The 57,437-nt window shown below is 38.5% G+C and carries 60 protein-coding genes, 1 other RNA gene and 1 pseudogene (1 of these 62 running past the window's edge); 35 read left to right on the top strand and 27 right to left on the bottom strand.

Features of this window, described 5'->3' with window-relative positions; translation table 11 throughout:
* The 6 genes from ES948_RS06175 to ES948_RS06150 form a co-directional block, all read left to right on the top strand.
* On the top strand, positions 1–328 hold the 3' portion of the coding sequence (locus tag ES948_RS06175; protein WP_152184078.1) for an HvfX family Cu-binding RiPP maturation protein. It extends 113 nt beyond the left edge of the window; the window shows 328 of its 441 coding nt (coding positions 114–441); its start codon lies off the left edge, out of view; it ends in the stop codon at positions 326–328.
* A 4-nt stretch (positions 329–332) separates the two neighbouring features.
* Positions 333–2,084, top strand: a complete 1,752-nt coding sequence (locus ES948_RS06170) for an FMN-binding glutamate synthase family protein (protein ID WP_152184077.1) — start codon at positions 333–335, stop codon at positions 2,082–2,084.
* 81 nt (positions 2,085–2,165) lie between these two features.
* Complete coding sequence (locus ES948_RS06165) at positions 2,166–2,351, top strand: hypothetical protein (RefSeq protein WP_152184076.1); 186 nt, start codon at positions 2,166–2,168, stop codon at positions 2,349–2,351.
* Positions 2,332–2,826, top strand: a complete 495-nt coding sequence (locus tag ES948_RS06160; protein WP_152184075.1) for a gluconate 2-dehydrogenase subunit 3 family protein — start codon at positions 2,332–2,334, stop codon at positions 2,824–2,826. The genes ES948_RS06165 and ES948_RS06160 overlap by 20 nt, the downstream gene beginning before the upstream one ends.
* Positions 2,819–4,480: a GMC family oxidoreductase gene (locus tag ES948_RS06155; protein ID WP_152184074.1), complete on the top strand. Its 1,662-nt coding sequence runs from the start codon at positions 2,819–2,821 to the stop codon at positions 4,478–4,480. The genes ES948_RS06160 and ES948_RS06155 overlap by 8 nt, the downstream gene beginning before the upstream one ends.
* 56 nt (positions 4,481–4,536) lie before the next feature.
* Positions 4,537–5,934, top strand: coding sequence for an MBL fold metallo-hydrolase RNA specificity domain-containing protein (locus tag ES948_RS06150; RefSeq protein WP_152184073.1), 1,398 nt, complete (start codon positions 4,537–4,539; stop codon positions 5,932–5,934).
* A 3-nt stretch (positions 5,935–5,937) separates the two neighbouring features.
* Here ES948_RS06150 and ES948_RS06145 read toward each other — a convergent pair whose 3' ends face one another.
* The 6 genes from ES948_RS06145 to ES948_RS06120 all read right to left on the bottom strand — a co-directional run bounded on the left by ES948_RS06145 (position 5,938) and on the right by ES948_RS06120 (position 12,563).
* Complete coding sequence (locus ES948_RS06145) at positions 5,938–6,318, bottom strand: HvfA family oxazolone/thioamide-modified RiPP metallophore (RefSeq protein WP_246153832.1); 381 nt, start codon at positions 6,316–6,318, stop codon at positions 5,938–5,940.
* 10 nt (positions 6,319–6,328) lie between these two features.
* Positions 6,329–8,503, bottom strand: a complete 2,175-nt coding sequence (locus tag ES948_RS06140) for a copper-transporting P-type ATPase (protein WP_152184072.1) — start codon at positions 8,501–8,503, stop codon at positions 6,329–6,331.
* A 14-nt stretch (positions 8,504–8,517) separates the two neighbouring features.
* Entirely contained in the window at positions 8,518–8,709 is a 192-nt protein-coding gene (locus tag ES948_RS06135) for an SHOCT domain-containing protein (RefSeq protein ID WP_152184071.1), read from the bottom strand.
* 12 nt (positions 8,710–8,721) lie between these two features.
* Positions 8,722–9,102, bottom strand: a complete 381-nt coding sequence (locus ES948_RS06130; protein WP_152184070.1) for a DUF302 domain-containing protein — start codon at positions 9,100–9,102, stop codon at positions 8,722–8,724.
* 61 nt (positions 9,103–9,163) lie between these two features.
* Entirely contained in the window at positions 9,164–9,457 is a 294-nt protein-coding gene (locus tag ES948_RS06125; protein ID WP_152184069.1) for a heavy-metal-associated domain-containing protein, read from the bottom strand.
* Positions 9,438–12,563: an efflux RND transporter permease subunit gene (locus tag ES948_RS06120; protein ID WP_152184068.1), complete on the bottom strand. Its 3,126-nt coding sequence runs from the start codon at positions 12,561–12,563 to the stop codon at positions 9,438–9,440. Before ES948_RS06120 ends, ES948_RS06125 begins: the two co-directional genes overlap by 20 nt.
* A 106-nt stretch (positions 12,564–12,669) precedes the next feature.
* Here ES948_RS06120 and ES948_RS06115 point away from each other — a divergent pair, with 106 nt between their 5' ends.
* The 3 genes from ES948_RS06115 (at position 12,670) to ES948_RS06105 (ending at position 15,905) form a co-directional block, all read left to right on the top strand.
* Positions 12,670–13,947 (top strand): MFS transporter, encoded by a 1,278-nt coding sequence (locus ES948_RS06115; RefSeq protein WP_152184067.1) that lies wholly within the window; start codon positions 12,670–12,672, stop codon positions 13,945–13,947.
* Positions 13,948–14,063: 116 nt separating this feature from the next.
* Positions 14,064–15,251: an AAA family ATPase gene (locus ES948_RS06110; protein WP_152184066.1), complete on the top strand. Its 1,188-nt coding sequence runs from the start codon at positions 14,064–14,066 to the stop codon at positions 15,249–15,251.
* A 27-nt stretch (positions 15,252–15,278) separates the two neighbouring features.
* Positions 15,279–15,905 (top strand): DNA cytosine methyltransferase, encoded by a 627-nt coding sequence (locus tag ES948_RS06105; protein ID WP_152184065.1) that lies wholly within the window; start codon positions 15,279–15,281, stop codon positions 15,903–15,905.
* A 19-nt stretch (positions 15,906–15,924) separates the two neighbouring features.
* Here the strand turns inward: ES948_RS06105 and ES948_RS06100 are convergent.
* From ES948_RS06100 to ES948_RS06085, 4 genes and pseudogenes are all read right to left on the bottom strand, one after another.
* A pseudogene (locus ES948_RS06100) lies at positions 15,925–16,263 on the bottom strand (transposase); the annotation flags it as partial.
* Positions 16,264–16,356: 93 nt separating this feature from the next.
* A complete protein-coding gene (locus ES948_RS06095) occupies positions 16,357–17,361 on the bottom strand; it encodes an efflux RND transporter periplasmic adaptor subunit (RefSeq protein ID WP_152184064.1) in 1,005 nt (334 codons plus the stop codon).
* Positions 17,358–18,539, bottom strand: a complete 1,182-nt coding sequence (locus ES948_RS06090) for a TolC family protein (protein WP_152184063.1) — start codon at positions 18,537–18,539, stop codon at positions 17,358–17,360. Before ES948_RS06090 ends, ES948_RS06095 begins: the two co-directional genes overlap by 4 nt.
* Before the next feature lie 13 nt (positions 18,540–18,552).
* Positions 18,553–18,939 carry a FixH family protein gene (locus ES948_RS06085; protein ID WP_152184062.1) on the bottom strand — a complete coding sequence of 129 codons (387 nt, stop codon included), beginning with the start codon at positions 18,937–18,939 and terminating at the stop codon, positions 18,553–18,555.
* A 95-nt stretch (positions 18,940–19,034) separates the two neighbouring features.
* Here ES948_RS06085 and ES948_RS06080 point away from each other — a divergent pair, with 95 nt between their 5' ends.
* Positions 19,035–19,529, top strand: coding sequence for a putative iron-sulfur cluster-binding metallochaperone (locus tag ES948_RS06080; protein WP_152184061.1), 495 nt, complete (start codon positions 19,035–19,037; stop codon positions 19,527–19,529).
* A gap of 56 nt (positions 19,530–19,585) precedes the next feature.
* On the opposite strand, the gene ES948_RS06075 is transcribed toward ES948_RS06080, so the two are convergent.
* Genes ES948_RS06075 through ES948_RS11045 form a run of 4 tightly spaced genes read right to left on the bottom strand, consistent with a single transcriptional unit; the run spans position 19,586 to position 21,503 of the window.
* Positions 19,586–20,155, bottom strand: a complete 570-nt coding sequence (locus tag ES948_RS06075; protein ID WP_152184060.1) for an ATP-binding domain-containing protein — start codon at positions 20,153–20,155, stop codon at positions 19,586–19,588.
* Positions 20,156–20,166: 11 nt separating this feature from the next.
* Complete coding sequence (locus tag ES948_RS11055; RefSeq protein WP_152184059.1) at positions 20,167–20,565, bottom strand: DEAD/DEAH box helicase; 399 nt, start codon at positions 20,563–20,565, stop codon at positions 20,167–20,169.
* A complete protein-coding gene (locus ES948_RS11050) occupies positions 20,522–21,082 on the bottom strand; it encodes a DEAD/DEAH box helicase (RefSeq protein ID WP_152184058.1) in 561 nt (186 codons plus the stop codon). Before ES948_RS11050 ends, ES948_RS11055 begins: the two co-directional genes overlap by 44 nt.
* Positions 21,030–21,503, bottom strand: coding sequence for a hypothetical protein (locus ES948_RS11045; protein WP_152184057.1), 474 nt, complete (start codon positions 21,501–21,503; stop codon positions 21,030–21,032). Before ES948_RS11045 ends, ES948_RS11050 begins: the two co-directional genes overlap by 53 nt.
* A 76-nt stretch (positions 21,504–21,579) precedes the next feature.
* Between ES948_RS11045 and ES948_RS06055 the strand changes: the two genes are divergently transcribed.
* Complete coding sequence (locus tag ES948_RS06055; protein WP_152184056.1) at positions 21,580–22,227, top strand: response regulator transcription factor; 648 nt, start codon at positions 21,580–21,582, stop codon at positions 22,225–22,227.
* Positions 22,220–23,332 carry a sensor histidine kinase gene (locus ES948_RS06050; protein WP_152184055.1) on the top strand — a complete coding sequence of 371 codons (1,113 nt, stop codon included), beginning with the start codon at positions 22,220–22,222 and terminating at the stop codon, positions 23,330–23,332. The genes ES948_RS06055 and ES948_RS06050 overlap by 8 nt, the downstream gene beginning before the upstream one ends.
* On the opposite strand, the gene ES948_RS06045 is transcribed toward ES948_RS06050, so the two are convergent.
* Together ES948_RS06045 and ES948_RS06040 are read right to left on the bottom strand one after the other, a co-directional pair.
* On the bottom strand, positions 23,316–24,251 hold the full coding sequence (locus ES948_RS06045; RefSeq protein ID WP_152184054.1) for an A/G-specific adenine glycosylase: 936 nt from the start codon (positions 24,249–24,251) through the stop codon (positions 23,316–23,318). The two genes, ES948_RS06050 and ES948_RS06045, sit on opposite strands and share 17 nt — an antisense overlap.
* On the bottom strand, positions 24,251–26,023 hold the full coding sequence (locus ES948_RS06040) for an ABC transporter ATP-binding protein (RefSeq protein ID WP_152184053.1): 1,773 nt from the start codon (positions 26,021–26,023) through the stop codon (positions 24,251–24,253). Before ES948_RS06040 ends, ES948_RS06045 begins: the two co-directional genes overlap by 1 nt.
* A gap of 95 nt (positions 26,024–26,118) precedes the next feature.
* On the opposite strand from ES948_RS06040, the gene ES948_RS06035 reads away from it, so the two are divergent.
* The gene (locus ES948_RS06035; RefSeq protein ID WP_152184052.1) at positions 26,119–26,397 is read left to right on the top strand and encodes a hypothetical protein; all 279 of its coding nucleotides are present in this window, start codon (positions 26,119–26,121) and stop codon (positions 26,395–26,397) included.
* Here ES948_RS06035 and gltX read toward each other — a convergent pair.
* A complete protein-coding gene (gltX, locus tag ES948_RS06030; protein ID WP_152184051.1) occupies positions 26,394–27,791 on the bottom strand; it encodes a glutamate--tRNA ligase in 1,398 nt (465 codons plus the stop codon). The two genes, ES948_RS06035 and gltX, sit on opposite strands and share 4 nt — an antisense overlap.
* An 89-nt stretch (positions 27,792–27,880) precedes the next feature.
* Between gltX and ES948_RS06025 the strand changes: the two genes are divergently transcribed.
* Both ES948_RS06025 and ES948_RS06020 read left to right on the top strand, forming a co-directional pair.
* Positions 27,881–28,720, top strand: coding sequence for a peptidylprolyl isomerase (locus ES948_RS06025; RefSeq protein ID WP_152184050.1), 840 nt, complete (start codon positions 27,881–27,883; stop codon positions 28,718–28,720).
* The gene (locus ES948_RS06020; RefSeq protein ID WP_152184049.1) at positions 28,720–29,157 is read left to right on the top strand and encodes a deoxycytidylate deaminase; all 438 of its coding nucleotides are present in this window, start codon (positions 28,720–28,722) and stop codon (positions 29,155–29,157) included. Before ES948_RS06025 ends, ES948_RS06020 begins: the two co-directional genes overlap by 1 nt.
* On the opposite strand, the gene arsC is transcribed toward ES948_RS06020, so the two are convergent.
* Entirely contained in the window at positions 29,154–29,510 is a 357-nt protein-coding gene (gene arsC / locus ES948_RS06015; protein ID WP_152184048.1) for an arsenate reductase (glutaredoxin), read from the bottom strand. The two genes, ES948_RS06020 and arsC, sit on opposite strands and share 4 nt — an antisense overlap.
* Before the next feature lie 66 nt (positions 29,511–29,576).
* On the opposite strand from arsC, the gene ES948_RS06010 reads away from it, so the two are divergent.
* Complete coding sequence (locus tag ES948_RS06010; protein WP_152184047.1) at positions 29,577–30,086, top strand: GAF domain-containing protein; 510 nt, start codon at positions 29,577–29,579, stop codon at positions 30,084–30,086.
* Positions 30,073–30,561 carry a GAF domain-containing protein gene (locus ES948_RS06005; RefSeq protein ID WP_152184046.1) on the top strand — a complete coding sequence of 163 codons (489 nt, stop codon included), beginning with the start codon at positions 30,073–30,075 and terminating at the stop codon, positions 30,559–30,561. The genes ES948_RS06010 and ES948_RS06005 overlap by 14 nt, the downstream gene beginning before the upstream one ends.
* A gap of 1 nt (position 30,562) precedes the next feature.
* Here ES948_RS06005 and ES948_RS06000 read toward each other — a convergent pair whose 3' ends face one another.
* The 7 genes from ES948_RS06000 to ES948_RS05970 are packed head-to-tail and all read right to left on the bottom strand — an operon-like array spanning position 30,563 to position 37,892.
* Positions 30,563–31,546, bottom strand: a complete 984-nt coding sequence (locus ES948_RS06000; protein ID WP_152184045.1) for a lytic murein transglycosylase — start codon at positions 31,544–31,546, stop codon at positions 30,563–30,565.
* Positions 31,533–32,192 carry an N-acetylmuramate alpha-1-phosphate uridylyltransferase MurU gene (murU, locus tag ES948_RS05995; RefSeq protein WP_152184044.1) on the bottom strand — a complete coding sequence of 220 codons (660 nt, stop codon included), beginning with the start codon at positions 32,190–32,192 and terminating at the stop codon, positions 31,533–31,535. The genes ES948_RS06000 and murU overlap by 14 nt, the downstream gene beginning before the upstream one ends.
* Positions 32,189–33,130 carry an aminoglycoside phosphotransferase family protein gene (locus ES948_RS05990; protein WP_152184043.1) on the bottom strand — a complete coding sequence of 314 codons (942 nt, stop codon included), beginning with the start codon at positions 33,128–33,130 and terminating at the stop codon, positions 32,189–32,191. Before ES948_RS05990 ends, murU begins: the two co-directional genes overlap by 4 nt.
* Positions 33,123–34,205 carry an anhydro-N-acetylmuramic acid kinase gene (locus ES948_RS05985; RefSeq protein WP_152184042.1) on the bottom strand — a complete coding sequence of 361 codons (1,083 nt, stop codon included), beginning with the start codon at positions 34,203–34,205 and terminating at the stop codon, positions 33,123–33,125. The genes ES948_RS05990 and ES948_RS05985 overlap by 8 nt, the downstream gene beginning before the upstream one ends.
* Complete coding sequence (locus tag ES948_RS05980; RefSeq protein WP_152184041.1) at positions 34,198–35,670, bottom strand: sodium:solute symporter; 1,473 nt, start codon at positions 35,668–35,670, stop codon at positions 34,198–34,200. Before ES948_RS05980 ends, ES948_RS05985 begins: the two co-directional genes overlap by 8 nt.
* Positions 35,663–37,345: a glycoside hydrolase family 3 N-terminal domain-containing protein gene (locus tag ES948_RS05975; RefSeq protein ID WP_152184040.1), complete on the bottom strand. Its 1,683-nt coding sequence runs from the start codon at positions 37,343–37,345 to the stop codon at positions 35,663–35,665. Before ES948_RS05975 ends, ES948_RS05980 begins: the two co-directional genes overlap by 8 nt.
* Before the next feature lie 7 nt (positions 37,346–37,352).
* The gene (locus ES948_RS05970) at positions 37,353–37,892 is read right to left on the bottom strand and encodes a nucleoside phosphorylase-I family protein (protein WP_152184039.1); all 540 of its coding nucleotides are present in this window, start codon (positions 37,890–37,892) and stop codon (positions 37,353–37,355) included.
* Between the two features lie 51 nt (positions 37,893–37,943).
* Between ES948_RS05970 and ffs the strand changes: the two genes are divergently transcribed.
* The 14 genes from ffs to ES948_RS05900 all read left to right on the top strand — a co-directional run bounded on the left by ffs (position 37,944) and on the right by ES948_RS05900 (position 55,224).
* Positions 37,944–38,041, top strand: an RNA gene (gene ffs / locus ES948_RS05965) — signal recognition particle sRNA small type.
* A gap of 244 nt (positions 38,042–38,285) precedes the next feature.
* A complete protein-coding gene (locus ES948_RS05960) occupies positions 38,286–45,266 on the top strand; it encodes a beta strand repeat-containing protein (RefSeq protein WP_188109466.1) in 6,981 nt (2,326 codons plus the stop codon).
* A 93-nt stretch (positions 45,267–45,359) separates the two neighbouring features.
* Positions 45,360–45,749, top strand: a complete 390-nt coding sequence (gene gspG, locus ES948_RS05955; RefSeq protein WP_152184037.1) for a type II secretion system major pseudopilin GspG — start codon at positions 45,360–45,362, stop codon at positions 45,747–45,749.
* 5 nt (positions 45,750–45,754) lie between these two features.
* Positions 45,755–46,243 carry a prepilin-type N-terminal cleavage/methylation domain-containing protein gene (locus tag ES948_RS05950; protein ID WP_152184036.1) on the top strand — a complete coding sequence of 163 codons (489 nt, stop codon included), beginning with the start codon at positions 45,755–45,757 and terminating at the stop codon, positions 46,241–46,243.
* The gene (locus ES948_RS05945; RefSeq protein WP_152184035.1) at positions 46,240–47,454 is read left to right on the top strand and encodes a type II secretion system F family protein; all 1,215 of its coding nucleotides are present in this window, start codon (positions 46,240–46,242) and stop codon (positions 47,452–47,454) included. Before ES948_RS05950 ends, ES948_RS05945 begins: the two co-directional genes overlap by 4 nt.
* Positions 47,455–48,360 carry a hypothetical protein gene (locus tag ES948_RS05940; RefSeq protein WP_152184034.1) on the top strand — a complete coding sequence of 302 codons (906 nt, stop codon included), beginning with the start codon at positions 47,455–47,457 and terminating at the stop codon, positions 48,358–48,360. It abuts the gene before it with no gap.
* On the top strand, positions 48,344–49,276 hold the full coding sequence (locus ES948_RS05935) for a hypothetical protein (protein WP_152184033.1): 933 nt from the start codon (positions 48,344–48,346) through the stop codon (positions 49,274–49,276). The genes ES948_RS05940 and ES948_RS05935 overlap by 17 nt, the downstream gene beginning before the upstream one ends.
* Positions 49,273–49,662: a hypothetical protein gene (locus tag ES948_RS05930; RefSeq protein WP_152184032.1), complete on the top strand. Its 390-nt coding sequence runs from the start codon at positions 49,273–49,275 to the stop codon at positions 49,660–49,662. Before ES948_RS05935 ends, ES948_RS05930 begins: the two co-directional genes overlap by 4 nt.
* Entirely contained in the window at positions 49,656–50,186 is a 531-nt protein-coding gene (locus tag ES948_RS05925) for a hypothetical protein (RefSeq protein ID WP_152184031.1), read from the top strand. Before ES948_RS05930 ends, ES948_RS05925 begins: the two co-directional genes overlap by 7 nt.
* Entirely contained in the window at positions 50,170–50,976 is an 807-nt protein-coding gene (locus tag ES948_RS05920) for a PDZ domain-containing protein (RefSeq protein WP_188109465.1), read from the top strand. Before ES948_RS05925 ends, ES948_RS05920 begins: the two co-directional genes overlap by 17 nt.
* Positions 50,963–52,834, top strand: coding sequence for a type II secretion system secretin GspD (gene gspD, locus ES948_RS05915; protein WP_152184029.1), 1,872 nt, complete (start codon positions 50,963–50,965; stop codon positions 52,832–52,834). Before ES948_RS05920 ends, gspD begins: the two co-directional genes overlap by 14 nt.
* A 2-nt stretch (positions 52,835–52,836) precedes the next feature.
* Positions 52,837–54,336, top strand: coding sequence for a GspE/PulE family protein (locus ES948_RS05910; RefSeq protein WP_152184028.1), 1,500 nt, complete (start codon positions 52,837–52,839; stop codon positions 54,334–54,336).
* A complete protein-coding gene (locus ES948_RS05905) occupies positions 54,311–54,718 on the top strand; it encodes a type IV pilus modification PilV family protein (RefSeq protein ID WP_152184027.1) in 408 nt (135 codons plus the stop codon). Before ES948_RS05910 ends, ES948_RS05905 begins: the two co-directional genes overlap by 26 nt.
* Entirely contained in the window at positions 54,715–55,224 is a 510-nt protein-coding gene (locus tag ES948_RS05900) for a prepilin-type N-terminal cleavage/methylation domain-containing protein (protein WP_152184026.1), read from the top strand. The genes ES948_RS05905 and ES948_RS05900 overlap by 4 nt, the downstream gene beginning before the upstream one ends.
* Here the strand turns inward: ES948_RS05900 and ES948_RS05895 are convergent.
* Positions 55,221–55,457 carry a hypothetical protein gene (locus ES948_RS05895; protein WP_246153830.1) on the bottom strand — a complete coding sequence of 79 codons (237 nt, stop codon included), beginning with the start codon at positions 55,455–55,457 and terminating at the stop codon, positions 55,221–55,223. The genes ES948_RS05900 and ES948_RS05895 overlap by 4 nt on opposite strands.
* Positions 55,458–55,530: 73 nt before the next feature.
* On the opposite strand from ES948_RS05895, the gene rpmI reads away from it, so the two are divergent.
* Together rpmI and rplT are read left to right on the top strand one after the other, a co-directional pair.
* A complete protein-coding gene (gene rpmI, locus ES948_RS05890; RefSeq protein ID WP_152184025.1) occupies positions 55,531–55,722 on the top strand; it encodes a 50S ribosomal protein L35 in 192 nt (63 codons plus the stop codon).
* Positions 55,723–55,837: 115 nt separating this feature from the next.
* Positions 55,838–56,197: a 50S ribosomal protein L20 gene (rplT, locus tag ES948_RS05885; protein ID WP_152184024.1), complete on the top strand. Its 360-nt coding sequence runs from the start codon at positions 55,838–55,840 to the stop codon at positions 56,195–56,197.
* Positions 56,198–56,613: 416 nt separating this feature from the next.
* On the opposite strand, the gene ES948_RS05880 is transcribed toward rplT, so the two are convergent.
* Entirely contained in the window at positions 56,614–56,817 is a 204-nt protein-coding gene (locus ES948_RS05880; RefSeq protein ID WP_152184023.1) for a hypothetical protein, read from the bottom strand.
* Between the two features lie 100 nt (positions 56,818–56,917).
* Here ES948_RS05880 and ES948_RS05875 point away from each other — a divergent pair, with 100 nt between their 5' ends.
* Complete coding sequence (locus ES948_RS05875; protein WP_152184022.1) at positions 56,918–57,142, top strand: hypothetical protein; 225 nt, start codon at positions 56,918–56,920, stop codon at positions 57,140–57,142.
* A partial coding sequence (locus ES948_RS05870; protein ID WP_188109464.1) for an ATP-binding protein occupies positions 57,133–57,437 on the top strand: 305 nt, incomplete at its 3' end. The genes ES948_RS05875 and ES948_RS05870, both read left to right, overlap by 10 nt.

The raw sequence follows: 57,437 nt of genomic DNA, 5'->3' as shown, positions 1-57,437 counted from the left end.
GATGAAGTGGAGTGATATAGGCTCTGTTGCTGAATGGTTTGGCTCTATCGGTATACCTTTCCCAACGCTCAATGCTTATATGGCAGCAACTACAGAGATAATAGGTGTAGTACTTTTAACGTTTGGATTTTTGACACGTCTTATCTCCATTCCACTGATTGTTATTATGATAGTGGCTATTGTAACTGTACACCTTCCTAATGGTTTTGAGGCAGGTAATAACGGTTTTGAGATACCGCTTTACTATATGCTCTTTTTGATTATCTTTATAGCACACGGTGCGGGAAGATTTTCACTTGACAGAATTATCTTTGGAGAGAAAAGCTAAGTAGATGGAAGAGTTAGTAGAGTTTACACATAAGATAGGACATATCAATTTTCCCATTATGATGTTTTTGATGAAGGCATTTGTCATTCTCATTCTGGCTCTCTCTATTGTAATTTTTATCTATGATAGATATATTCAAAGAGAGAATCAACTGCTTATCAACTATCCGCTTATCGGAAGATTGCGCTATCTCTTTTATGCTTTGCGTAATCCAATGCGACAATATTTTGGAGATGAACAGTTCTATGACTCCTTTGATAAGGTTAAGTGGGTTTATGATTCAGCTGAGAGAAGATCTGCCTACGCTTCATTTTCCCCGGGACAACCGCAAAAGAGTGCACGACTTGCCATTAAAAATGCCAACTGTGTTTTAAATACCGAAGATGTCAGTAATAACTTTTCTGTTACTTTTGGAGAAAACTCTCCAAAGCCTTTTGTAACGCATTCTGTTTTTGGCAGAAGTGCTATGAGCGATGGTGCAATCTCACCTGAGGGAACACGAGCTTTTACAAAGGGAGCTTATCTTGGTAGATTTCCTATCAACACAGGAGAAGGCGGTTTTACTTCAAACTTTTTATACACTCATAAATATACAAGAGAGTGCAAATTTTTTGAGATATATGAGGGTACGTTTTTTGCCAAAAGTGTCTATAAAACTTTAAAATTTTTGCTTAACGGTGCAATAGCACAAAAAGTCTACAGACATATGGTAGTCCTCTGTGGTGCTGCTGACAGCTATCTTTTTGACAAAGAAGAGATACTTTTTTACAGAGTGGACTGGAGTGCACCTCTTGATGTTTTTCCTTCTGAAATCCCCGATGATATTCCTGATACTATTTTACAAATTGGAAGCGGTCTTTACGGTGTCAGAGATACTGATGGTAACTTTGATGAAGAGCGTTATAAAAAGACAATGCGTTTTTGCCGTATGACTGAGATAAAAATGGCACAGGGTGCTAAACAGACAGGTGGGAGACTTTTAGCAGAGAAGGTGAGTGAGGAGATAGCGTATTATCGTGGTGTAGAGGCACATAAAGATCTCTTCTCTCCAAATAAATTTCCCTTTGCAAACAGCTTGGAGGAGCTATTTGATTTTGTAGGCAGGCTCAAAAAACTCTCCGACAAACCTGTCGGTGTGAAAATTGTCATCTCATCCAAAGAGAACTTTGCAGAGTATGCAAGTCTCATTCAAAAAAGAGTGCAGCAGAACTCTGATGCCTATCCTGATTTTTTAACCATTGACGGTGGCGATGGCGGAAGTGGTGCAGCACCTTTAGAGATGATGATGAGTGTAGGTATGACAATAGCAAAAGCACTCTATATCGTTGAGAGTGCATTGCATGAGGCAGGTGTTAGAGAGAAGGTGAAAATTATTGCGAGTGAGAAAGTACTTACTCCGGATGATGCTATCGTACTCTTTGGGCTTGGTGCTGACTATGTAGCGATTGCAAGGGCTTTTATGATGAGTGCCGGATGTATACGAGCGCGTGAGTGTTCAGGTGCATATGGCCGATCCTGTCCTGTTGGACTTGCTACACAAGATAAGAAAAAACGTGCTTCTTTTTTAGTTGAGAAAAAAGCAAGAAACATTGCCTCATATCATGCACAGCTCTTAGCAGGAATACGACAGCTTTTAGCAGTTGTCGGTGTTGATGAACTTGCAAAACTTGACAAAAGCAAACTGATTTTTAAGGATCAGACCGGAAAGACCTATATGGATGTTGACTGTTATTTTGTAGAAGCACTTGTCGATTAATATTGCTGTAGGATGGTAAGTACACAGAAGATACACAAAACTTTTGTATAATTGAGTTAAGAAAAGAAAAAGGAGGATGTTATGTGTATTCCTTATGGAGTCATGAGCTCAAAAGATAACGGTTATGTAGAAACAAAACCGAAAAAACATATAAAAAAAGTCTCGCAGAGAGAGTTTGAAAAAGGTGATCCTGATTTTGTGGATGAGGGAATAGAAGCCTATACTCCAAAGAAAAAAGGTTCCTTCTTTGACAACCTTTTCTCGTAGAAGATTCTTACAATCGAGTTTTTTATTTGGTGCTCTGTTTTTGATGGACGGATGCTCTTTGTTTGGAGTAACTACACCTATCGAGACACTGAGAGTATTGCACCAAGACCTCTTTCCTAAAGCACAAGCACTTGGCATTGAAACAGCTTCATATATGACTGTTGTTTTTAACCATCCAAAAATTTCCAAAGCAGACAAAGACTTTATAAAAAACGGTATTAAGTGGCTTAATGAAGAGGCAATAATAGGATACAAGAAAGAGTATAAAAAGCTTTCATCCAAAGAGCGAGAAGCAATTTTGCAGATAATATCTAAAACAGAATGGGGAGAGAGCTTTTTGTATGATGTGATGGGTTATATGTTTGAAGCAATGCTTGGAGACCCTGTATATGGTGGGAACAATAAGCAAGCCGGTTGGGAATGGCTGAAGTTTACAGGTGGCCTGCCACGACCGAAGGAGCCTTACCTTGGTTGATGTGTGTATTATCGGCAGTGGTGCGGGAGCAGCACCAATTGCCTATGAGCTAAGTCTTGCTGGGTTTGAGGTTGTAGTACTTGAAAAAGGAAAAAATTATACCGAAGCTGATTTTAACAAGGATGAGCTTGCTGTCTCACGCAGAGATATCTTTACTCCAAAACTTGAAGATGAGTTTCATATCATCAATGAGTATCAAAAAGATGGTACATACAAACGTTATGATGGACGGGAGTATCATTGGAGTTTTTGGAATGGGAATATGGTTGGAGGTTCATCGAATCTGATGAGCGGTTATTTTCATCGTCTTAAGCCAAATGATTTTAAACTTCTTTCTACTTATGGTGCGATAGAAGGTGCCAATGTAGTGGATTGGCCGATATCATATGAAGATTTGGAACCTTACTATACAAAAGTGGAAAAGATTATCGGTGTGAGTGGAAGAGTTGTAAATCATTCTCAGCAGGAACCGCGCTCTAGTGTAGATTTTCCATATCTGGAACTTACTATCAATGGTGCAGTTAAATGGTTTGATGCGGCATGTGAGCAGCTTGGATTTGAATCGATACCGACACCGCGAGCCATTCTTTCTCAAAATGCTCTCTCACGTAATGGCTGTTACTACTCTAACTTTTGTGGCTCTTATGGTTGTGCAAGTGGAGCAAAGGGGAGTGCAAGGGCAGCACTGCTACAGAAGTGTAAAGCGAGAATCATTACGGATGCTTTTGTCTATAAACTGGAGAGTGATGACAAAAGAGTAAGGAAAGCTTACTATAAAACAAGGTTGGGAGCTGTCCATGTCATACGAGCAAAGATCTTTGTTTTGGCAGCACAGGCGATAGAGAGCTCACGACTGCTACTGAACTCTACAAATAAGTTTTTCCCAAATGGTTTGGCAAATTCAAGCAAAGAGGTCGGGAAAAACCTTATTTTCTCTGCCGGGGGAAGCGGCAGTGGGCGTTTTGTATTTGAAAAGCTTACGCAAGCACAACAAAAAGAGCTGATGGAAGTGGGTGTTTTTTTTAACCGAAGTCTGCAACAGTGGTACGATTATAAAGATGGCAAGAGAAAGCAAAAAGGGGGAACTATAGATTTTCTCTTTGAGCATCAAAATATTATTTCTCGTGTCATGCGTGAGGTTTATGATAATCATGGCAATCTCATGTGGGGTGAGGCACTGGCTAAAAAAGTGCAAAAACGTCTTACTACTTCACGGGTACTAACCTTTGAGGTCTTTAATGACTGGTTGCCGACAGATAAGTGTTTTGTAAGTGTTGATAAGAAGGCAAAAGACAAGTATGGTGTGCCCGTTGGTGTGATTAATCTCTATGGACATCCACATGATTTAGAAGTCGGTGAATATTTGGCACAAAAGGCCGTAAAAGTACTGCGTGAGATGGGCGCTGTAGAGATAGATTATGATATCTCGGCTTCTCCACCTCCAAATTTGGTTGCAGGGGGATGCCGTTTCGGTAATGATGCAAAAAGTTCCGTTTTAGATAAAAACTGCAAAGCACATGACTTAGAGAACCTTTATGTTACAGATGCCTCTTTTATGCCAACAGGGGGAAGTGTCCCTTATACATGGACGATTTATGCGAACTCTTTTCGTGTAGCAGATGCCATAAAAAAAGTACTTGATGTAAAACAATAGCCCATTAATGAAAGAGGGAGTATAATTATTTTATGCAGAATAATTAAGGAATAGTTATGGCAACCGTACACTCTTATGGAGCGACTCAGGAAGTAACAGGCTCATGTCATCTTTTACAAATCGGTGATGTGAAAATCTTGATAGATTGCGGCATGTTTCAGGGCGAAGAGGAGGAGATGAATGAAAAACCCTTTGGTTTTGATGCCAAAGAGATTGACTACCTTCTTGTAACACATGCACACCTTGATCATGTCGGACGTATTCCAAGACTTGTCAAAGAGGGCTTTGGGGGCAAGATTTATGCTACTGCAGCAACGATGGAGTTAGCAGAGATTATTTTGCTGGACAGTGCAAAAATCATGAGTGAAGATTTTCAGACAAAGTATAGAAAAGCACTACGAAAAGGGAGAGAGACAAAACTCTCCAAACCTCTTTATGAACCACTTGATGTCGATAAAACTTTTAAGATGATAGAGTGGATTAATCCAGAATATGATGTCTATTATGAACTGTGTGAGGGTGTCAGCTTTATCTACCGAAATGCCGGACATATTTTGGGCTCTGCTTTTATAGAGCTCTCTTATATGGAGGATGAGGATTCGCATACGATTGTCTTTTCTGGTGATATTGGTAACAACAATCAACTTGTACTTCCGGATTTACAGAAGTGTAGTAAAACCGAAGCACTTTATGTAGAGACAACGTATGGAGACAGAGAACATCAGCCTATCTCTTTGACAATTGAGGAGTTTAAAGATGTAATAGTAAAGACCTTGGATTCTCACGGAAACGTTTTGATTCCCTCTTTTGCAGTGGAGAGGACACAAGAGCTGCTCTGTCTGTTACGTGAGATGTATAAGAGTGGTGAGTTGCCAAAGTGTAAAGTCTTTCTTGATTCTCCGATGGCAACACGAGCTACAGCAGTCTACAGAAACTATGCTCAGGAACTTACCAAACAGTGTCAGGAAAATGTTAAAGAGGATGGTACGGTTTTTAATTTTAACTCACTTGTCTATACCGAAACTCCGGAAGCTTCCAAAGGTATAAATGATATTAAAAGTAAAGCTATCATCATTGCCGGTAGTGGAATGTGTAACGGTGGACGGATTACACACCACTTTAAACATCGTATCTGGGATAAGAAAAATGCTGTTGTTTTTGTAGGTTTTCAAGCTGAGGGAACATTGGGACGAGAGATAGTAGAGGGTGCGCAGTGGATCAATGTATTTGGTGAAGATATTATTGTCAAAGCTTCTATTCATACCATTAACGGTTTTTCTGCCCACGCAGACCAAGATGGCATCATTAAATGGATTTCAAATATGAAAGAGCTTAAAAAAGTCTTTTTAGTCCATGGTGAAAAAGAGACCCAAAAAATATTTAAAAAAGTGCTCAAAGAGAAGTTGCAGCTTGATGCACATATTGTTGCCTATGGAGAGAAGATAATACTCTAGGTCTTACATACCACTCTCTCCACTACCACATTTACCGACACCACATTTCATTGCAGGTTTTGGTGCTTTCATGGCGGTTCCACATTTACCTTCTCCACACTTCAGTGTCATTTTCTTTGTTTTTGGGTCTCTCACGCAGCCATAGGTTGCTTTTGTCGTTCTGGCTTGAAGTACACAATCTTTTCGAGGATCATCTTCTCTCATTTGCTTAAGAATATTTTTTTTCTTTTTAGCAAGTGCTGCATTCCCATCAAACATATTTGCACCACACTTTCCTGCACCACATTTCATACCGGGTGCTGTAGATTCCTTAGCACCTTTTTCATCACTGCATCCACTTAAAAGCAGAAGTAAAATAGAAATTGCCAGTAAGAATATTTTCATATTTTTCCTTTTAGAGTTTTGTATTTTTAAGACGTAAGGCATTGGCTATAACAGAAACAGAACTGAAACTCATAGCTGCCGCCGCAATAATAGGAGAGAGCACAATTCCAAAGAATGGATAAAGCACACCAGCGGCAACCGGTACTCCTAAACTGTTATAGATAAATGCGAAAAAGAGATTTTGTCGTATGTTTTTCATAGTAGCCCGAGAGAGCTTCAGTACTTTTACAATGCCTAACAGATCTCCTTTTATTAGGGTCACACCGGCACTCTCTATGGCAACATCCGTTCCAGTACCCATAGCAATGCCTACATCAGCTTGTGCAAGAGCCGGAGCATCATTGATACCATCACCTGCCATTGCCACAATGGCTCCTTTGGCCTGAAGCTCTTTAACGACTTCTGCTTTTTCGTCCGGTAGAACATTGGCATATATTTTGGAAATTGAGAGTTTTTTAGCTACTGCATTGGCAGTTGTTTCATTATCCCCACTAAGTATCACAACAGTGATACCTTCTTCTGTGAGTCTTTTCACGGCTTCAACAGAAGTCTCTTTTATCGGATCTTCAATGGCAAGAATAGCGGCATATTGACCGTTAATTGCCATAAATATAATTCCTTTTGCATCTCTTCGCATAGCATCAGCTGTTTCTTTAATCACTGCTATATCAATATTGTTCTCTTTTAAGAAGCTCTCGCTGCCAAGTAAAATTTTTTGTTCTTCTATTGTTGCTATAACTCCTTTTCCAGGTATTGCCTCAAAATCATTGACACTTATAAGAGAGATATTGGATTCCTTCGCAAAGTCAATAACAGACTGTGCAAGAGGGTGCTCACTCGCACGTTCAATGGAGGCTGCATATTGCAAAAGTATATCTTTTCCAAAATCATCAGTCACTATAAAATCAGTTACTTTTGGTTTCCCGAGTGTAAGCGTTCCTGTTTTATCGACAACCAAAGTATCAACTTTTTCCATTCTCTCCAAAGTTTTTGCATCTTTGATGAGGATTCCTGAAAGTGCCGCTCGACCGGTTCCAACCATGATGGAGATTGGAGTGGCAAGTCCAAGTGCACAGGGACAGGCAATAATTAAAACGGAAACAGCCGCAACTACAGCATAGGCGAGTTGTGGTGATGGCCCCCAGATAAACCATCCTATAAAAGCAAGAACTGCAGAGATTACAACTGCAGGAACAAAATATCCCGAGACTGTATCTGCAAGCTGTTGAATTGGTGCACGTGAACGTTGTGCTTGGGCAACCATTTGCACGATTTGAGCAAGCAAAGTATCACTTCCTACTTTTGTTGCTTCCATAATGAGTGTGCCATTTTTATTGATAGTAGCCCCTATAAGTGTATCTCCACTGGCTTTTTGTACCAACACAGGCTCACCTGTTATCATAGATTCATCAACATTACTCTGTCCCTCTATGACAATACCGTCAACGGGAATCTTCTCTCCTGGTTTCACACGAAGTTTGTCTTCGATATGAACAAGTTCAAGATTAACATCCTCCTCGTCGCCTTTTGCATTAATAATCCGATGAGCTTTCTTAGGAGCAAGGTTGAGGAGTTCTTTGATGGCTGTATTTGTTTTACTTCTTGCTCGCAGTTCTAAAACCTGCCCTAAAAGTACAAGAGTAGTAATTACTGCAGCTGCTTCAAAGTAAACATGTACCAAACCCTCTTTTGTTTGCATAAGTGGTGGGAAAATTGTTGGTAAAAATAGTGCAACAAGACTATAGATATAAGCAGCTCCTACCCCCATGGAGATTAATGTGAACATATTTAAGTTCCATGTTTTGATAGAGATATACCCTTTGACATAAAAAGGCCAGCCTCCCCATAAAACGACGGGTGTTGCAAGAAAAAACTCAATATACTGAATCATTTTGCCAGTAAGAAAGTCAGGAATATACTCTGGTGTGATATCATGAATCATAGCAAGTAAGAAAAGAGGTAATGATAAAAGCGTACTGATCCAAAAACGTCTACTCATATCATCAAGCTCATCGTTTTTTTCATCTACCTCCACAGTAATGGGCTCAAGAGTCATACCACAGATTGGGCAATTCCCAGGTTCATTGCGAATAATTTCAGGATGCATCGGGCATGTATAAGAGGTGTTGTCAATCTTACAGGAATCATCTACACAGTAGAGATTTTCTTTATCTTCATTTTTCATAACAGACCTCCAAGTCAGTGTTTTAGGTTTGCTTTTCTTCTTTTATACTCTTCTTCATTAATCTCACCATTGGCATATTTTTTATCAAGAATATCCTGTGCAGATTCTTCCTTTTCTCGTGTATTGCCAATGAGATAAAAGAGCCAAAAAATCAAAATAAGGGGAATTATCCAACCAAATCCCATACCAAATTCGAAACCATGCATAACAGCCTCCTTTTACCATGAGTTCATTAATGCACGTATTTTGTTGAAAATCTCTTGCATATGCTTTTGAAGTTCACCATCAATACTGCTTGCTTGTAAAATATTTTTAATACCGATAGTTGCCAGTACTGTCACTCCATTTTCATGATAAACAGAGAGTCTGCATGGTAGATAGACAGATATTTCAGAAAGTGCATTTAGGGCTGAGTGTGTTGCAACAGGATTATATAATTCATAGACTGTAATATCTCGTGTTATTTCAAAACCTTTGCTTTTGAGAATTTTTTTAAATTCATACTTTCCAAGCAGGTCAAAGCCCAATGTTTTTGCTTTTTCTGCAATCTGTGCTTTGACAGTTTCGAGAGGATAACTTGTTGTAGTTTTATAAATCATCATTTATCCTTTGACTAATTTATAAAATTATAGTGAGAGAGTGTGGTGAGTTTGTGTAAGTTTATTTTCCTTTTGCTACTTCAAACTTTCCAACTGCGCAGGAGACAAAGCTTTTTGCCTGTGCAGTAGTGTTTTCTACAAATCCAAGCGTCTCATCTGCCATAGGATATCCAAGAGATTTAAGCGCTTCACGTAGCGCAGGAACTTTAGTATCTTCTATCTCTAAACTTATCTCACGCGGCATCACTTCAAGATTGACTTCTATCTCACCAAATTCACTTTTAAGTTTTGTCGTAAGCGTGTTTGCACACCCTCCACATTTTACATTTTGAACTTTAAATATCTGTTTTTTCATTTTCAATCTCTTTTTTCATATAAATTTCATAGAGTATCGGAATTATAACCAAAGAGAGAACAGCTGAACTTACAACGCCTCCAAGCATAGGGGCAGCAATTCGCTGCATCACTTCACTTCCCACTCCGTGAGTATACATAATCGGTGCAAGACCTGCGAGGATTGCAAAAACTGTCATCAGTTTTGGTCGTACTCTTTGAACTGCACCTTCATAGATGGCTGCATTTAAGTCTTTAAGATTAAATGCAGAACCTCTTTTTTCTTTTAACTCATCCACACTCTCTTGGAGGTAGATTATCATCACTATTGCCGTCTCAGCTGCTACACCAAGTAGAGCCAAGAAACCGACAATAACAGCAATACTCATCGCAAAGTTAAGCATATCTATATAAATAAGCCCACCCAGCAGAGCAAACGGCAGCGTAAAAAAGACGATAAGGGTTGGTACGAGCTTTTTAAGCGCCATATAGATAAGCAAGAAAATCACGACTAAAACGGCAGGCACTATCCAGATGATACGCTGCATTGCAGAGTCTAAATATTCAGACTGTCCTGCCCACTCTATATAGTAACCTGGGTCAAATTTTATCTCGTTCATGAACTTTTGTGCACCTAGTTTATACTCTGTAGCGCTTACTCCCTCTTTTGGAGTAATGTAGATAAATGTTACAGGTTGAGCCATTTCACTTTTGATGACAGATGCACTCTGTCGGTATGCTACTTCTGCCAAAGAGCCAAGTGGTACAAAACCAAGCTTTGTTTTTACCTGGATATTTCGAATAGATTCCAGACTTCTTCGCTCATCCTCTTCAAGACGCAGAGAGATAGGATAACGCTCTAGTCCTTTATACATTGTAGATACTTTCATACCACCGATTGCAAGGGCTGTGTACTCAAGAAGAGTGTCTTTTGTAAGCTCATAGCGGGAGAGCTTCTCCTCATCTGGGATGATATCGATGTAATACCCTGCACTTGCCTGATCGGCAAAGACAGAGAGTGTTTTATCATACTGGCGCAGTTTCTCTTCTATCTTTTTACCAAACTTTTGCAGTCCCGCAGCATCCATACCGTAGAGTTTTATCCCTATAGGTGTTCTGATACCACTGAGAAGCATATCAATACGCCCACGAATAGGGTAGGTCCATGAGTTTGTAAGTCCCGGAATCTGCAGGGCTTCTTCCATCTCCTCACGCAGCTCATCATAAGATTTTTTCTCTGGCCACTCACTTTGCGGTTTAAGCGTGATGATAGTCTCAAGCATACCAAGAGGTGCCGGGTCAGTTGCAGTCCCTGCACGTCCTGCTTTTCCAAAGACATTTTCAACTTCAGGAAAAGATTTTAAAATTTTGTCTGTTTTTTGTAAGAGTTGTTTACTCTGGTCAATACTGATACCATACGGAGTAACAGGCATATACATAAAAGTCTGCTCATTGAGCATCGGCATAAATTCCCATTTGAGACTTTTATAGAGCGGGTACATATAGCCAAGTGAGAGCAGTACTAAAACTATGACTAAATATTTGAGTTTGAGTCCATAGATGATGATGGGGTGATAGAGCCAGATAAAAAATCTGTTGAGTGGATTTTTAGACTCTGGCAATATACGCCCTTTGACAAAAAAGACCATAAGAACGGGAACTAGCGTGATAGAGAGGAATGCGCCCGCAGCCATAGCAAAGGTTTTTGTAAATGCAAGCGGTGTAAAGAGCAGTCCTTCTTGACCTGAGAGTGCAAAGATTGGTAAAAAAGAGACAACGATAAGTGCGAGTGCAAAAAAGATAGGACGACCTACAAGTTGTGATGATTTTAAAATGATTGCAATGCGTTCTTTATCCGTAGGCATCCTACCCTCTTTATGCTCAAACTTGTGCAGCATTTTGTGGGCATTTTCTATCATAACGATACTTGCATCCACCATCGCTCCGATGGCAATGGCAATACCGCCAAGACTCATGATGTTTGAGCCAATACCAAAGAGTTTCATCAGTAAAAAGGTAAAACCAACTGTAAGTGGTAGAACAATGATGACAATAAGTGAGGAGCGAAAGTGCATTAAAAAGAGACCGATAATGACAACAACAATGATACTCTCTTCGATAAGTGTATCTTTTAAGGTGTCTACAGCTTTGTCAATAAGCCCTGAACGGTCATATACAGTGATGACATCGACACCCTCAACTTTAAGTTCTTTCATTTTTTCTTGCACGCGTTTTATCATAGAGTAAACATCTTCGCCATAGCGTGCCATAACTATGCCGCCAACTACTTCACCTTCACCGTTTAAATCAGCTAGACCACGACGCGGTGCAGGTGTGAGTTCAACTCTAGCAATATCACCAAGCTTTACAGGAGTACCGCCTTTTGTTGTAACAACGAGAGCGCGGATATCATCAAGGTTTTTGATATAGCCTTTGGCTTGAACCATCCACTCATAACCATTTTGTATCACTATACGGCCACCGGTATCGTTATTGTTTTGTTTTAATACTTTGGCGATATCTTGAATGCTGAGGTTATAACGGACAAGATTGTCGTTATTGAGAGTAACTTGAAAGGTAGGAATAAATCCACCGATACTAGCAACTTCACTGACTCCATCTACACCCATTAGTGCATATTTGTAGTAGTAGTCTTGAAGTGTTCGAAGCTCGGCTAGGTTTTTTGTTTTTGACGAGAGGGCATACTCATAGACCCAACCAACTCCACTTGCATCAGGACCAAGAGCTACATCCATATTTTTGGGTAGTTGTGACTGGATGGAAGCGAGTTGTTCAAGTACACGACTTCTTGCCCAGTAGAGGTCAGTTCCCTCTTTAAAAATGATGTAAATCAGCCCATTTTCATAGGTAGAGTATCCTCGAACAGTATCGATGTTGGCAATAGCCAAAAACTGTGCAACAAGCGGATAGGTCCCCTGATCTTCAACAATCTCCGGAGATTGACCCGCCCAGTTAATTTGCACGATTACCTGTGGAGGTGAGAGATCAGGTAAGGCATCAAGAGGCGTGTGCTTCATACTCCAGATGGAAGCTCCAACAAGTGCAAGGGCAGCAAGCAGAACGATAAATCTGTTTTTGATGCTAAGCGCTATGAGTTTTTCTATCATAATTCTTCCATATTTTTAGTTTTGAAAATTATAGTGAAAGTTTGTGGTGGGTTTGTGATAGAAAAAGATTAGCCCTTTTTTTATCTATATTGTTATACAATATTTTATGCAAAACAGTACAAAAAAGAGTATTTACTCCTGGGCACTTTATGATTGGGCAAACTCAGCATACGCGACAACAGTGATGGCTGGTTTTTTCCCTATCTTTTTTAAATCTTATTACAGTGCTGCAAATGATGTGACACTCAGCACGGCACAGCTTGGGTTTGCCAACTCGATTTCTAGTTTGATTATCGTCCTTATTGCTCCTTTACTTGGGGCCATTGCCGATGCGGGCTCACTGAAGAAACGATTTGTTTTTCTTTTTGCTTTTTTAGGTGTTTTGATGAGTGTATCCCTCTCTTTTGTGGACCAAGGAGAGTGGCAGATAGCGGCATTTATCTATATGATGGGCAATATCGGTTTTATGGGCTCAAATATATTTTATGATGCACTGCTGCCTTCTATCTCAAGTGAAAAAAATGTTGATTTTGTGTCAGGACTTGGGTTTGCACTTGGGTATCTTGGAGGGGGTGTTCTTTTTGCACTCAATGTTTTTATGGTGCAAGAGCCCTCTTTTTTTGGCTTTGCTAACAAAGCCGAGGCTATTCAAGCATCCTTTTTGAGTGTAGCGGTATGGTGGGCAATCTTCTCGATACCGCTTTTTCTTTTTGTAAAAGAGAAGCGCAAAGAGAAAAAGGCTAAAAAAGTACTTTTGATAGAGGGGTATAAAAGACTAAAAGATACATTTGCAAAGGTAAGAAGATTAAAAGGATTGTTTCTTTTTTTAGTTTCCTATTGGCTCTATATAGATGGAGTTGATACGATCATCCGCATGGCCGTTGATTACGGTATGGCACTTGGATTTGAGATCAGCAGCCTTATTATGGCACTGCTTATAGTGCAGTTTATCGGGTTTCCCGCTACGCTTTTAGTGGCAAAACTTGCAGATATGTGGGATACGAAAAAGGTAATCTTTCTCTCAATAGCTGTCTATATCGGCATTATAATTTTTGCATCTTTAATGGAAGATGTCTCAGAGTTTTATATACTGGCAGTTATGATTGCTCTGGTTCAAGGTGGCATACAGGCAATGAGCCGCTCTTTTTATACAAGAATGATTCCTCATGCATATGCAGCGGAGTTTTTTGGTTTTTATGATCTTATAGGAAAATTTGCTGTTATTTTAGGACCGCTGCTTATCGCTTTTGTGGCACTCTTTACACAAAACTCACGTGCTTCCATTGCTTCTGTCTCTATTCTTTTTATTTCAGGTGCAATCCTCCTCTTTTTTGTAGATGAAGAGAAAGTCAAACAGGATGTAAATGAGGCATTAGAATCCTAAGGCTATAGATAGTTATTTATTTTTCATAATTAGACATGTAAACCTAATTTTTATTATAAAAAATGGACTTGTAAGTCTAATTATGATATTATGAGAGTTAAACATGGAGAGTAACAATGCTTGAAGAATTAAGAGATTACCAGAGAAAACTGTTTAAGAGGGTAGATTTTAAATACAAAAGATATTTTCATACTCTTAATTTAGATAAAAAACTTGTAGGTATTCTTGGTGCAAGGGGTGTTGGAAAGACAACATTTCTTATTCAGTATCTTAAAGAGCTGGATTTGCCCTTTAGTAAAAAACTCTATATCAGTGCAGATATTATTACCATTCCATCCCTTTATGAAGTTGCAGAGGCTTTCTCAAAAGAGGAAGGGGAAGTGCTTATCATTGATGAAATTCACAAGTATAAAGATTTTGAGATAGAGCTCAAGAAAATTTACGATATTTTGGATTTAAAAGTCATTTTCAGTGGCAGTTGTGCCTTAAAACTTGACAATGCAAAAGCGGATCTCAGCAGGCGTGCGATTGTGTACGATGTAGATGGGATGAGTTTTCGAGAGTTTGTGGAGTTCTCCAAAGACATACTCTTTCCGACATTTACTCTTGGTGATATAGTAAAAAACCATCAAGATATAGCATACGAACTTTTAGAAAAATTCAACCTTACACTTTTGTTTCAAGAGTATATAAAACAGGGCTACTACCCTTTTTATTTTGAAGACAAGGAAGATTATCTCATTAAGCTCAATGAGACAATAAATACTGTTATAGAAGTAGATATACCATCGGTTTTTCCTATAGAGTACGACAGTATCAATAATTTGAAAAAATTGGTAAGACTCATTTGTGAATCGCATCCCTACACTCCAAACCTAAAAGAGCTTCTTGCCAAAATGAATATGCACGATAACTATAAAGGTCTGTACAGATTTTTAGAGTATCTTCACAGAGCAAAGGTTTTTCATATTATTAGAGCAAAAACAAAGGGTGATGCCATTTTTACCAAACCGCAAAAAATTTATCTCAACAATACAAATCTGCATTTTGCCTATTGTGATGCTTTTCATACGGGAACAGGCAGAGAAGTATTTTTCGCAAGTATGTTAAAAGTAAAACATTCTCTTGAAATACCTAAAAAAGGAGATTTTTTAGTGGATGAAGCTTACACTTTTGAAGTTGGCGGGAAAAGTAAAGGCTACAAACAGATTAAAGATATAGAAAACTCTTTTGTAGTCGCTGATGATATCGAGATAGGAAGCGGAAATAAAATTCCACTTTGGTTGTTTGGATTTTTGTATTGATGAATATTATAAAAGAAGTGAGGTCTTATGTATAGGGTAGCAGATTTTTTTTGTGGTGGTGGTGGTGGATTTTCAGAGGGTTTTAAACTAGCAGGTTTTGAGATTGTCTTTGCAGTTGATCGATGGAAGCCTGCAGTAATCACGCATGAAGCTAATCATCCTAAGGCACATACTTATTTAGGTGATGTTGTTGCAATAGCAAATTTACCAGATAAAGAATTTAATACTCTTATTCCAGATACAGAAGTAATTATTGGGTCTCCACCATGTACCTCTTTTTCCAATTCTAATAAATCAGGTAAAGCAGATAAATCTTTAGGTATACAGCTAATTGAAGCTTATTTGAAAATTATTGCAAGGAAGCTTTTGAAACAAGATTCGATTTTAAAATATTGGATTCTTGAAAATGTTCCAAACGTTGAAGGTTATATCAAAGGTTTTTATACTTTTAGAGAGTTAGGAATAGAAGAAGATGGAGTTTTACAAGTAAAATATCCGTCTTCTAAAGTATATAATGCAAAATATTTTGGCGTTGCATCAAATAGGAAAAGATACTTTTGTGGAAAATTTCCTGAACCAACTCCATTGATAACAGATGAAAAAGAAACTATCTCTGTTGAAAAGATTTTGAAAAATTTAGGAAAACCCAAGTAAAAAATGAATCAATTTGAGTGTAGCTGTTGCCAAGTGCATAGAGTGAAAGTATTTTTTCTTCTATTTCACCTGTCATAGTCCGTTGATTTTTCTTGACTATCTCAGGCTCAAAGCTACCATTTCTGTCTCTTGGAACATCAAGTTCAAACTCTCCATGTTCACTTTTCATAGTTTTAGTAGCATAGCCATTTTTACGGTTTTTACTAATATCTTGTGCAAGGTGAGAATCTATTTCAGCTGCAAGTGCAGCTTCTGTAAGTTGTTTTATGAGAGAACCTAATGCTCCATCTTTACCACCAATACTTTTACCTGCTTTAATATCACGAGCAAATTGCTCTACATCTATTTCTATATTCATTTCTGTGTCCTTGAGTACTTGTTATTTTACCCGATTGACACAGATTTTTGAACGGTCTCAGATTGGATGAAGGAAGTTGATAAATATTTTATCTCAATATAACCCATTTATTTGTGCATCACTGTCCATCATAAACAGAGCATTGTTAACCACTTCATCACCGGCACTCAGACCATCTAAAATGATGTAGGTCTGGTTGTTAAGCGGTTTTACTGATACTTCTACCGGTTCATACTCTCCTTCAAACTCTCCTATCATAAAGGCATAATATCTTCCGTCTTTACGAATCACTGCACTTTGTGGCAGAGTAAGGTATGTTCTTGCTTTATCTCTTGAGAGTACATCAGCATACATTCCTGGAAAGAGTCTGTGGTCTGGATTTTTGAGACGCAGGCGCATCGTCAAAGTTGCCTCTTTTGGATCTAAATTTGGATAGAGAAGCTTGTTACTGGTCTTATAAATTTTAGGGGTAGTTTTAAAACTTACCTCAAAAGTATTTGCATTTTTTATCCAGTTCACATCATCTTCAAAGATTTTTGTCTCAACCCATATCTCATCAAGATTTACTATCTCAAAGAGTCTGTTTTTTGCATTAAAAGCTGCACCATTAACAATGTTTTTTGTAAAGATGTAACCGGATGTCGGTGCATAGATAGTTGTATTTGGTGAGACATTTTTCTCTTTTAAAACAGCCGCTATCTCCCTTGCATCAACGCCTAAGAGCTCTAGTTTTCGTTTAGCACTTTTGAGCATTCCTTTGTTATTGCGAATTTTTGCATAGTTGTATGAGTTGAGGTAATCCTCTTTTGCCTTATAGACCTCAGGAGAATAAAGTGTCACTAAAGGCTCTCCCTTTTTTACATATTTATATATTTTATCTGCATAGAGTTTCTCCACAAAACCGCCAAAACGAGGGCTTACATCGTAGATGCGTGCTTCATCTGCAACAACATAGCCATAGTTTTTTTTAGAGTGAGAAGTATTCACCTTTTTTACTTTGACAGTTTGGACGGAGAAAAGCTGTTGTACTGTAGGTTTCTCTTTTGCAAATATTGCCAAGGGTAGCAGGAGTGCTAAAAATAGTGTTGATTTTTTCATTTTATTTCACCTCGTAGTTGTGATATCTGTGCCTCAGCACGTTTGTAATTGGCTACTGCTTTTATGCTTTTTTTCTCAAGATCGAGCTTTTGAAAAAGCACATCAATGTATTTAAAAAGGTCACTTCCAACTGAGATGGATGAGCTTGAGAGTTCAAACATATGAGCAACCTGCGGGAGAGCTTCATCTTGAATGATATGGTGTATTTTATAAGATGAGAGCATCTGCTCGTAGTAAAGTTCAAGTTGTGCAAGCACTGCTAGCTCTATATCACTTTGTTTGCTTTTTTTCTCAAGTAAAATCGCACGCTCTTTTTCCTCTTTTGCATCTTCTGTGCCATATATTGGGAGTGAGAGACCCACTCCAAAATTAAAATAGTTGTCAAACTTTTCTCTATAAGCATAACCGGCAATAAGGTTAATATCGGGATAGTTATTAATTTCTGCAAGTGCTACTGCATATGATTGCTTTTGTATCTCTTTTTGTGTGATTAAAAGATCAGGGTTACTCTCTTTAAGTGAATTTTGTAGCTGCTGTAAGTTTGGTTTTTTCTTTATGCTTAGATCAATCGTCAAGTCGGTCACTTTCAGAGCAGCAAGATAAGAGAGTCTTGCATAGGCTGCTGCTTTTTTTGCCTCCAAGGCACTTCTTTGGACTTTTAGGTCTGAGAGCGAGAGTTCTGCTTTCATAATACCCATATGTTGATTATTATCTACACTGGTATAGGATTCATAGAGACGAATGTTCTGTCTCGTTAGTATTATGTACTCATCAATGATTTGTATTTCCTCACGCAACTCCCAGATAGTATAGGCCTCATTTTTGATGCGCCCTACAAGTTTGACTTTTGCAGCATGGAGTTTTTCTTGAAGCAGTTTCTCCTCAGAGAGTGCAATATCTTCTCTTTTTTCTCTTTTAGAGTAGGTGGGAATCTTTTGTTTGAGTGTAAGCACGGTCTGACTCATCGCCTGAGAGCTGTCAATGGTGTTTTTTGTCAGTAGCAGCTCAGGATTTTCAAACTGATCTGCTATATCAATATTTTGCTTATTGGCAACAAGGCGTGCATTGATAATTTCAAGTGACGGAGCGCGTGATAGGGAACTCTCTATGAGCTCACTCAGAGTCATTGCACTGAGTGAGCTTGCAAGTAAAAGTGCACCAAGGAGTAAATTTTTCACCGTCTTTTCCTTTTTAGAAATTAAGTGTCGTTTTTATGCGAGACTTTTTCCCCGTTTTTGGAGTGATGAAAATATGCAGCTGCCATGTTCCGCTCATCGCAAGATTCAAAGTAGCTTCATATTTACCATTGCCTAAGTTTTTTGCCTCTACTTTTGAACTCATTGCAGGCATACCCGGCATTGCAGGCATAAAGGCTTTGAGTGTTACTTTTGCATTATCTATAGCTTTACCACCTTTTTTAAGCTCGACAACAAGAGTGTTTGCTCCTGTTGTAAGTGGTTTTTCAGCTGTGATGTGTGCTGTAGTAGTTCGAAACTTTGCATCTTTAGAGAATGCCGCTGCATGAGAGAGACTTACTCCAAGAAGAAGTGCTAAAAAGATTTTTGTTAAAGATTTCATTTTTTGTCCTTTTTTTATTTTGATAAGAGAAGTATACGAAAAGTTTGTGTTGGGTTTGTGTGGTATACTTTAAAATGTGAAGCAAAGGATAATCTATGGTTAGCAGTTCTAAACTTAAAGAAGTGAGTGGCGATAACTGTTGTAGTGTACAACCAAAAGGAAAAGTGGCATGTCCAGAATGTAGTAAGCTGGCAAAAGGCGTACTTGAAAAAACTTTTGATGCACTTGTAAAAGAAGAGGCAAAGAGTAAACTCTCTTGCATGAGCGATTTTTATTATTGTAAAACGCCGTCATGTAAAGTGATCTATTTTCGAGATGATACAATCCTCACGCAGCAAGATATGAAAGTAATAGTGGGGCTTAAAGATGGTGCTTCTCCAGCTACGGTGTGCTACTGTTTCGGATGGAGCAAAGAGAAGATAGTAGCAGAGATCGAAGCTACAGGAAAAACAATGGCACTTGAAGATATCAAAGCAAAAATGCAAGATCCCGGTTGTGCATGTGAGGTTTTAAATCCAAGTGGAGGATGTTGTCTAGGTGATGTTGGTAAGGCTATTAAGGAGATAGAATCTATAGGAAAATTATCGTAATAGCCATTACAGTAACTCATGTTATGGAAATAGATAGTATTTGAGAGAATAGAATTTTATCTTTTCATTAGTATTTTACACAGTGGTAGTTCTTTGTATGTATTGTTTGTTTCATCATGCCACTCTACAATATGCTCTATAACAATATGAACAATTTTATAGCCTTGATTTTCATAGGTTCTAATACGATTTTGAAATTTTGCAGAAAATTGAGCGACAGAGAGGGAGTTAAATATTAAAATATATCTCTCCTGATTGTACCTTTGTTCATAGTTTACTTGGCTACCTGCAATGAGATGCAAGTTTTGTTTTTGATACTCGGCATTGAAACTGAGGTAGAGGTCCGCTAGTCCCATCACAAGGGTTTTTTGATTGGGTTGTTGGTAGTGAGTAGTGTCATTTGCATAAAGAACAAAAGGGAACTTTGCGTTTTTGAAAAAAGAATTATCTGTAATGACTGTGAGACTCTTTTTTGCTCTGGTGATGCCAACATAACAAAGACGCAAAAAATCATCATTCATCTGATGTTTATGAAGCAGTAAGATTACGTGGTCAAACTCTTTGCCTTTTGATTTGTGAATAGTTGAGACAAGGGTTTTATTGTGTGTTGTAACAAGTTGCTCCATAGAAATGTCATCTAGGTAAGCGTACCAAAGAGATAGTGTATGGAATGCCCCTTGAAAACTGGAATATGTGACTCAAAAGGCTTGGCTGTTAAAAGTTCGTTGATAAACTGGCCTATATAGAAGTAGTCATGTCGAAAGTCATTTCCCCATGTTGAGAGACAGTGTGCCTCATCGATGACAAAACGTTCTATGACTCTGTTTTTTAAAAGATTAAAAACAGTATTTGAACGCAGGCTCTCAGGTGCTAGGTATAAGATGTCAGCATCGCCGTTAGCTACTTTTTCTATTGCTGCAACTCTCTCACTCGGGGAGAGGTAGCCACTCAGATCTACAGCTTCATAGTTAGCGACCTGTTCATGAAAGCTCTCAATATAATCTTTTATCAGAGCTTGGAGAGGGGGAGATAACAACGGTTAGTGTTTTGAGTGTTTTTGCTTTAATGATGGCAGGTAGCCAAAAGGTAAAAGTTTTTCCTCCTCCTGTTGGTAAAATTGCTAAAAAAGAGTCATCTCTGAGACCCGCCTCGACAATCTCATGCTGCGAGAGTGTTGCTCCATCTTCTAGTGTTGGGTTTTGTCTTGGAAACTCTCGAAAACTTGCAAAGCCAAAAATCTCCTCGGAGAGTTGTTCCAAGTTTTCTATATTTGTTTCATAATGAAATGAGAGCTTTTTTTGTAGCTCTGGCAGGGTAGGGTAGTCATAGAGTACTTTTGGAGGTTGTGCATTGACTTCAAGTTCAGGCATCTTGAGTGCGAGTATAAAAGCGAGTTCTACTCTACTATTTTTTAAAGCATCTTCCAAGTATGTAGGATTTTGAATAATAGGAGCAAAGACAGAGAGGATTAATCCTTTAAGTATTGGATAACTAAGTGCTTCAAACTCTTGAGTATCTTTGATAGCATGAAAAAAAACCGCGAAAAAGCTCATGCTCTTTTAAGAGTGTGTAGAGAATATTTCGCTGCAGTTGTGGCAGTGTTTGAAATTTTGCTACAGCATCAAAAAAGAGTTTTTTGCATAAAAGAGCATCTTTGAGTGGATCATTAAGAAAATTGTCCTCATCTTTATAATTTTTTGGCAGGCTATGAAAGGTCTTTTCATTAAAGAGTAGAAGTGATACAGGTAGAGTATCAACAAAGATTTTATCTTGCAGTAATGAGTTGAGTGAACTTTGGAGTAAAAACTCTTTATCAAAATTGATGATATTATGGCCGATAATATATGTAGCTGAATGTTTCTCTAAAAAAGTAGAAGCCTCTTTGAGTGATGAGGTATGGATGTGCTCTTGATCAGAGGCAATACCAATATCACGAATTTTTTTATCATAACCCACTTCTAAATCAATAAACAACAATTATTTTGTAATCATGTGATATTCTAACATAATTTAGGAAAAAGAACTTATCGGCTTATGCTACAATACCTCCATGAAAATTTTACTCCTTGAAGATGATACGGCTTTAGCGAATATATTGGTAGATTACTTAGAAGATGAGTATGAAGTGGTACAGACTTACAGTGTGAAAAAAGCGCTTACACTTACTGAAGAGCAGAAGTTCGATCTTTATATCTTTGACATTAATGTAGCTGATGGAGATGGTATCTCTCTTTTGCGTGAACTGCGTGAGTTTCATGATGAGACGCCTGCTATCTTTATCACAGCTTTTCATGATACAAAGTATCTTAAGTCTGCTTTTGGCGCAGGGGCAAATGACTTTATCAAAAAACCTTTTGATTTGGATGAGTTGGGTGTACGTATTGAAAATCTCAAACGGCATTTTGGATTGGCGAGTTTGGTAGAACTTGGGGAGGGGCTTGTTTTAGATACAAAAACACACAGCCTCACGCAGGAAGATAAAACAGTGCATCTCACACAAAAAGAGAGTGAATGTCTGCACTACTTTTACAAAAATCGTCATCGTATTATCAGCTCTGATGAACTGTTGCAGAATTTTTGGGAGTTTGATGAGATGCCGAGTGATGATGCCATTCGTACCATTGTCAAAAACCTTCGTAAACACATAGGTAAAGAGCATATTGTCAACATTCGTGGGGAGGGGTATAAGTTTGAATGAGTTAGAGAGACGCTCATATTACTCTTTTGTAGCCCTTTATCTTGGCTCATCACTGCTGTTTATTTTGCTGCTTGGGTATTGGTACTACAGTGCGCAGAAGAATGCGCTAGAGAGTGAGATCTACTATAAACTCGAACATATTGCAGACAGGCTCTCTACAAGCATTATCAACGCACAGATGAAAGGATCAACACTCGAGTTGCCAAATGAAAAAGGGTTTGAGTATAGTTTGATACCAATAGAAAAAGCACAAGAGTACAAGCCGGGTTACTATGAAAAAGAGGGTATGAAGGTCTTAGTCTCCGCATCGCCGCAGGAGCATCTTGATGTGAAGTATGTGGTCGTCAAAACAGATACATATTTCAAGAAGCTAGAAGATCTGCAGACTTTGGTACTGAGTGTAATGGTTCTTAGTTTTGGTCTTGTCGTTATTATCGCTTTTGTACTCTCCAAACTTTTTTTAAAACCGCTTCACAACAGAATGGTACAGATAGAGAGTTTCATTCAGGATGTCTCACATGAACTAAATACTCCCATCACAGCACTAAAGATGTCTGCAAGCAGGGCAATAAAAAAAGAGGTTTATGACAAAAAGATATTGACCAATATCTCAATAAGCACCAAGCAGTTAGAGAGTATCTATAAATCACTGACCTTTTTAAACTTCAAACAAAAACAAGAAGAGGCAGAGATGTTAAACTTTAAAAGAGTTGTGCAAAATGTACTTGCTTACTATAAAGAGCTCACCGATGCAAAAGGCATAAAGATTGAAGCTGAGCTTGAAGATATAGAGCTTGAGATGATTGAGAGCCGTGCAGAGTTGTTAGTATCGAACCTGCTTTCAAATGCCATCAAATACTCTATGCCAGAGACCACAATTTCGCTAAAGCTCACGCAGGAGTATTTTTTCATTCAAGACGAGGGTGTAGGTATTGAAGATAAAAAACTGCAGGAGATCTTTGAGATGTACAAACGAGACTCACAGATTGCCGGTGGCTTTGGTGTGGGTCTTAGCATTGTCAAGCAGATCTGTAACAGTTTTGGGATGAAGATCGAAGTTAAATCAGTACTTGGTAAAGGAAGTAGTTTTAAGGTAGTTTTTTAAGATTTAAAGCAGTAAGTGCTTTTGTAACAAGAGAAGAGATAGGTGCACTCTCTAGCTCTTCTAAAGATAGCCAAATAGCATCTTTTGGTGCTTCGTCAAGTCTGTAGAGGTGTACACTCAGACGATACTTTGTATAGGCATGTTTAAAACTGACAAGAAAATCATCTTCAAGTGGGTCAACACAGGGGAGTGAAAGCATTCCTTTATACATACTTCCCTCTGTTTTTACCAATGTGATTTTATCATCCTTTACGCAGACACCATAAAAGAGCTCCATCGTCTCATATTTTGTCTTTTTTGTCTGTGTATAGAGTTCTGGTTCTTCTTTTCCCTGGCACTCTGATGTAAGCGGACACTCTTGGCATTTTGGATTTTTTGGCAGGCAAACCAGGGAGCCTAAATCCATTAGTGCTAAGTTGTGTGCACGTGGCTCTTTGTCGTTAAGCACTTTTACAGCTTGACGTGTAAGCTCTTTTTCACTTGGATTTATCAGTGCGAAGAGGCGTTTAATGACCCTTTTGATGTTTGTATCAAGGACCGGAAGATTTTGATGGTATCCAAAAGCACAGATGGCACTGGCCGTATAGCTTCCGATTCCCGGAAGTTTCAGAAGCTCTTCATAGCTCTTAGGCAGTTCATTTTCGCAGAGTTTGGCTGTTTTGTGAAGATTGCGTGCACGTGAGTAGTAGCCAAGACCGCTCCAAGCAGCAAGCACTTCACTCTCTTGTGCATCAGCAAGTGTCTTGAGTGTCGGAAATTTTGCCAGAAATTGTGGATAGTACTCATCTCTTACACGATTGACCTGCGTTTGTTGCAGCATTATCTCACTGAGATAGATATGGTAGATATTTGTCGTGTTTCTCCAAGGAAGTTCGTGACGACCATTTTTTTCATACCACTGTAGAAGTCTTTTTTGCATCAGAGTAACTGCTCCTTGATAAACTCCTGGTAGTGCCCCTCTTGGTTCTCAAGCTCTTCATGTCTGCCACGCTGAACAATACTACCTTCATGTAAAACATAAATCATATCTGCATTTTTGACAGTACTGAGACGATGTGCGATGGTAATAACAGTTTTGTCTTTTAAAATCGGTTCTAGAGAAGTGAAGAGCTTGGCTTCGGTATGGACATCAAGTGCTGAGGTGGACTCATCAAAGATAACAACACTTGGGTTGGCTATGATCATGCGGGCGATGCTAAGCCTTTGACGCTGTCCTCCTGAGAGGCGGATTCCGTGATGCCCGACAACAGTATCTAGACCATCGGGTATATTCTCAAGCATCTCTGAGAGCTGGGCAATCTCAAGAGCCTTGCGAAGCGCAGCATCATCAATGCTTTCATCTCCCATAGTAATGTTAAAACGCAGCGTTGCATTAAAAAGTATGGGCATCTGCAGGACAAGAAATATCTTCTCACGCACAGAGTGACGATCCAACTCTTCTACGGCTATATTGTTATACAAAAGTGAGCCTGATTTTTTTTCATAAAACCCAGATATCAGTTGTGCAAGTGTTGTTTTTCCACTCCCACTTGCCCCGATAAGTGCGATCTTCGCACGGTAGGGAATGGAAAATGTAATATTTTTGAGTATCTCTTTATCACTGCTTTCATAAGCAAACGATACCGCTTCGAGTCTGATATCAAGCTCTTGTCTCTGCAGTTTTTTCTCTCCGCGTCTCTCAGTACTTAGTTCTAAGAGTTTGTTGATGCGTCCAAGTGCCGCTTTTGCTGAAGCATAACTGTACTGCATAGAGAGAATATCTTGAACCGGTGTCATGATAAACCAGATATAGCCAAACATCGCAAACATCATACCGATACTTAAATCGCTGTAGGCAACAAGAAGCAAACCGGTTGCGCGAATCAGTTCAAAAAGAGAGAGAAAGAGAGTGTAAGAGAGCCTCTCATAGGCAACGCTTTTAAAGCTAAAGGCATTGGCAGCTATTTGGATCTTTTTTGCCTGCTGCAAGGCTTTTGAGAAGAAGTACTCCTCTTTGTTACTGGCTTTTATCTGTCCAAAAAGCTCCAGAGTTTCGCCGACATTCTCTTGAAATGCTGAGATAGCACTGTTTTCTTGGGATTTTAACTCCCCGACACGTGCAGACATCTTTTTACTCATAAACATTATCAGGGGTTGTACAACAAGGATGAGTATGCCTAAAATCGGATCAATGGCTATCATCACGATGCCAACTACCACAAGTGTTAAAACAGAAGCGACAAATTTGCTTGCAGAGTTCATGATGAAAGTATCAAGGGTATCGACATCGGTGATGAGATTGGCAGTAATTGCTCCGCTTCCCAGTGTTTCATACTCATTCATCGCAGTATATTGCAGATGAGTAAGAAGACGTTTACGAATCATAAAAGTTACATATTTGGAAATACTGGTAAAGATTTTTGTTGTCACTACTCCTAAAAGATAGTACATAAAGCGTAAAAAAACAACCACAAAGGTAACAAGGGCAATGTAGTAAAATGCACTGCCACTGCCAAAGAGTTTATCGATTGCAGGGATGATATACTCAGGTTTGTGTAGGAGTACTTCATCGACCATTATTGGTAGCATCAAAGGAACAGGGATGCTGATAACAATAGCAATAAGTGTTATAACCTGTCCATAAACAAAGGCTCTTTTTTTATGTAGAGCGAGTTTAAAAAGGGACTTTATATCGATAGTTCTCTTTTTCATAAGAGAATTATATCTCATTTAAATAATGAGACTATTTTGTAAAAGAAGAAATTTTTAGATATAATTTAAAATTAGAAAAATAATAAGGACAGATTATGAATAAAATATTTTTACTTATGACAATTCTTGTAGTAACAACACTTTCATTGGAAGCAAAAAATGTTGATCCTAAAAAAGAGGAAGCTTTAAAAGAAAAACATGTTAAAGAGCAGATGGAGAGAGAAAAAAAGTTTGCTGAGGAACAAAAGTTCTATCAGGCTGATGAGTATGATTTTTCAGAACAAGAGGTAGACCCTAAGGACTTAGAGACGATTGAAGTTATTGAACCTGAGAATGATTTTGATATTACAGATGTTTACAGGGATGATATCTAGTCATCCACTGTATGTGTAAGAACTGCTTTTGCAATGCGTGAGAGTGTCTCATCACGGCCTAGAACTGCCATAACGACATCAAGCCCCGGTCCACCCATTTTACCAAGCAGTGCGACACGAAGTGGTTGACCGATTTTTCCAAAACCTATCTCCATCTCTTCGATTACCTTCTCCATTACATGGTGATAATCACTTGGAAGGTGTAGCTCATCTGCCTCTTCAAGGCGATTTGCAAAAACCTCTAGAATTTCAATAGCATTCCCTTTAAAGGCTTTTTTTACTGCTTTTTCATCATAGCTTGTCGGTGTCTGGATAATCTCTTCAACCATGAGTGCCAACTCTTTAAGCGTTTTTGCACGCTCTTTAAGAGCATCAAGAAGTATCTCTTTTTTATCATGTGAACTGAGGACTACTCCAAATTCTGTAAGAAGTTCTGTAAGCTTTTCATTTGAAGTGTTTTTGATATAGTGAGCATTGAGCCAGTCCAGTTTTTCTGTGTTGTAGATGGAAGCTGATTTGTTGATATCTTTTGGATCAAAAAGCTCTTTCATCTCTTCCATAGAGAAGATCTCCTGATCGCCATGGCTCCAACCAAGACGCACTAAAAAGTTCAGAAGTGCTTCTGGGAGATAGCCCATCTCTTTGTACGCCATAACATCTGTTGCACCGTCACGTTTTGAGAGTTTTTTACCCTGTTGGTTGTGAATCATCGGTACATGGTAAAACTTTGGAATATCAAAGCCCAGTGCCTCATAAACGACTATCTGTTTTGGAGTGTTTGAGAGGTGGTCATCTCCACGGATAACCTCATTGATACCCATCAGAGCATCATCAACAGCAACAACAAAGTTGTAAGTTGGGCTTCCATCAGCACGGGCAATGACAAAATCATCTAAGATATCTTCCGCTTGAAAGACTATATCTCCTTTTACACCATCATGTACCACTATCTCTCCGCTAAGCGGTGCTTTGATGCGGATAACGGGCTCAATTCCTTCTGGAGGCGTACCGTCAAAGTCACGGTATCTTCCGTCATACTTTGCACGCTCTTTGTTTGCCATCTGCTCCTCACGCAGGGCGTCAAGCTCTTCTTTTGACATATAGCACTTATAGGCTTTGCCTTCATCAAGAAGTTGTTGTATGTATTTTGCATAGATAGCATCGCGTTTGCTTTGGTATGTTATCTCACCGTCAGCTTCAAGACCAAGCCACTCAAATGCTTTTAAAATAGCCTCTGTAGCCTCTTCGGAGTTTCTTTTTTTATCTGTATCTTCGATACGCAGAACAAATTTCCCATTGTTTTTTCTAGCCCAAAGGTAAGAAAAAAGTGCTGTACGAAGTCCTCCGATATGAAGATATCCTGTAGGAGATGGAGCAAAACGAGTAACAACCATGATACGCCTTTATAATATAATTAGTGGAATTTTAGGCTATTGTTGGTTAAAGGTTGGTAAAATACAAAAAATAAACTAAGTGGATTAAGATGATAAAACTAATATTGGCACTTTTTGTAGTAGCCTCACTGCAGGCAAAAGTATATGATGGCGTGGCTGTAGTTGTAGAAGATAAAGCAATAACACTCTTAGATATTAAAAAAGAGATGCAAACAGAGCATATCGATGTAAAAAAAGCAACAGATATTTTGATTCGTAAAAAGCTTGAGAGTATTGAGATAAAAAAGAGAAATATCTCTGTAAGCTCTTCAGAAGTGTATGATGACATCAAAAAAATGGCACAAAGAAACAATATGAGTGTGAGTGATTTTTATGATGCTGTGCGTGAGGCTAACGGGCTGACATCAGAGCAACTCAAAGTCAAGATAAAACAGAAACTGCTTTCACAAAAACTCTATAGTGCTATTGCAATGTCTTCTATGAGTGAGCCAAGTGAAGAGGAGATAAAAGATTATTTTGAACTGCATAAGAATGACTTTAAGCATCCTGCCTCTTTTGCAGTTGTTATCTATGATGCAAAACAAAAAGATCTTCTTCAGGAAAAAGTAGACAATCCGATGTTTTACTCACCGCAAATTGCAAGTAACGAGCAGGTACTGCCATACAACAGAATCTCTCCTGAGCTTGCATCTCTGCTTTCAAAAACAGCAGTTGGACATTTCACGCCAGTTATTCCAAACGGAAAGGGCGGATTTATGAGCTTTTATATAAAATCTGTCGAGTCAGCAAAAGATATCACACTAGAGAGCATGAAGTCACAGGTTATCAATGCCATTATGGCAGAAAAACGTGAAGCGATTTTAAGTGACTACTTTGCAAGACTGCGTGACAATGCAGATATCAACATCATAAGAATGCCGGAAGCATAATGTTAAGTGATACAAACTTCATTAACATTGCCGCAGAGATTGCCTCAGCTTCGAAGTGTGTCTCCAAACAGGTCGGTGCCGTCATTGTAAAAGACGGACGCATCCTCTCCACTGGTTACAATGGTACTCCGGCAGGATATACGAACTGCTGTGAGCACTGGAATGATGAGTACACTCATGAGCATCATGACTGGAGTAAGACCTATGAGATTCATGCAGAGATGAATGCCATCATCTGGGCGGCACGTAAGGGAATCAGTATTGAAGGTGCGACAATCTATGTAACGCTTGAGCCTTGCAGTGAGTGTAGTAAGAATCTTATTGCTTCGGGTATCAAGCGCATAGTATTTTTAAAAGAGTACGAACATACCCACTCTGAGGTTGTCTCTACGTTTTTAAAAGACAATGGCGTGAGTATTGAGAAGTTAGAAGTTTAAGCTTCTAAAAACTCTTTTGCTTTCTCCGGTGGACGAGCAATGATTGCTTTGTCGCCTTTTATGATAACAGGACGCTCAATGAGTTTTGGATTTTCTACCATCGCTTCTATGAGCTTCTCTTCATCTACTTCATCTTTGAGACCTAGCTCTTTATAAACAGCCTCTTTTGTACGCATCAACTCTCTTGCAGAGCTAAACCCCAACATCTTTAAAAGTTCTTTTAACTGCTCTTTTGTTGGTGTTTCCTCAAGGTACTTAACAACATCTTTTTCAACACCTGTTTCATCTAAGAGTGCAAGTGCTTGACGTGATTTTGAGCAGCGTGGATTATGCCAGATTTGTATTTGTGACATTAGTTTTCCTTTTTTTTGTTGTAATTTTACACTATAATAATCATAATTGATTAATAAGGCTACCCTATGAAAGAGAATCGTTATAGCAAGTTGAGTGAATTTGCCAAAGAGTTGTTGACAAAACGTTCCCTAGAAGAGGGAATGCCTTTGATTGCCAAATATGTCAAAGATGTTATTGAGGCTGAGCGCTGTTCCATTTTTATTTATGACAATATCAAGCATGAGCTGTGGACAACCATCGCAGACGGTGTTGACAGAATAACATTGCCGGTAAATAAGGGCTTGGTTGGCTATACTATAAAAATTAAAAAACCTGTCATCGCTAATGATGCTTATGAACATGAAGAGTTCTTAGCCGAGGTGGATGAACGTACAGGATATAAAACGAAAAATATTGTTACTGCACCTATTTTTGATTCAGAACGAAAGATCATAGGTGTGTTGGAACTTTTAAATAAAAAAGATGATTTTGATACGGAAGATGTCAAGTTTATGATATTCTTTGCACACTATATCAGTGGTTTTTTAGAACTTTTAAATATATATATGAGAAAGGAAGTTGATGAAAAAATTTAATCAGATTGCCGAATTTGGAAAAAAACTGATGGCAATGGATGATATACAGAAAGTTTTAGAACTCATAGCTGATGAAGCAAAAAGTTTAGTAGATGCAGACCGATGCTCTATATTTATAGTAGATAATGAAGATAAGATTTTATGGACAAAACTGAGTGATGGGATAGGCAGAATAGTAATTGGACTTGACTCGGGGATCGTTGGTGTTACATACAAAACAAAAGAACCGCAAATTGTAAACAATCCTTACGAGGATGAGAGATTCTTACCAAATATTGATAAAAAGAGCGGTTATACGACTAAAAATATGATTACGGTACCGATCTTTGACTCCAAACGCAATGTAATGGGAGTGATGCAGCTTCTGAACAAAAAGCGTTTTGATTTTGAGAGAGCAGATTTGGAACTGCTGACATTTTTTGCAAACTATGTAAGCGGAAGTCTGGAGCTTGTCATTTTAAATGAGGACAGCTAATTTATTGAGTTTTCTCTAAAGCCTTGTGTGCATCATAAGCTAAGCGGATAACTCCAATAGCATAGTTAGAAGAGTTGTTGTAGCGCATTATCTTCGCAACATATATTTTTAAATAGTCAAGTTCAGGTCGATTCTTTGTGAAACATTTATATTTTTTACCTGTTTTTTTGTTCTTCTCATAGATAAAAGAGCAGTTTTTGTTTTTAAACTCAAATGCATACCATTCACTCTCTGTCTTTTTTATATCGGGCATCTTATCCCACGCTATCAGTTCTGTAAATTTTGCTTTTTTATGTAGAAATTTTGCAGCGGAAAGAATAGCGTCTTCCATCTTTGTAAGGTCTGCAACTTTACCATAGTAGCTGTCTGTATAGACAAAGGAGTTTGGCATAAACTGCGGTATTCCGACAGCTCCTGCATAAGAGCTTGGAAGATTACACTGCTCAGGCTCAACCCCCTCTTTGTAACAGTGCTCAATAATGGATGCCATATTCGTTTTACTCATATTCAGCAGCCATTTTTGGCGTGAAGTTTTTGGTTTTGTGCGGGTGAGAATTGTATTAAAGACGATGAAAGCATCATGTTTTGGTTTTATTTTACCAAGCTTGGTCTCTTTGAGCAGAATTGCTGCAATGATCTCACGATTGACACCATACTTTATCTCTGCCAAGTCATAAGCATGCTGATACTCGTTGAGGTTGGTAACCATCTTTGGAACATATTTGACAAGGACATTGTTGGCTTTTTTTTCTCGCTCTCGATGGTACTTTATCTTTGATGGCTGAATGTACTTCCATGTAATCTCATCGTACTTTTGTGTTTTAAAGTAAGAGAGTAAAAATCTGTTGGCATACTCATAAGAAACCCCATGTTTGACAACTTTTTTACAGATATCTGTGTAGTGCGGATTTTTAAAAGTACAGTTGCCATATTTTGCCCAGAGTGTGGATGTTAACAGTAAAAAAAGTATGCTAAAAATTTTCATTTATCTCTTTTAATCTCTCAGGTGTTCCGATATCATACCACAGACCTTCATAAAGCTCTCCGGAGAGTTCTTTTTGCTCTGCTATCTCACGCAAAAGAGGTGCCAGAGGGGCTTTTGAGGCTCTGATGTCTTGAAATATTTTTGGATTATAGTATCCTATACCTGAAAAAGTATACAGTTCATCACTTTTATTCAAAATCAAAGAGTCCTCTAAGCCAAAATCTCCCTCTTTGTTATGCGAGGGATTGGGAACTAAGATGAGGTGGGCAAGTTTTTCTTTTAAATCAAAGTTCGGATTGAATGAATAATCACAATATATGTCACCATTGACAACTAAAAAAGGCTCATTGCCTAAAATATCCAAAGCTTTTAGAATTCCACCAAGAGACTCCAAAGCTCCACTCTCCTGCTCATCAGAGTAGTAGATCTGAACTCCCCAGCGTGAGCCATCGCCTAAGGTTTTTGGGATAAGATGCCCCAAATGAGCAATATTGATAACAATCTCTTTAAAACCGTTTTTTGCCAGATTTTTAATATGCCACTCAATAAGTGGAGTACCACCGACAGGCAGAAGCGGTTTTGGAATCATATCTGTCAGTGGACGCATTCGCTCACCGCGACCGGCTGCTAGTATCATTGCTTTCATCGTGTCAGCCTTTTGAGCAGTTTTGAGAGCTCTTTTGTCTCATCATATCTTTGTGCGGCATCGAGTGTGTAGTGTAGGGTGAGTGGAATATCTTTAAGGTATCCATCCTTACCGTCACGCAGGTGGAGACGGGAGAAGATGCCAAGAACTTTGATATGACGCTGCATTCCCATAAAATCAAACCACTTTATAAACTCAGCATCACTTGTCTGTGGAGATGTTCTATCTCGAAAGTAAAGAACAAGTTGTAGTATTGACTCTCTGTCAAAGCTGATATAGCAATCTTTTAGCAGTGAGACAAGGTCATAGGTAAGTGCACCATTCATAGCATCTTGATAGTCGATGATACCAAGACTTCCATCCTCACGCAGCATAATATTACGTGAGTGATAGTCTCGATGAACAAAGATATTCTGTGGTTGTCTGAGTACTACATCGCTGATGCTATCAAGTGCCTTATTTAGAGTATGTACTTCTTTTTGCGTGAGAGAGTGCCCCAGTTTTTTCTCCAAGTACCACTCCTGCATCAGATCCATCTCAAAATGTAAAAAGGTTTTATCATAAAGAGGCAGACTATTTGCATCGGCTCTTTGCATCTTGAATATCTCATCTATTGCTTTTTTATAGAGCTCTTTAAAGTTTTGTTGTGTGAGACTTTGAAGTAGGTGCATATTGCCAAAATCTTCAATAATTAGATACCCTGATTCAAGGTTTTGCTCATATACTTTTGGTACATTAACCCCAGCTTGTGAGAGCCTTTTCGTAACATCTAAAAAAGGTGCAAGAGACTCTTTCTCAAGAGAAGAGTCCATCAAAAGATAGCTCTTATCTGCTTGCGTGAGACGGTAGTATTTTCTAAAACTTGCATCTGCTGAGGCTATAGTCAGAGAATAATTTGCATATTGTGTTGTTTGCAACCATGTTTTTATCTTATCCATAGATGGCTCCTAAAAGGGAATCTTTTTTTGCCCCTGTAATTGATGAAAGAGGGACTTTTTCATTATGTAAGCGTTTATAGGCAAGCCATGCAAAGAGCATTGCTTCTAAAAAGTCACTGTTCATGCCATAGTCATCACTTTTTCTAACTTCACAGCGACACAGCTTTTTAAGCCGCTCAACTAAGAAGCTGTTCTTTGCACCGCCTCCACAGAGGATAAGCTCATCAGATTGGAGTCTGTTGATTGCATTTGCAATGGATGAGGCTGTAAGTTCAAGCAGTGTTCTTTGAATATCAGCATCAGAAACAGTTACAAAATTTTTGAGATACTTCTCCAGCCACTCAAGATTAAAGTATTCACGTCCTGTGCTTTTTGGAGGCTCTTTTGCAAAGTAACTATCTTTTAACATCTTTTGAAGCAGATCCATATTGAGCCTGCCACTTTTTGCAAATGCACCATCTCTGTCATAGGGCTTTTTTTCTATTTTCTGTATAAAACTGTCCATTAAAACATTACCACAGCCTGTGTCCCAGCCCAAAAATTCTTTACCAAGGTAAGTGATATTTGCCATACCGCCGATGTTGACAACGGCAATATTTTTATCATCACGAGCAAAAATCTCCCTATGAAAAGCAGGAGCAAAAGGAGCGCCCTCTCCACCATTGGCAATATCAGCTCCACGAAAGTCTGCAACTGTTGAAATGTCTGTCTGTGCGACAACAACGTTGGCATTGCCAAGTTGCATTGAAAAAGGGTATGTCGATATTGGTTCATGCCAAAGTGTCTGCCCATGTAGCCCGATGGCACAAATCTCTTTGCGTGAGATAGCGGAATTTTGTAAGAGGGCATTGATAGCTTCAGCAAAAAGCTCTCCAAGTTTGACATCTAGTTCGCCGAGCTGTTTGAGAGATGTATCGTTTGCAATGGTGTGAAGAATCTCTTTTTTTAACGCTTTTGGAAAAGGGTGTTCATAAGCTTCAATGAGCTTGCAGGTATGAGTATCTATTCCACAAAGTGCTACATCCACTCCATCCAAACTTGTGCCGCTCATGACGCCAATGTAATACTCACACATACTTTTTTCCTCCTAACATTATGACAAAAGAAATAGCAGTTCCTATAACCAACTGCCAGGCAAAACCTATATGGATACCAAAGATATAGGGTTGTAGTGCTAAAATCGTAAAAAAGCCGCCAAGTAGAGCGGGTAGTACTGTTTTTGAACTGCCCCTGTTTGTAAAGATAGCAGCAAAATAGACTCCCAAAAGCCCTGCATAGGCAAAGCTCATGACTCCTAATGCAAAACCGATAAGAGAGAGTTCGCTCTCGCGCTGCCAAAAGTAACTCACAACTGCCATCAGTGTTAAAACAGCTGCAAAAAAGAGTACGGCATTGCGTGAGGCTTTTAGGAAGTGTGCTTCATTGGTGTTAGGTACATTTTTAAGTCTCCATGGTTTGTAGATATCTTCAACTGCTACACTTGCCATGGCACCAAGAACCGAGTTGGTGCTTGAGAGTGCTGCAGCAATGGCTCCAACGGTAACAAGTCCGCGCAGACCTTCTGGTATCTCATTTAAGATGTAGTACATAAAGATAGTGATACTTTCACCTTGAAAGCTCTGAGTGAGCGGCATATTCTGATAGTGTAGATAGAGTAGTGCTCCAATGCCTAAAAAAAGTAGGACTATGGGGATAGTGATAATGATGGAAAGAAGAAGTGACTTTGTAGCATCCTCTTTGTTTTTGCAGCTAAGAACACGTTGTGCCATATCCTGATCAAGTCCAAAAGCGGCAATGTTTAAAAGCAACCATCCGCCAAGCAAGGCAGGGATACTGAATTTTCCATCAAAAGAGGTGTCAAAAAAGTTAAGTTTGCCATGCTCACGCAGAGACTCTATAATATTTACATCACCTAAAGAGGTGTAGAGATACCATGCTACCAAAATGCCTGCTCCAACATAGGTGACAGCTTGAATGATATCGCTGTAGATGATGGACTTTATTCCTCCAAAGTAGGCATAAAGCAGTGCTCCTGTGATAAGAATAAGAATAGAGACAAGCATATGCCAAAAGCTGATATCTAAAAAGAGAATCATACTCACTGCTAGGGCTCCGATGTAAAGACGTGCTCCACTGGCAAGGATACGGCCAAGCAAAAACATCATACCCGCTTGTTTCTTTGCCTGTTCGCCGTAACGCTTCTCTAAAAGTTCATAAACCGTGACTGCTCCCATTGCATAAAACTTTTGGATAAGAAACTTTGCTATGAAAAAGACAGCTAAGAGTGTGGAGAAATAAAAGCCGATGAAGGTGAAATCATGGGCGTAAGAGAACTCCGGAACACCTAAAAAGGTGGCTGCTGATTGGCTGGTCGCAACGATGGAGATGGCAACACCAAGCAGCGGCATAGAGTTGGATGCTACAAAGTAGTCCCGTGCGTTTTTTATCTTAAATCTGCTAAAGAAATACGAACTTATTGCCAAGATGGCAAAGTAGCTGAAAAAGACAAGCCAGTCCACTCCTCCAAATGTACTACTCATCGGCACTCTTAAGTTTTAGCTCTTTTACGCCTTGACGCACGGCTTGCATAAATTTGACTCCGGGGTCTGCTTTTTTTGTTCTGTACCCTCTATCTTGTTCAAGCCAAAGTGGAGAGTTTTCCATTTTTCTATATTCGTGATGTCCTATAAGATATGCAATACTTGGGTATTTCGCTTTAAGGTATTTAACAAGAGCAATATTTGCTTGAACTTGAGCAGGTGTCAAGTCCTCTTTTTTATTATCTTCTCCGCCGACATTCTCTATACCTATACTTGAGTAGTTCAGTCCTATCACATGGCGTGCCATCCAGTTGTCTGGCATCAACTGATAGATAGTACCGTCACGGTCGATGAGGTAGTGGGCTGAGACATTTAGAGCTGAGGCAGCTGCTATCTCTTTTCTGTCAGTTAGGAGTTTTTGTGGATAGAGTCGTTTGAAACTATCTTCTAGATCCATTACTGCTGTCCAATGTAATACAATGACTTTTGGTGTGATGCTTATATCTTTTGCATTAATGCCGTAATGTTTTTTGATATAGGCCTTTGTCATTGCCTTTCGTTCATCTTCAAAGATGATGGGTTTTTGAATGATGCTTTGTTTTGTGTGTAGATTTGCGATGCGACCATTTGCCTCTTTGATGCGTGAGAGAGGAATTTTCCCTGCTTTTACCTGCTCTAGGATGGTATCAACTATCTCTTGTGTTGAGTTATGCGAGAGCTGATTGCCAAAAAGCAGGATATCTACACCTGCATTGATGGCAAGGGTGAGAGCCTCTTTGAGTGAGTAGTGCTTGCTGATGGCTTTCATCTGCATATCATCACTGATAATGACACCTCTAAAGCCAAGTTGTTCACGTAGAAGTTTTTGGTTTATCTTGCGTGAAAGGGTTGCTGGGTATTTGGTATCAAGATGTTTATTAAAGACGTGAGCTGTCATTATGGCATTTAGTTTTCCCTCACGCAGGAGTATCTTGTACGGCTCTAGTTCTTTTGTACTCCAGGTATTTGTGATATCGACAAAGCCTTTGTGAGAGTCTGTCAGTGAAGAACCGTGTCCAGGAAAGTGTTTGGCAACCGAGATAATATTATGTTTTGTTTGTGCACCAATGAGTAGGGAGGCTACTTTGGCTACTGTTTTTGGATCAGCTCCATAAGAGCGTTCAAGTTGATAGATAACTTGGTTACGTGGCTCGATTGCCAAGTCCAAAACAGGAGCAAAGTTTATATTTATTCCAACGTTTTGAAGCATTTTTGCCTCTTTGTTATAAAGCATCTTTATGAGTTGCTCATCATGAGAAGCGACTGCTTTTGCAGAAGGAATCTCTACAAATCCATACGCAGGTTTGAGTCGTGCTACACGTCCGCCTTCTTGGTCTATGGCTATAAAAAGAGGCTTCTCTGAGTAGCTTTGAAGTACTTGTGTGAGGTTTTGGAGTTGTTCGGGTGACTTGATGTTTTTTGTTTTTTCTCTTTTGTGAAAGTCTCTGTCAAATAAAATCACACCACCTAAATCATACTTTTGTATATCTTTTATAATTTGGGAGTCTTTATCTACAGTAGCTGTATCAAACCCTATAATAAGCATTTGTCCTATCATCTTCTGTAGAGTTGTATCATCTGACAGCGTTGCGTGAGCAAAGTTTAAAAAAAGTAAAAAAAGAAGTACAAGTTTCATAAAAATCCTAACTGTTTATAAGTTTATTTATAGCATCAATTTGATTAAAAAGAAGTGATTTTGCCTGCTCTTTTGTCACCTTTTGCGGCTCGAAGTGGTCACTGACAACTTTAAAGATATGAAACTTTTTGATGGCAGGATTGTGAATGACGGCATCATAAAAACCGTAACTTTCCATATCAACTCTATCATATACGGGGCAGGATATCTCTTTGGTCACACAGTTTATAGGAGGTTTTTGTGTATCAAAGATATATTCAATACCTTCATATAAAATAGCACCACACTCTATGAGAGTACCAATTTTATAGTTGTGTGAAGCTGCACATATACCAGCATTCATATATATATCTTCATTGCTAATGTCAAAATGGTTGATAAGTGTTTGTGTGGCAAGCCGGGCATTTTCTACACCTATCCCGGAGATGATAAGTTTTATCTGTTCATTTGAGAAGAGTGTATAGCTGTCTAGTTTGGATTTTGTAAGCTTGTAGTAATCTACAAAGGCTTGAGCTTCAGGTTTTAAGGCAGTTACTATGTAAGTCATGAAGAAGATTATACCATTTTTAAGAAAAAGCTGTTATAATTTCGTCGCTTCTCTTTAGACCTGTGCAATGGGTGTTTGAGACAATGTGTCAGGGTAGGAATACAGCAGCACACCTTAAACATTCATGTGCCGCAGCCATCTGGAGAGGGGCACCTTCATTTTTTTATTCTCTGCCTCTTTTTTTCATGTAACTAATTCTATTTAAGCAACAGATGTAATTTTATTTCGGAAAAATTATTAACAATTTACAACAATGTTAAATTTTATTAGTGTTACAAATTATCACATTCTTATTTATATCTAACAAAAATACATTACTTTTTGAAAATTAAGATATAAAAAGATATGAAAGAGTTATTATTAGTGTAGATTAATTTAAAAAAGGGGAAAATGATGAAAATACATTTTTTTAGAGCTTCTATGCTCTCTCTTACTACAGCTGTCGTCTTAGGACTTACAGCCTGTGGTGGAGGCGGTGGAGACGGCGGTTCAGTCACTTCAACAACAAGTAGCTCGGGAAGTTCGAGCAAAGGGCCTTTTAAAGAGGGTTCTACTGTTGTTGCGTATAAACTTAACAGTGACGGGACAAGAGATGTAAATCAGACAACACTCACAACAGACGGGAAGGGGACATTTAGTTTCTCTTCGCTAGGCTGGAGCGGTCCGACAGAGTTTGTGATATATGGAGACTACCTGAATGAAAATACAGGAACATATATGACACTTCCTCAGGCAAATGGTATCTCTGCCGTTGCAAACATTACAGCAGGTAGCAGTGCAAGTGTAAACATTAATGTCCTGACAAATATCGCTGCAAAAAGCATCATAGCAAAAATGGCAGCGGGTGCGGATATAAACACTGCAAAAACAGAAGCAGAGACAAGTGTTAAGGAGCTCTTTAACCTTAACCTCGATGCCGGTGTATCACTTGATGACTTGGATCCAACCGATGCAAGTCAAAATACGCAAGCAAATACACAGCTTCTTCTTGTATCTTCTGCAATTTTAAATACAAGCAATCCTGAGCAGGTTATGCAGACACTCGCTGATGATATGTCAGATGGTGAGGTTGATGACGCTGGTCTTGCAGCTCTCGATGAGGTAAAAGAAGAAGTGACAAATGTTGATTTGCAACAGGTTGCAGTAAATCTTGAAGAGGCCGATATTGGCGTGACTGAAGCTCCTTCTGCAGAAGATGTACTCAATGGAACGCTCTCTTTTGATCATAATATGAGTTTTGCATCAGCACTTGATGCCTATACCGATACAGACTATACATCAAATGCAGTGACAGTAAATGGCATTATTGGAGAAAGTGGTGCTATCTCTATAGAGAACGGTTCGTATTCGATTGATAACGGTCCCTTTGTTACAGAAGCAGGAACAATTGCCAACGGGCAAACATTAAAAGTAAGAGCACACTCTTCAAATGCTTATTCTACAAAAGTGACCGCAAATGTAATTATTGGCGGAGGGGTAATTCCATACACTGTTACAACAATGTCTGATCCATATGTAGCAGATACAACACCGGATGCTTTTGATTTTGGATTCAAAAGAGATCAGGCTAAGTTTACAAATCTGAAAAGTGATATTATAACAATTACCGGAATTAATCAAGCAACTCCAGTGTCAATTAGTGGTGGTGATGCAAAATTCAGTATTAACGGAGCAGCTTTTACAACAAATGGTAATGTTAATAACAATGATACTTTACAAGTTCAAGTAACATCCGGAGATGTTGGAACACAGACATCTGTAATAGTTACAGTCGGTGATGTTAATGGAACATTTAATGTATTTACAATTCCACTTGATACTACACCGGATGCATTTACATTTACAGATGTTGTAGATGTTAACAAAACGGCAACACCAACAGTGGATTCAAACACTATTACGATAACGGGTATAAACACAGATGTACCTATCTCTGTAGATGGCGGTGAGATGAATGTAAATGGAGTAGGGTTTACAACAACGGCAACAACTATAAATCCAAATGATACTTTGGTGTTGCGTGCTGTACCATCTGATGACTATGAAACAACGGCAACAGTTACAGTGACAGTTGGTAATGTTATCGGTACATTCAATGTAACAACGATGTCAGACCCTTTTGTAGCAGATACAACACCAAATGAGTTTTCGTTTACTACACTTTTAAATCAGCCGATTGATACAAATGTAGAAGCAAATATTACAGTCTCTGGCATCAACTCACCTACACCTGTTTCTATCACAAACGGTAGCTATGTTGTCAATGGTGGTAGTCAAGATGCAAATGTGTCCAATGGTGATGTAATCACTGTAACACAGCATACAGCAACATCATTTGATACAGAAACGGTGACAACACTAACTATCGGTGGGGTAAGTGGAACTTTCAAAACAAAAACACTGCAGGAAGACAAAATTCCTGATGATTTCAGTTTTGATGCCAATTTAAGTGTACCAGCAGGTTCTGAGGTAATTTCTAACTCAATTACTATTACAGGTATCACAACAGGTACTACGCTTCCAATATCTGTTGAAAATGGTTATTATGACATTAACGGGACTGGTTATACAGATGTAGCAGGCAGTGTTTCTCTTGGCGATGTTGTAACACTCAAACAGACAGCAGCAAGTACGCAAGGTACTTCAAAGTCAACAACACTGACAGTAGGTAGTACTATTCGCTCATTTACTACAAAAACTGTTGTAAATGCACCAGCTATTGCAGGAACACCGGCAACAACGGTTGCAGAGGATAGTTCATATATTTTTGAGCCTACGCTGGGTGCAGATAGTGGAGAGGTGGAGACATGGAGTATTACAAACAAACCTTCATGGGCTATTTTTAATACACTAAATGGTAGATTAGAAGGTACTCCTCATAATGCAGATGTCGGAACTTATACAGATATCAATATTACAGCAACAAATGCACAGGGTAGTTCAAGTATTGTTATTGCATCACTTGAAGTTACAAACACAAATGATGCACCGGTAGCAGAGGATATTAATGCGAGCACAAATGAAGATATAGCAGTTGATATCAACATAACAAGCTCTGTAACTGATGTGGATGTGGGAGATACATACTCCATAACTGCACTCTCTACACCTTCTTTTGGTAGTGTGACAAACAGTGGAAACATCATTACATATACACCGGCACTCAATGCGTTTGGTACAGACAGTTTTACATATACAGTAGCAGATGCAAACGGCTCAACAGCTACAGCAACTGTACATGTGACTGTGGTTCCTGTTGATGACCCTACGATTATTAGCGGTACAAGCACAATAGCGATTTCAGAAGATACTACTACTCTCATATCTCAAAGCTTAACAGTTACTGACGTTGATGCAAATGCTACACTTGTTCCGCAAACAGATGTAAATGCTACATATGGAAAATTTAATGTCAACAGCGATGGCTCTTGGAGCTATCTCCTTGATAGTACTCTGCCTGCGGTACAAGCGCTGAGTCAGGACGAACAAGTCAATGATATTCTTCATGTAAGTACTACAGATGGCGAAGCGAGTGTAGATTTGAATGTTACAATTATCGGTGCAAATGATGCACCAGTTGTACCTGTACCAACTACAATAGGAACAATTAAAAAAGGTTCAGATCTTAATATCACACTTACAGCAACAGATGTTGATAATGGTGCTATACTCACTCTACTTTCTGCAACAGCAACAGATGGGACAAATAGTGCAAATGTCACCATTACAGATGCTGCAAATGGCTTAATTACATTTAATGCTGCAGAAGCAGGAACTTATATTCTGAGCTATACATTTAGTGATGAGTATAATGCGACTGTTGATGGTACACATACCGTACTAGTAACACTGAGTGATGCTCCTGTTGCAACAGCAGATACTGTAACAATACCAGAGGATACAAATGCAACAATTGATGTACTGGCAAATGATACAGATGATAACAATGCAATTGCCTCTGTAGAGATTGTATCGGAAGCAACAAATGGTGTTACAGTTGTTGAAACAAACAATTCGGTAACATATAGACCAAACCCTAACTTTAATGGAACAGATTATTTTACATATAAAGTAACTGATGAAGATGGTGGTTTCGATGAGGCTAATGTCACTGTTACTATTACAGCTGTCAATGATGCTCCAGCAGCAGTAGATGATGTAAATACAACGCAAGAAGATACAAACATTACTTTTAATGTTGTAGCAAATGACAGTGATGCGGATGGTGATGACTTTAATATTACTGCAGTCTCTCAAGGAGAAAACGGTAGTGTAACATTTGATGTGGCTAGCGGAACAGTGACATACTCACCTGATGCAAACTTTAACGGAGTTGATACTTTTGCATATACTATCAGTGATGGAACACTCGAAGATAATGCAACAGTAACAATCACAGTAACACCTGTGAATGATAGACCTGTATTTGATGTGGCGCTAGCAGACATTACTGTTGATGAAGATAGTAATATTTCTTTGGTTGATATCAATGTTTCAGATCCTGATGATGATAATCTGACTCTAACAGCATATTCGGAAACACCTAATATTGCTACGGCAACTATTGAAAATGGTAAATTAAAAATTACTTTAGTTCCTAATGCATATGGTACTGCAACAATCGATGTAAATGTATCAGATGGTACGGTTGCAGAATTGGATGATTTAATATTGACGGTAAATCCTGTCAATGATGCTCCAACAGTAACAGATAAAACTTTCTCGACACTTCTTGATACATCTATCACTCTTTATGAATCTGATTTGATGAGTGAAAATAGTGATGTAGATAACAATATAAGTGAGTTATATATAAGCCAATGTGACACAAACACAACAGCAGGTGTGAGTATTAACTACAGTACAGATGCTGGCTTGACATATACACCAAACAGCGGATTTAGTGGTACAGACACTTTTGAATGTCTTGTGTCTGATGGTAACTTGTCAACTGCAGAGACTATTTCTATCGTTGTATCTGGAAATCATGCACCAACGATTCAGGCACCGGTGACACTTACTATGACTGTCGGAGAAACACTCTCTGGTCAAATAGTTGCAAATGATGTTGATGAGAATGACACATTAACATTTGAACTAGATTATGACAATTCTGATCTTGTTTATCTTCAAGGTTCATCTCTTAATGCCGATGGAACATACACTATTACAGCAAGTGCTGTTGGAGAAGGAACGCTAGCTATCATCGTCACTGACGATGGAGATCCTGCACGCAGTGCATCTACAACAGTAGACATAACAGTGGTTTATCCTAAAAATATTAGCGATGCTTACAATATTTGGAGTGATATAGATCAAAGTGCTTATGATGCTTATACTTCATTAGTGATGCCAAAAGATATAAAACTATACGGCATGGATGGTGTCAATACTGACTATAATGCTACAACTGGTACAAACACAGCCACTTTGGGAGCATGGTATCTTGAGTTTATGTCAGATGGTACATTCTCAGACTCTGAGAGTAATGGTACATGGAGTGAAACTAATAATATTGTAACTGTAAATATGGGAGGAGCAGATGTTGCTGAAGCAAAAATGCTAGACCTTAGTATGAGTAGCAGTGACATCGCAAGTGAACTTCCAACTATAGCAGCCCTACATATGCCTGCAGATGCAGTAGTGTATAAAGTAGCACTACATATGTTACAAGAAGAGTATGACCTTTGGGAACCAGCTAGAATCTGGATAGATGGTAATGAGGTGACATTTGCTTCTTTAAGTGATATGATAGATAATGGGGCTATGGGACCTGTAGATTTCAATAAGTACAACAGCAACAGAATGCTAATGTTCTCAGCAGACAGTAACCTTGCTGCCGGCAGTGGAACTGTTGTGGAAGTTGATATGACAGATGCATATCAAAATGGTGGTGAACCGACTATTATCAATCCAAATGCAGGTTCATGGAGTACAGCTACTCCATATGTAGATAATGCTGACAACAATATCACTATGGTAATGGTGACTCTCAACGCAGGCGTAGATGGATACGGGGCACATACCATTTTAGTAGATAGTGGGGCTGTTTTAGATGATGGAACATCAACTCTTGTAATGAAAGGCGAATACAGACCTGCAGGATATAGCATAGAGTACTACTTCAATGATATAGCAATGGCAGTTATTCAAAATGCTTTTAGTCCTGTTAAATTTAATGACTATGAGAATGGTTTTATAGATGCGAATCTTACAGAGCTTAATACAACAACATTTAATGCACTAGATGGGCTAAATGTTGATTTGGTTGCTGCTTCACCTGTTTATGATACGGAAGGGTGGATTTCACCGGAAGGAAATCTCTCTTTTAAAGCAGAAGCGTATGGATTTGACGGAAGTGGAGGAGCAACAAGTACACTCTACACAAACGGTATCTCAGAAGGGAGTGAGCCTTTAACGTATGTTACAGATACTGATACAAACACAACAACAATAAGTATAGATACTGCTGTTGGTACGCTTGATGTAGTTGCTATGAAAGTTCTAGAAGAGGTCAATGCAACAGCACTAAGCAGTATGATGAACGGTTTGGTTTTACCAAGTGATGCTGTAGGATATAAAATTGCCTATTTAGATCTTGTTGATGCCGATCCGTATTTCCAAGAAGTTGCCATTATTGGTAGTCTGGATGGAACAGTAGAAAGTAACATCACATCGCTAGATAGTTTTATAACTACTGCACAGCCTCAAAATGACAAAGCCTTTATGGATATTTTTGGTAAAAATGTAGTTCTTGCATTTGCTGATGGTTCGACTGCTTCAAGCAGTGATGGAAACCTAACAGCGATAAATCTCGATGATAACACAACAAGCTATGGTGGAACATGGAAAATTGAGTCATTACTGGATGAAAATGATAATGCGATAGATGTACTTGTTATTACACCTGTAGATCCAGCAGCAGAACAAAAAGTCTGTTTTGCTCTTATTGATGGCATTGTTATGGCAGGAGAATTAGGACAAAAAGCAGGTACAGGCGGTATTTCATATATGCTTGGTAAAAAAGCATACGATACAGTTGAAGCAAACTTTTTAAATCAAATGTTGCTGCCTTTTAGTTACCCTGAGTTAGCTGGTAGAACATTTAGTGTAACAGATGATACAGGAGCGGAGGTAATGCAGCTTACATTTGGAGACTATTATAATAACTTTCTTGGCATTGCTTATCCGGATGGTAGTGGCGATGATACTACATACAGCATAATAGATGGAGATATTATGCTTAACAATGGTGGAAGCATCATAAGAACTGCAAATGGAGGTGAGAGTTTTAGTGTTTTATACAATGATTATCTTACTGGAAATTCAAGTTCATATAATGTTCGTTTAGTACCTGAAATTCCTGCTCCATAAAGGGTAAAAGTCTTGAATTCTTTCAAGACTTTTACTTTCCCTCAATATATTTTTTACTATAATAAGTACACATTAATCATATAAAGGTTAGCTATGAAAAGAAATGCATTCTCTCTTATTGAGCTCATGATAGTAATTGTTATCTTGGGACTTTTGGCAGCAATGGTTATGCCAAGCCTAACAGGTAAAGGCGAAGAGGCAAAGCGGGATCTGGTCTGTGTGCAGATGAAGTCTATCTATGATGGGGCTTTGGATATGTACAAGATAAAACACAGTGTTTACCCATCTACCCAAGAGGGTCTTGCCGTTCTAACCAAAGATGACAGCTACTTCAAAGACGGCAAAATGCCAAAAGATTCATGGGGCAGTGAGTTTATTTACATCAACAACGACGGTAAAGTCGAGCTTATCTCTTTGGGTGCTGACAAAAAAGAGGGTGGCAAAGGTGCTGCGGCTGACATTCGACTAAGTGAGTGTAAGTAGCATTTGTGAAACGGGGTGCTTTTTCGCTCATTGAGCTGATGATTGTTATTGTTATTATCGGGGTGGTTTATACTTTGGTTGTTACAAATATTCATCAAGCCCCACAGCAGCAAAAAGCACAACTCTCTTTGAAAAATCTCAAAGAGTATCTGCTTGCTTTTTCACATGACAACAAACCGGTACGACTGCTTTGTAAAGATTCCTGCCAAAAGTGCACACTCTACAGTGAAAAAGAAAAACTTCAAGAAGATATCAACTTTCTTCAGGATGCACCACAGTGCTATCGCTACGACTTTTTTTTAGGTCCTCTCTCAGTAGAAGATAACAACTGTTTTGATTTTTCTGTAGATAGTGATGGTGTCAGTACGCAGATTTTTGTTGCATACAAAGGAAAAGTTTATGATTACACTCCATACTTCTCAGAGACAAAAGTCTATGACTCACTCAGTGAAGCCGTTGATGCAAAAGAGCAACTCATAAGGGCTGTGCAGTGATATTTCAGTACAAGGGCATCACAGCAGAAGGCAAAAGAGTTCGTCAAAAGATAGAGGCTGCTTCGCTTGAAGAGGCAAAAGGCAAGCTTCGCTCCAAAGGCATTATCTATGAGCAGATAAAAGAGCAAAGCCCAAGTTTTTTTGAGCGTTTTGAGTTCTCACGCAGAGCCAAACTCTCACCACAGGAGCTCTCTTCTCTCTCGCGTGAGCTTGCCATTTACATTCGCTCAGGCATCAGTATTGTTGCTGCACTCAAGATTGTCCAAAAACATTACGAGCATAACAAAAAAATGACGCTTTTTTTGACGACACTCTCTACACTTTTGGATGAGGGAAAAAACTTCTACACAGCTCTTGATGAGCAGAGTGTTGTCGAGTTACCGCTCTTTTTCAAAGAGTCTATCCGTGTGAGTGAAGATGGGGGCATACTTGATGAAGTACTTTTGGAATTGTCACGCTTTTTAAAAGAACAGGACAGAATCCATAAAGAGATTCGCTCCGCTTTTGCCTACCCGTCATTTATGGTTGTGCTCTCTTTGGTGATGATAGCCTTTATGCTCACTTTTGTTGTGCCACAAATTACCGGAATTTTTGCAAGCATGGACCAAAAACTCCCAACACCTACCATCTTTGTTATTGCGATGGGAGATTTTTTCTCTAACAACTTCACACTCATACTCTTTGCAATCTTTATGCTCATTGTCTCTTTTGTCATTTTACGGAAAAACTCCTACAAATTTGCCTATATGGTGGACAGTCTGTTGCTCAAACTGCCTCTCTTTGGCAAGATAATACTCAAGAGTGAACTTGCCCGTTTTGCCTACATGGCCTCACTTCTGACTCGCTCAGGGGTTGTTTTTGTCCGAACGATTAATCTCAGTGCAAATATTTTAAACAACAGAGTCATCAAAAAGATTTTTGTCGATGCAAGCAAAGAGGTGGTCGAGGGTAAACTTCTCTCCGTCTCACTCAATGAGCACTATAAAAAACTTGACGCTGCTTTTATTCAGGCTGTGGCACTAGGTGAGGAGACCTCTGAAGTCGCAGCAGTGCTTGGCAATGTTTCTGAGCTCTACTTTGAAGAGAATCGTGACAAGATTGCGCTGCTTTTGACACTCCTTGAGCCTGCCTTGATGCTCTTTGTCGGTGGGAGCATCGGTTTTATCGTAGCGGCTATGCTGCTGCCTATCTTCTCTATGAGTATTCACTAGATGCGACTGCAAAAAAATGCCATAGCACTGCTCATTACCATCCTTTTTGTTATGCTTATCTCTCTCTCTATAGGTTATGGACTCATGCAGGTGCAAAAAGCATCAAAAACTCTGCAAGATGAGCAGATGCTTTATCAAAGCAGTATAATTCTTGAAGATGTATTGGAAATTTTACGTGGGTCAGTCGAGTTGCAAAATATAGCCAACAATGACTCCAGAGATGATCTTTTTCTCTTCTTGTCCAATGCCGCGTATATTCCATTGACGTTAAAAAACTTAAAGGTGATCGTCTCCATACGAAGTGCCGGAGAAAAACTCAATATCAATGCATTGAACAAAAAAAACAGTGCTCTCTTCTCCCACTACTTTCAAAAACAGATGATAGGAAGTGCTTATATAACAATATTGCAGGAGTGTATGAGGAAAAATCAAGCTCCAAATGAGTATAATAACTATGCAAGTGCACTCTTTGATCGCCATCCCAGGCTTTTTAGAGACTATATTGCATCAAAAAAGCATCTTGGCATTATCAATGATTTTTATCTGCAGGAATATGGAGATGAAAATATAAAAAATATCGATTTTGATGAGCTGTTTGTTTATGGAGAGGACAATAACAGTGTTATTGATTTAAACTATGCAAAGGCTGCTGTTTGGGAGTTGATGCTTGGGAGTTCAAAAGAGCGTGCTGAGGAGCTTTATCGGGGTAGAGGAAGTTATGCTTCACTCAAAGATTTGCATCTCAGCGAGAATGAAAAATTGAATCTTACAAAATTTCGGACTACTTTTTTTGCACCGCTGCTTGCTGTAGAGATAAAGATAGTGGCTCAAAAAAGTTTTGCAGAGGTGAGATTTTATTATGATATAAAATCAAAAAGGGGATATGATTTTGCTGTGGAGATTTAAAACACAAGCAACAGCACTGTTTTTAGATGTAAAAAGCAACTACTCACTAGATGCAGATAAACAATATGCCATTATCCTCTCTCCGGCTCTTTATTGGGTAAAAAGGGTCAGCCTTCCTGTAAAGCATATTCGTGATGCTAAAAAGTTGGCTCCTTCTGTTTTTGAGGAGACCTTACCTCAGGGAAACTATAGCTATGATGCTCAAAAAGAGGCAGAGGGAGTTTTTTTGCTCTTTGCCTATGAAGATAAAAAGATTCTTGATTTGTTGCTTGAAAAAAATATTGCCAACAACAGCGTAAGAAGTATATCTTTTGCGCAAGAGATTTTGGACGATGATGAGAAGTATCAGCTTGATAATGAACGCGTAATTGTTAAAAAAGAGGGTATTGTAACGATACTCCCTGCTGCATGGTTTGAAGGTTTACAAGCCCTTGATATGGCATCACTTAATATGCCAAAAAAGAGCATTAAGCTTGAGCAGTTTGGGCATATTGTAGAGACCAAAACACTCTACATGGGAGCTTTGCTTTTAGCCTGTTTTACCCTGCTTTTAGGTGTTGAGTATTTTGTCTACTCTGAGCAAAAAGCAACTCTTGAAGAAGAAAAAACAGCTCTCTTTTCAAAGTACAAACTGAAGCCAACCATGATGCAAAACAGAGCCATCCTTGCACACTATACAAAAATTGACAAAGAACAAGAACATTTACGCATGTATCTGAAATATCTTGAGAAGATTGTGCTCAAACTGGATGAACATATAGAACATATCCGCTATAAAAATCATATTTTAACATTAACACTGCAAGGAGTTACAAATCAAGAGAGCAGACGAGTGCTTGCAGTACTGGTAAAAAACAGCATACCTTTTACAAAAAAGTTTGAAAAAGAGAAACTCTTTGTGGAGATAAAACTGTGAATAGAGTTAATCCTTTACATCTCATAGCACTTCTTTTTGTTGTTACTCTCTTTGCCCTTTTTAAGCTTTCTGCATTAAAAAGTGAGATAGCAGAAGAAAAAGCAGCACTCAAAGAAGCTCAGAAGATTGCATACAATTTAGAACATTTCAAGCAAAAAAACAGGAGTAGAAAAACTTTAGAAATTGCACTCAAGAGAATCAAAATAAAGAGTATGGAATTAGCATACAGTAAAAATGCAGTCATCCTCACAGCAAAGTCTTTGAGTTTGCAGCAGCTCAATGACTTTATGTCAAAAGTTATAAACGGAGACTATATTATAAAAAGTTTGGATATAAAACGGCTCGATAGGCAGCATGCGGCATTGCGATTGGAGTTAGGATGGTAAGAGTAGCCAAAGCACTGTTTTATCTCTCTTTTTTCTTCTTGATGCTTATTCTCTTTTTCCCAAAAGAAAATCTCTACTATTTCGCACACAAGCAGCTTATTAGTGAAGGTGTGCTTGTCAGTGCTGATACTTTAAGAGAAAAACCTACCTCTTTGGAGCTTTCAAATACAAAAATCTATTTTGAAAAGATAGAACTTGCGAATATCTCAACAAGTGATATTTTGCTGCTGGGTTTTTATAATCATCTTGAGTTTGATGATATTGTACTCTCGACGCTCAGTAACGGATTTTTACCGCCTCATATCACTCACGCAGAGTTAAGTTATTCGCTACTACACCCTTTGGAGGTTTTTATCAAAGCAGATGGGGATTTTGGAAAAATAGAAGGTTCTTATAATCTGCAAACAAGAGAGATAAGTATTAGGCTGTACGCTTCAAAACGTATGTTACGTGAGTACAAAAATGGACTCAAAATATTTAAAAAACTACAAAAAGGGGAGTACCTTTATGAAAAAGCTCTCTAACAACAGTGTAGTAAAAATACTTTTAACACTCGGTCTACTTGTTGTTTTGGCAAAAGCCATTGCCTTGATAGCTTTATGGATGTTGCCTGCATCGGCTGTTCGTATGGACAACGAGGGTGTGAGTTCACACCCTTATTATCATATTAATTTTAATAAGCTTATAGGAGCAACAAGGAAGCAGGTAACCCAAGAGATAGCTTCTAAACAAGCCTTAAGTATGGACAACTTCATACTTCATGGTCTTTATGGTAATGAAAAAGAGGGCTATATTATCATATCTACAAAAAAAGAGCCAAAAAAGACCGATATAATTGGCATAGGTGAAAAATATAAAGGTTTTAGGCTTGAGAAGATTTTCTTGAATTATGTTGTTTTTACAAAGAACGACAAGCAGTATATCTTACATCTGCGTGCAAAGTTTGCAAAAAAAACCAAGAGAGTACCACAACCAACAATTTCTCAAGGTCAGGAAAGAGTATATGAAGTAAAACGCAGCGATATAGGCTACTACAGTAAAAATGTTGCGCAGATTTGGCGGGACATTTCCATTAAAGAGATTGGGAAAAACGGAAGTTTTGAAGGGTTTAAAGTGGCAAAAATCCGGCCACACTCCAAAATTGCTACGCTTGGTCTGCAAAGTGGAGATATTATTACAGAGGTAAATGGAAAAAAACTCAAGTCCTACAAGGATGTTTTGCAAATCTATCAAAACATAAATAAATTAGATGCAATAAGCTTACAAATCAAAAGAGGAAATACCCAAAAGGAAATCTATTATGAAATTCATTAAAACAGCTTTTTTTATACTTTTATTAGCCGTGATACTCTATGGACGCCAAGAGGTCAATGTTAATTTTTCCAACTTACAGATTAATGATTTTATCAAGCTTGTTTCCAAAATCACCCATAAAAATATACTGATAAGCAACAAAGTAAACGGAACTGTTAATTTTGTCAGTACAACACCTGTCTATGATGATGAGCTTTTGGGTATCTTGGTTTCCGTGCTAGAATCAAAAGGATATACCCTCATAAAAAAAGGTTCTATTTTAGAGGTGGTACGCTCAAGTGAAGCAGCAAAGCATAATGTTGAAGTCGTTGCTCCTTATAAAAAACTTAGTGGTGCTATGATGGTAACACAGGCCATAGCATTAAAAAACGAGAATGTAGATATTGTTGCTGCAAAAATCCGCTATCTCATCTCCAAATCGGCAAAATTGGTTACAATGAAAGAGAGTAATACACTACTCATAACCGATTATCCAAAAAATATTGAGACGATAAAAAAAGTGATAGCAGATCTGGATAAAAGTGCCAAATTTGTTGTGAAAATTTTTCCTGTTGAAAATACCGATGCCAAAAAACTTCAACAAAAACTATCAGACATCAGTAAGTCGATTTTTAAGTCCAATGTAGCGTCTCAGATTGTTAAAGTTATCTATGATGAAAATACAAACGGCCTTATCGTCGTTGGCACACAAAAAAATGTTGCCAAAATTATAACACTGGCAAAAAAACTAGATGTTGAGTCTCATGCAAACAAAAAAGTGGAGATTTATGAACTCAAAAATTCCGATGCCAAGGCTGTAGCAAAAACATTGGGAGAGATTATCGCCAAACAGACTTTCAGTGATCCTTTATTAAAACCAAATGTCTCTATGAATGAAGAGATTAATGCAATTATAGCCATTGGTGAACCGATGATTTTAAAAGGTTTAAAGCTTATTATTGATGAGCTTGACAAAGAAAAATACCAGGTCTATGTACAGGCAAAAATTGTAGAAATCAACAAAAACAAATCTTCAGATATCGGTGTGAAATATGGTTTTGCCGCAGGAGATGTCTCTGCTTCGGGGCTTTATGCTATGAGTGCCAATTTTGGCTCAGATGAACTTACAACATTAGCGACAACGAAAGTGCTTGATTATTTGGGAAATATTGGTTCGGGTGTGGGCAGTGCTTTGGCACTTGGTGCAACACTTGACTTTTTGCAAACACATGGAGCGTCCAAATCTATCTCAAACCCTTCCATCCTTTGTGTGAATAACAAAGAGTCATCCATTTATGTGGGTAAAACCATCTCTATCTCAACAGGAACGGTAACAACTACATCAGGACTCAATGGTGTGACAAGCAGCTTTAAGCGTGAAGATGTTGGTCTCACACTCAAAATTAAGCCGCGTGTCTCTTCTGTAGACAAAGTTACACTTGATGTTGAGGCTATTTTGGAAAATATCTTGGATGATGGAAGTAAAAATGCCACAGGACAGCCGGTAACCTCCAAGCAGGAGGTCAAAACACAGGCGATTTTGCGTAATGGTGAGAGCATCATCATCGGTGGGCTTGTAAAGAGCTATGAGCGAGATTCAAAAAATAAAGTTCCTTTGCTTGGGGATATTCCACTTATAGGGGAGTATCTTTTCTCTTCCACTTCACGTCTCACCGAACAGGATAATTTAGTGGTGATTTTGACACCGTATGTTATTGACAAAAGCGAGGAGCTCTCCAAGTTACAAAAAGCTTTGGGTATGATGGCTAAAATTCAAGAAGAGTACAACAAAAAAGCTTTTGAACTTGTAGAGAAAAAAAAGATGCATGATGAAGTAAAACCTCTGACAAACGATATATTTTCCCCAAAGGGTAGATAGCTATGATAGAAAGCATCCACTCTTTTGAACTTGAAGCCCTGGAAGTTGCAGGAGTTGAGACAGAAAAAGCAGTAAAAAACTACCTGCTTTTTGCACTCTATAATGATGAACTAACTGCCTTTACAAGTGAGCGCTATCTTGTGGAAGCCAGTAACTACTACTCAAAACTTCAAGAGCACTACCCTTTTATGCTTTTGGATGAAGACTCCTATGAAAGACTCTATAACAAATACCTCGAACTGCGTACTGACAGAGCGATAGAGACGATGCAAGAAGAGAGTGAGACAGAGGATGAAGAGGAGCTTTCACTAACAGATTTTCTACGCACATCCAATGATATTTTGACAAGCGAAGAGTCAGCACCCATCATCAAGTTTGTCAATGCACTTTTTTATCAGGCTATCAAGAAAAGAGCTTCAGATATCCACATTGAAGTTCAGGAGAAAAAGGGAGAGGTTCGTTTTAGAATTGACGGAATGCTCATCAAAAATGCCGATTTGGACAAAAAAATTGTCAATCTAATTATCAGTCGTATCAAGGTTATCTCAAACCTCGATATCTCAGAGAAACGAATCCCTCAAGATGGCCGTACACAAATCAAGATATCGGGAGAGATTTTAGATGTGCGTGTTTCAATACTACCGACTTTTTACGGAGAGCGTGTAGTTATGCGTCTGTTGATGCAAAGCTCGCAGATTCCACAGATAGAGGAGCTTGGATTTAAAAGCTCTTTGATAGATGATGTAAAAAAACTTCTGCGCTCTTCACATGGCATTATTCTCGTTACGGGACCAACGGGAAGCGGAAAAACAACATCACTGCACTCTTTCTTGCGTGAGGTGGAAGAACCACATAAAAATCTCATCACAGTAGAGGACCCGGTTGAGTATAAGTCAGATAAAATAGCACAGATTCAAGTCAATGAGAAAGTGGGACTTACTTTCGCATCGGCATTGCGTTCTATCTTACGACAAGACCCTGATATTATCATGATAGGAGAGATCCGTGATGAAGAGACGGCAGATATTGCAGTGCGTGCTGCTTTGACAGGACACCTGGTTTTTTCTACTTTGCACACTAACTCTGCGGCTGCAACTATCTCTCGTCTTGCAGATATGGGAGTGGAGCCCTTTTTAATCTCCTCATCCCTACTTGGCATACTGGCACAAAGACTTGTGAGAGTACTTTGTAGTGCCTGCAAAGAAGAAGATGTCTTGGCTGAAAATTTTGCGCGTGATTATCATCTGCCAAAAGATGCGACAATCTACAAAGCCACAGGCTGTAAAGCATGTAATTATTCAGGATATACGGGGCGAAAATCCATAGGAGAGCTTTTGGTGATGGACGACAGAGTGCGCGATTTACTCAAAAGTACAACAGATGAACATACCCTTAAAAATGCGCTGCAACAGGGGGACTTTGTAACGATATCTGAGCAGTTGCGTGCTATGTTGCTTGCGGGCGAGACTTCTTTGGATGAGGCGATTCGTATTGGTCTGTAAAAAGAGAGCTTTTACACTCATAGAGGTAATGGTTGCCGTGATGATCGTGAGTGTTGTCATCGCAGCACTCTTGAAACTCCGAGGTGATAGCAGTCATATGCTCACGCAGATACAGCAGCGACAACAAAAGAGTGATATTGCAAGTTTTTTACTGTGGAATCGTAAGTATACCCTTGATGACAGCCATATAACACTCTACAACCTTGTGGAAGACTTTGATTTGGACGATGATGTTCGCCGAAAACTAAAAACCGATAAAATTGATATTAGATACAATAAAATAGACAGCATCGAACTTGAAGGAATGGTTATTGAGATGGGTACAACAGAGCTTTTGCAAAAAGATTTTGATTTAGTCTTACAGAGGGTTCTAATCGAATGAGAAAAGCTTTTACTCTTGTAGAGTTGATGATATCCATCGTCATTTTATCTATTTTGATGCTTTTTCTCTATAAAAGCTATGTCGATATTAACAAAATGAATAAAGTCTATGCCGGCGCAGTTACTTCATTGGAGAAAAAAGAGCGTTTCAAAAGAGCAATCTATCTGGACTTTTTACTTGGGAGCAAGCGGGCTTTTTTCCTGCAAAGTGATGACAAGAAGTTTGACCTTGTCTCTTTTATGACAAAACACTCTTTATATAGAAGAGTACAGCCCTATGTTACCTATATGGTACGAGACAATATTCTATACCGTCTTGAATCACGCAGACAAATAAAGTCGCTTAATGTCGACAGGGATACAGAGTTTGACATTGAAGCCCTTGGTGAGCTTAAGAAGTTTAAAGTTTTTCCAACACGTAACAAAAGTGAGATGGGACTTTATCTTTTGGATATCGAGTTTGTTAAAAAAAGTCCAATACTATTGAAAGTCAAGCTCTTAAATTAGTCATCTCTATATTTTGAAATACCACAAGGCTGATTTGGTTTTGGTGGGTTGGCTTTGAGGTACTCTAAATCTTCAAGTGTCTGTGTGAGAACTCTTTTTTGTTGCAAAATAGGAAACATTAAATTATCTTTTTCATTAAGTGGAATACCCCAATCCAATAGGATTTTCTGGACTTCATCATCTAAATCTTTGAGTGCATTTTTTATATGTTTTATGGAATTATCTATCATCATAGTCAAAGTATAGCAAAAAATTAGAAAAGTTTGGGTATAATTGCGTTCCCAAATTTTACGAAAAGGATTATCGATGCCAAAAATGAAATCGGTAAAAGGCGCTGTAAAGCGTTTTAAAGTGAAGAAAAATGGTCAAATTAAACGTGGAACAGCGTTTAGAAGCCACATTCTTACAAAACAAGATGCAAAAACTCGTCGTAAGCAACATGCTCCAAAAGTAGTTGCAAAAGCAGATGAGAAAAACATTAAGGATATGATTAACTAAGAGATTAGTTTTTCATTTTATCTCCAGTTTTAGGTAACTGGGCAAGACCACCAAAGTAGTGGCACCTTGACTACCACAAAAGAGTAGCTGGGTAAAGAACAATTAAGGAAAGAAAATGCCAAGAGTTAAAACAGGTGTTGTTCGTAGAAGAAGACACAAAAGATTATTAAAGTTAGCAAAAGGTTTTTACAGCGGACGCCGTAAACACTTTAGAAAAGCTAAAGAGCAGTTAGAACGCTCAATGATGTATGCATTCCGTGACAGAAAGCAGAAAAAACGTGAATTCAGAAAACTTTGGATCATCCGTATCAATGCTGCATGTCGTCTAAACGGTATGAACTACTCAACTTTTATGAACGGTTTAAACAAAGCTGGTATCGAACTTGATCGTAAAATTCTTGCTGATATGGCAATGAACGACGCTGCAGCATTCGCTACAGTTGTTGAAGCTTCTAAAGCTGCATTAGCAAAATAATCTCTAAGCCCTTTTGGGTTTAGAAACCTTCCCCTTTTTCTTTAAAAATTCTCTACAAATAAAGCAAGCATATTTATTCTATATGTCAACACTTGGTGCTATTTTGTCAGTTTATCTCTCTTTTATGATTCCAATGCTTACACTGACAATGATTTAGCTGTTACTTCATACAGAAAAAATGAACTCTATATTTCTATCTGGTACAGATGATTTTAGATTCACTTGCACAATCAATCATTGAACTTTTTAGTACTCTCTTTATGTAACAACTCAAGCAGAAAGATTTTATCGATTTTGTGAAAAATCTGCTTATTGAGACAGAGCAGCAAAAAGAGTTTTTAATTCAAAACGGATGTTGTAATATTCAAGGTTATTATTACTTAAAAGCTGTTTCATAAGAGAAGTATGCAGAGAAGTTAATTACTTCTGGCTAATGCTACAAAGTCAATTTCTTCTTTTTTCTCTTCCTCTGCACGTTTTTTGTCTTCCTCATATGAGCCTGTTGTAAAGATATATTCGTGTTTTCCTTTGTTTAAAATACATCCTTTAATGCCGGGAGTACAAGTGACATTTAAAAGTTTACAGTAACCTTTGAAATCGTGTTGACAAGTCCAACCCATCTTTTTTCCTCAATAAAATATATTTTTATTATAACAAGCAAACGAATGGGAATGCAAATATAGTAATCTATAATTTTTGTTGGCAGAGGAGCAACCCCACTTGCTTTCTCTGCCCAAACCTTATAGTGGCATCCATCCAAAGGTTGTAATACAAAGTGTAGCAAAAAATAATCAAGAGTTCAATAAATTGCAAAAAATAGATTCAATCTATATTCCAAACAGGGATATGCAAAGTTATGATGAACTTATCCCTGCTGCCTTACTTTACTGTATAGTGCCAACTTTTTCTATGCAACAGATAACAGGAGGTGCTTTATGGAGTTAGAACAAGAGATATTGGCACTTTGCAGATCACTCAAACTTTCAACTGTAGCAGATGAGTTTCATACTGTTGCCACCACTGCTGCAAAAGAGAGTTGGCAATATACACAGTTCTTACATGAACTCTTAATGCTTGAAAATAGCAGCAGAATGGACAGAAGCAAACGCACCCTGACCAAACTCGCAGGGTTTCCTGCCGTAAAAACACTTGAGCAGTTTGATTATACTTTTTCAGTGGGAGTTAACCGTAAACAGATAGAGGAACTCTCGACACTGGGATTTATCAAAAGGTATGAAAA

The sequence above is a fragment of the Sulfurimonas indica genome, assembly GCF_009192995.1.
Taxonomy (GTDB): Bacteria; Campylobacterota; Campylobacteria; order Campylobacterales; family Sulfurimonadaceae; genus Sulfurimonas; species Sulfurimonas indica.
Note: the sequence above shows the minus strand (reverse complement) of the source record. Positions and strands in the feature narration are given on the sequence as shown.

Excerpts from the sequence above, each read along its gene's own strand:
- ES948_RS06170 (WP_152184077.1), top strand. The coding sequence starts at position 333 with ATGGAAGAGTTAGTAGAGTTTACACATAAGATAGGACATATCAATTTT.
- ES948_RS06165 (WP_152184076.1), top strand. The coding sequence starts at position 2,166 with ATGTGTATTCCTTATGGAGTCATGAGCTCAAAAGATAACGGTTATGTA.
- ES948_RS06150 (WP_152184073.1), top strand. The coding sequence starts at position 4,537 with ATGGCAACCGTACACTCTTATGGAGCGACTCAGGAAGTAACAGGCTCA.
- ES948_RS06145 (WP_246153832.1), bottom strand. The coding sequence starts at position 6,318 with ATGAAAATATTCTTACTGGCAATTTCTATTTTACTTCTGCTTTTAAGT.
- ES948_RS06140 (WP_152184072.1), bottom strand. The coding sequence starts at position 8,503 with ATGAAAAATGAAGATAAAGAAAATCTCTACTGTGTAGATGATTCCTGT.
- ES948_RS06135 (WP_152184071.1), bottom strand. The coding sequence starts at position 8,709 with ATGCATGGTTTCGAATTTGGTATGGGATTTGGTTGGATAATTCCCCTT.
- ES948_RS06130 (WP_152184070.1), bottom strand. The coding sequence starts at position 9,102 with ATGATTTATAAAACTACAACAAGTTATCCTCTCGAAACTGTCAAAGCA.
- ES948_RS06125 (WP_152184069.1), bottom strand. The coding sequence starts at position 9,457 with ATGAAAAAACAGATATTTAAAGTTCAAAATGTAAAATGTGGAGGGTGT.
- ES948_RS06120 (WP_152184068.1), bottom strand. The coding sequence starts at position 12,563 with ATGATAGAAAAACTCATAGCGCTTAGCATCAAAAACAGATTTATCGTT.
- ES948_RS06115 (WP_152184067.1), top strand. The coding sequence starts at position 12,670 with ATGCAAAACAGTACAAAAAAGAGTATTTACTCCTGGGCACTTTATGAT.
- ES948_RS06110 (WP_152184066.1), top strand. The coding sequence starts at position 14,064 with ATGCTTGAAGAATTAAGAGATTACCAGAGAAAACTGTTTAAGAGGGTA.
- ES948_RS06105 (WP_152184065.1), top strand. The coding sequence starts at position 15,279 with ATGTATAGGGTAGCAGATTTTTTTTGTGGTGGTGGTGGTGGATTTTCA.
- ES948_RS06095 (WP_152184064.1), bottom strand. The coding sequence starts at position 17,361 with ATGAAAAAATCAACACTATTTTTAGCACTCCTGCTACCCTTGGCAATA.
- ES948_RS06085 (WP_152184062.1), bottom strand. The coding sequence starts at position 18,939 with ATGAAATCTTTAACAAAAATCTTTTTAGCACTTCTTCTTGGAGTAAGT.
- ES948_RS06080 (WP_152184061.1), top strand. The coding sequence starts at position 19,035 with ATGGTTAGCAGTTCTAAACTTAAAGAAGTGAGTGGCGATAACTGTTGT.
- ES948_RS06075 (WP_152184060.1), bottom strand. The coding sequence starts at position 20,155 with ATGGAGCAACTTGTTACAACACACAATAAAACCCTTGTCTCAACTATT.
- ES948_RS11050 (WP_152184058.1), bottom strand. The coding sequence starts at position 21,082 with ATGAGCTTTTTCGCGGTTTTTTTTCATGCTATCAAAGATACTCAAGAG.
- ES948_RS06055 (WP_152184056.1), top strand. The coding sequence starts at position 21,580 with ATGAAAATTTTACTCCTTGAAGATGATACGGCTTTAGCGAATATATTG.
- ES948_RS06045 (WP_152184054.1), bottom strand. The coding sequence starts at position 24,251 with ATGCAAAAAAGACTTCTACAGTGGTATGAAAAAAATGGTCGTCACGAA.
- ES948_RS06040 (WP_152184053.1), bottom strand. The coding sequence starts at position 26,023 with ATGAAAAAGAGAACTATCGATATAAAGTCCCTTTTTAAACTCGCTCTA.
- ES948_RS06035 (WP_152184052.1), top strand. The coding sequence starts at position 26,119 with ATGAATAAAATATTTTTACTTATGACAATTCTTGTAGTAACAACACTT.
- gltX (WP_152184051.1), bottom strand. The coding sequence starts at position 27,791 with ATGGTTGTTACTCGTTTTGCTCCATCTCCTACAGGATATCTTCATATC.
- ES948_RS06025 (WP_152184050.1), top strand. The coding sequence starts at position 27,881 with ATGATAAAACTAATATTGGCACTTTTTGTAGTAGCCTCACTGCAGGCA.
- ES948_RS06020 (WP_152184049.1), top strand. The coding sequence starts at position 28,720 with ATGTTAAGTGATACAAACTTCATTAACATTGCCGCAGAGATTGCCTCA.
- arsC (WP_152184048.1), bottom strand. The coding sequence starts at position 29,510 with ATGTCACAAATACAAATCTGGCATAATCCACGCTGCTCAAAATCACGT.
- ES948_RS06010 (WP_152184047.1), top strand. The coding sequence starts at position 29,577 with ATGAAAGAGAATCGTTATAGCAAGTTGAGTGAATTTGCCAAAGAGTTG.
- ES948_RS06005 (WP_152184046.1), top strand. The coding sequence starts at position 30,073 with ATGAAAAAATTTAATCAGATTGCCGAATTTGGAAAAAAACTGATGGCA.
- ES948_RS06000 (WP_152184045.1), bottom strand. The coding sequence starts at position 31,546 with ATGAAAATTTTTAGCATACTTTTTTTACTGTTAACATCCACACTCTGG.
- murU (WP_152184044.1), bottom strand. The coding sequence starts at position 32,192 with ATGAAAGCAATGATACTAGCAGCCGGTCGCGGTGAGCGAATGCGTCCA.
- ES948_RS05990 (WP_152184043.1), bottom strand. The coding sequence starts at position 33,130 with ATGGATAAGATAAAAACATGGTTGCAAACAACACAATATGCAAATTAT.
- ES948_RS05985 (WP_152184042.1), bottom strand. The coding sequence starts at position 34,205 with ATGTGTGAGTATTACATTGGCGTCATGAGCGGCACAAGTTTGGATGGA.
- ES948_RS05980 (WP_152184041.1), bottom strand. The coding sequence starts at position 35,670 with ATGAGTAGTACATTTGGAGGAGTGGACTGGCTTGTCTTTTTCAGCTAC.
- ES948_RS05975 (WP_152184040.1), bottom strand. The coding sequence starts at position 37,345 with ATGAAACTTGTACTTCTTTTTTTACTTTTTTTAAACTTTGCTCACGCA.
- ES948_RS05970 (WP_152184039.1), bottom strand. The coding sequence starts at position 37,892 with ATGACTTACATAGTAACTGCCTTAAAACCTGAAGCTCAAGCCTTTGTA.
- ES948_RS05960 (WP_188109466.1), top strand. The coding sequence starts at position 38,286 with ATGAAAATACATTTTTTTAGAGCTTCTATGCTCTCTCTTACTACAGCT.
- gspG (WP_152184037.1), top strand. The coding sequence starts at position 45,360 with ATGAAAAGAAATGCATTCTCTCTTATTGAGCTCATGATAGTAATTGTT.
- ES948_RS05940 (WP_152184034.1), top strand. The coding sequence starts at position 47,455 with ATGCGACTGCAAAAAAATGCCATAGCACTGCTCATTACCATCCTTTTT.
- ES948_RS05925 (WP_152184031.1), top strand. The coding sequence starts at position 49,656 with ATGGTAAGAGTAGCCAAAGCACTGTTTTATCTCTCTTTTTTCTTCTTG.
- ES948_RS05920 (WP_188109465.1), top strand. The coding sequence starts at position 50,170 with ATGAAAAAGCTCTCTAACAACAGTGTAGTAAAAATACTTTTAACACTC.
- gspD (WP_152184029.1), top strand. The coding sequence starts at position 50,963 with ATGAAATTCATTAAAACAGCTTTTTTTATACTTTTATTAGCCGTGATA.
- ES948_RS05910 (WP_152184028.1), top strand. The coding sequence starts at position 52,837 with ATGATAGAAAGCATCCACTCTTTTGAACTTGAAGCCCTGGAAGTTGCA.
- ES948_RS05905 (WP_152184027.1), top strand. The coding sequence starts at position 54,311 with ATGAGGCGATTCGTATTGGTCTGTAAAAAGAGAGCTTTTACACTCATA.
- ES948_RS05900 (WP_152184026.1), top strand. The coding sequence starts at position 54,715 with ATGAGAAAAGCTTTTACTCTTGTAGAGTTGATGATATCCATCGTCATT.
- ES948_RS05895 (WP_246153830.1), bottom strand. The coding sequence starts at position 55,457 with ATGATGATAGATAATTCCATAAAACATATAAAAAATGCACTCAAAGAT.
- rpmI (WP_152184025.1), top strand. The coding sequence starts at position 55,531 with ATGCCAAAAATGAAATCGGTAAAAGGCGCTGTAAAGCGTTTTAAAGTG.
- rplT (WP_152184024.1), top strand. The coding sequence starts at position 55,838 with ATGCCAAGAGTTAAAACAGGTGTTGTTCGTAGAAGAAGACACAAAAGA.
- ES948_RS05880 (WP_152184023.1), bottom strand. The coding sequence starts at position 56,817 with ATGGGTTGGACTTGTCAACACGATTTCAAAGGTTACTGTAAACTTTTA.